Raw genomic sequence first — 57,671 nt, forward strand, 5'->3', positions numbered from 1 at the left:
TGTAGATAATATGGAATCGCAAATCGGTCAATTATATATACAGCTTGGTGAGTTGAAACAGCATCTTGCTGAGGTGTTAGAAGAGAATAATGCATTGAAGTTGGAAAATGAACATTTACGTAGAAGATTAAAGATTACATCTGACCGAGAAAAGAAAAATGAACAGCAGAAGGAAGAAACAGAGAAAGAAAAACTCTTTGATATAGGGGAAGGCTATGACAACCTGGCTAGACTATATCAAGAAGGGTTCCATATTTGTAATCTTCATTTTGGTAGTCCTAGAAAAGATGGGGATTGCTTGTTCTGTTTATCATTTTTAAATAAAAAATAATCGATACCTTCCTTCTAAACAAGGAAGGTTTTTTTAAAGATATAAATTTCGTTTTCTAAGTGTAGAGGAATCTTCGGCTTAAGGGGCTTCAACCGATAAAATAAATAGATACGAAGTGTGCTTTTTAGTAATGGAGGAAGAGAAATGGTTATTTTAAAGGGTGATGAAAGGTTAGATCATTTGTTAGCAGAGGGATTGAGAATTATTCAAAGTCCTTCCGTATTTTCATTTTCGGTTGATGCCGTGTTATTAGCTCGATTCACCTACTTACCTATACAAAAAGGAAATATCATAGATTTATGTAGTGGGAATGGTGTGATACCTTTGTTTTTAAGCGCAAGAACAAAAGGAATGATTACAGGGGTGGAAATACAAGATCGTCTTGTTGATATGGCGAATAGAAGTATTCATTATAATCAACTAGAGAATCAAGTTAAGGTGGTAAAGGGAGATGTTAAAGGCATTGCTCGGCAATTAGGGTATGCTAAGTATGATGTGGTGACATGCAATCCACCTTACTTTCCAGTTGATACCAATAAACATAAAAATGAAAATGAGCATTATGCGATTGCTCGGCATGAGATTCTCTGTACATTAGAAGATACAATTCAGTCAGCTAGTCAACTAGTTAAGCACGGAGGGAAAGTTTCTTTTGTTCATCGCCCAGGTAGGTTGTTAGATATCGTGACATTAATGAGAAAGTATGAGATAGAACCAAAAAGGATTCAACTCGTTTATCCTGAGCAAGGAAAAGAAGCGAATGTGCTTCTAGTGGAAGGCATTAAAAAAGGAAAACCTGACTTAAAAATATTGCCGCCATTGTATATCTATGAGACGTCGGGTGAGTATACAAAGGAAATGAGGTTGATGTTGTATGGAGACTGAAACTCATTACTTTTACGTACTCGAATGCAAAGACGGCACCTTCTATGCTGGATATACAAATAATCTTATGCAAAGGATAGAAAAGCATAATGCTGGGAAAGGCGCTAAATATACAAGGGGAAGAGCCCCGCTAACGCTTATTTTTCATCAAATATTTTCTAGTAAGTCAGATGCACAGAAAATGGAATATCGTTTTAAGCGATTGAGTAGACAGAAAAAAATTGAATGGATGAATACCCAAAGAGAAGAAGGTCGGTGAGTAATATGCAACAACAGAAGAGTTTCCATATGGAGAGTGAAAAAGGTATTCTCTACTTAGTGCCAACACCCATAGGTAATCTAGAGGATATTAGCTATCGCAGCTTAAGAATATTAAAGGAAGCCGATTGGATCGCTGCAGAGGATACTAGGAATACAAAAAAACTATGCAACTACTTTGAGATAGAGACACCCATTATTAGTTACCATGAGCATAATAAAGAGAGTAGCGGCTATAAATTAATTGCGAAGTTGAAAGATGGAGAGAAAATTGCGCTTGTGAGTGATGCAGGTATGCCAACCATTTCTGATCCAGGATATGAACTGGTTACTAGTGCCATTGAAGAGAAGCTCACTGTTGTCCCGTTACCTGGTGCGAATGCTGCACTTACAGCATTGATTGCCTCGGGGCTACCAACACAGCCATTTTTCTTTTATGGCTTTTTAAATCGGCAAAAGAAGCAGAAAAAGGCAGAGTTAGAGACGCTTTCAAAAGTATCTTCTACAATCATTCTATATGAATCTCCTCATAGGTTGAAGGAAAGCTTACAGCTCATGTTAGATATCTTAGGCGATCGTTCAATTGTTTTGAGTAGGGAGCTGACAAAGAAGTATGAAGAGTTTATTAGAGGATCGATAAGAGAAGCAGTAGAATGGGCAGGCCAATCTGAAATTCGCGGGGAATTTTGTTTAATTATTGAGGGTTGCAAAGAGCCAGTAGAAGAAAGTAAGTGGTGGGAAGGGTTATCTATTGAAGAGCAAATTACTTATTATATAGAAGAAAAAGGTATGAAAAGTAAGGATGCCATTAAACAAACAGCGCTAGACCGTGATATGAATAAACGAGAGGTATACAAGATTTATCATATTGATGAAGCGTAAAAAAATAGAGACTCGCAAATAGGAGTCTCTTTGTTTATTTATTTAGTTAGTTCAAAATTGCTTTGGATTTCTTTAATTAATTGCTCAGCGCCATCTTTGCTAAGGATTAATTTTCCACCAGCTAGTGAGATGTTATCATCGGATACTTCACCAGTAACTTGGCAAGTCATGTTTGGCTTATATTTTTTTAAGATGATTTTTTCATCATCCACATAGATTTCTAATGCGTCTTTCTCTGCAATACCAAGAGTACGTCTAAGTTCAATTGGAATAACTACACGACCTAATTCATCAACTTTACGAACAATACCAGTAGATTTCATATTAATTGCTCCTCCCAGTCATCTATCTAATTATTTATCTTTTTCGTCATTATTCGACAAAAATCATTGTTGATATTATAATACCAACCATTGCCATAATCGTCAATTACTTTATTTTATTTTTGTGTGGAAATTATTAACATGAAGAGGAATATTGATTTATCAACGTTTATGATGGAAAAGTCATGGATAAAAACTCACCCAATTTCCAGTAGACGTACATACCTCGTTTCGACAAAACGACATAATTCGACAAATTTCATCTATTTGTCTATTTTTTGTCGAACGATTAATTTGATTATGGCTTTTGAAAAAACACGGAGATTGCAATAAAACCATCGCTTCTCCCTTCGGAAATGTTGCACAAATTCAAGTTTTTAGGTATATTTTGAGGAAGATAGAGGCTAAGATGACTCATATATATTCTTTTTTTCATGCAAAGAAGAAACAATAAATATATGGTCAGATATGAGAGATTAGACTCGTCATAAGGGCGGGTTTTTTAAGATGAGGAGGAAATAAACATGGAGGAAAAATTAAAGACTTTTTATTTAACCACTCCAATTTACTATCCGAGCGGAAATTTACATATTGGACATGCTTATACGACCGTTGCTGGTGATGCGATGGCACGTTATAAGCGTCTACGAGGTTATGATGTAATGTATTTGACGGGTACTGATGAGCATGGCCAAAAAATTCAAGAAAAAGCGGAAGAAAAAGGCGTGTCTCCCCAAAGTTATGTGGATGAAATCGTTGGTGGTATCCAAGACTTATGGAAAAATTTAGATATTTCTTATGATGACTTCATTCGTACAACAGAAACAAGACATAAAGAAGTAGTTGAGAAGATTTTTGCTCAATTATTAGAGCAAGGTGATATTTATCTTGGGGAATATGAAGGTTGGTATTGTACGCCTTGTGAATCGTATTTTACTGAAACACAATTAGTTGAAGGTAACTGTCCAGATTGTGGGAGACCGGTTCATCGTGTGAAAGAGGAGTCATATTTCTTTAAAGTAAGTAAATATGCTGATCGGTTACTACAATATTACGAAGACAACCCTTCTTTTATTCAACCAGAGTCTAGGAAAAATGAAATGATTAATAACTTCATTAAACCTGGGTTAGAGGATTTAGCTGTATCTCGTACAACATTTGATTGGGGTGTTCCGGTTCCTGGTAATCCTAAGCATGTCATTTATGTATGGATTGACGCCTTATCAAACTATATTACTGCATTAGGATATGGCTCAGATAATGATAGTAAGTATTTGAAGTACTGGCCTGCAGATGTTCATTTAGTCGGAAAAGAAATTGTGCGCTTCCATACTATTTACTGGCCAATTATGTTAATGGCACTAGACTTACCATTACCTAAGAAAGTATTCGCTCATGGTTGGTTATTAATGAAGGATGGAAAGATGTCTAAATCTAAAGGTAATGTAGTAGACCCAGTCACATTAATTGATCGTTATGGTTTAGATGCGTTACGTTACTACTTATTGCGCGAAGTGCCGTTTGGCGCTGATGGTGTATTTACACCTGAAGGTTTCATCGAGCGTATTAATTTTGATTTAGCCAATGATTTAGGAAATCTCTTGAATCGTACAGTGGCTATGATTAATAAGTACTTTGATGGCGTAATTCCAACTTATCGTGGTTCAAACGGTGAATTTGATCAAGCGCTTGTACAAATGAATAAAGAGACAGTTGGAAAATATGAAGAAGCAATGGAAAACATGGAGTTTTCAGTTGCGTTGTCTGCTGTATGGCAATTGGTCAGTCGTACGAATAAGTATATTGATGAAACAAAGCCATGGATGCTTGCGAAAGAGGAGAGTACACAAGAGGAATTAGCAACGACGATGTACCACTTAGCAGAATCGTTAAGAAGAATCGCCGTTCTATTACAACCGTTCTTAACTAGAACACCAGAGAAAATCTTTACACAGTTAAATGTAAACAAAGAAGAGCTCATCTCTTGGGAGAGCATTGAGACATTTGGTAAAATTGGCGAAGGTATAAAAGTACAAAAGGGCGACCCTATTTTCCCTCGTCTTGAAATTAGTGAAGAGGTTGAGTATATTAAGCAAAAAATGCAGGGTAGTGCACCTCAAGGTGAAAAAGAAGAGAAGCAAGTACAAGCGAAACCAGATAGTGAGGAAATCACGATTGATGACTTCATGAAAGTGGATTTACGTGTTGCTCAAGTTATAGAGGCTGAACCAGTCAAAAAAGCGGATAAGTTATTAAAATTACAATTGGATTTAGGTTATGAAAAACGTCAAGTTGTTTCAGGTATCGCAAAGTTTTACAAACCAGAAGATTTAGTTGGCCGTAAAGTTATTTGTGTAACCAATCTTAAACCTGTTAAATTGCGTGGAGAATTATCTGAGGGAATGATTCTTGCTGGAAGTGAAGATGGCGCATTATCATTAGCTACAATTGCAGAGTCATTACCAGTAGGCGCGAGAGTCAAATAATATCCGATTAATGGAAGCAGAAGGTTTTTAGAACATAGAAATGTGATCCGTTACAAAGACGATGATGCATTTCTATGTTTTTTATTTTTATATAATATATCTAAATAAAGTTATTAAGGTTATCTATATATATATAGAAGGAAGATGTTCATTTAATATTATAGTTGTTAGTTTTCTAAAATAATAATAAAAAAGGAGAAATGAGGATGCTATTTGATACACATGTTCATTTAAATGCGGAACAATATGACGAGGATTTGGAAGAAGTGATTAAGCGAGCAAGAGAAGCTGGGGTTGAAAAAATGGTCGTTGTTGGTTTTGATAGACCTACAATTGAAAGAGCAATGGAACTGATTGAACAATATGATTTCCTTTATGCGAGCATTGGTTGGCATCCGGTTGATGCGATTGATATGACTGAAGGAGATTTAATTTGGATAGAAGAATTATCGAAGCATCCAAAAGTAGTCGCAATCGGAGAAATGGGATTAGATTACCATTGGGATAAGTCACCAAAAGATGTGCAAAAAGATGTGTTTAGACAACAAATTCAATTGGCAAAAAAGGTAAAATTACCGATTATTATTCATAACCGTGAAGCAACAGCTGATATCGTAGAAATATTAAAAGAAGAAAATGCTGCTGAAGTAGGTGGGATTATGCATTGTTTTAGTGGAAGCCCTGAAACAGCTAAAGAATGCATTGATATGAATTTTTATATTTCATTAGGTGGCCCTGTTACTTTTAAAAATGCAAGAAAACCAAAGGAAGTGGCAGCAGAGATTCCATTAGAAAAATTGTTGATCGAAACAGATTGCCCATATTTAGCTCCGCACCCATTCCGTGGCAAACGTAATGAACCAAGCTATGTGAAGTTGGTCTGTGAACAAATTGCTGAAATTAAAAACATTCCAGTAGAAGAAGTTGCAGCAATTACAACCGAAAACGCAAAAAAATTATTCGCTATAAATTGACAGCAAATATTGTCAAAAATAATAGAAGCTTGTCCAAATGTTTTCTTATACCAAAAAGTTCTACACAGGAATCTGTCCTCATAGGATAACCATGTCGATATCTCTCACTTTGCAAAAAAATGCTTTTTCTGCATAATAGAGCGTACGTGCAGAAAAAATTTTTTCTTGTATGGAAAGAGGGAAAAAAGAGTGTTTCGGAGAATAGAAGGTATATCAGTTTGCCTGACTTCTGAAATGCTCGATTGATTCAGTATTTTTAGGGGGTGTGGATGATAAGGTGAACGTTCTTTTCTTGAACTCTTTATAAGGGGAAGAGGAATACTTGGGGATGTTCCGTTTTATCTTTCCCTCCAAAAAATCAGATAGTGAGTGTTGACAGTCAGCAAGATAGTCTATATAATCACTCCGAGAGAAAAGGAGGCAATTTTCATCGTGATAAATTACATGAAAAACCTGTTATCCAAGTCTTTGAGCAAGAAAAAATGGGCAGTTATCTTTGCTAGTCTAATCGTTACGATTACAGCTAGCGGTTTTTTAATCTTTGAAATGACAAAGAAAACCGTTGCTCTAACATTAGATGGTGAGGAACAAACAATAAATACACACGCAAAAACCATTCAAGAGATATTTGACGAAATGGATATAGGATTACGCTCAGAAGACTATGTGTACCCCTCGGTAGATAAAGCCGTTAAGGACAATATGGAAGTGGTTTGGAACCCTGCAGTGCAGGTGAAGATTACCGACAAAAAAGATTCCGAGGTCATATGGACAACAGCTGATACTGTGCAAGAGCTGATAGATGAAGAGAATATTGAATTAAGTAAACATGATGCCATAAAGCCTAAATTAGGTGATAAAATTACAGGTAAGATGGACATCAAGATTGATCGCGCGTTCAAAATTGAATTAGCAGACGGTGCGAATGATAAAACCGAAGAAGTGTGGTCAACTTCGACTACGGTCGCTGACTTTTTATCGCAACAAGATATTAAGCTAGGAAAATTAGATCGTGTTGAACCAAAGTTGGATGAGACAGTCAAAGAAAATGACGTAATAAAAGTCATCAGAGTTGAAAAGGTCACCGATGTAGTGGAAGAACCAATTGAATATGCGGTCGTAACTAAAAAAGACGATAGCTTGAAAAAGGGTAGTGAAAAGGTTCTTGAAAAAGGTCAAGAGGGTCTTTTGAAAAAAGAATTTGAAATTACTCGTGAAAATGGAAAAGAAATCTCTCGTAAATTACTTAGTGAAGAAAAAGTAAAAGAATCAAAAAATCATATAGTTGCTGTTGGAACAAAAGTATCTCAACCAGTTACAAAAGTGGCATCTCGCGGCGAGACTAATGAATCTAGTGGCAAAGAAATGTATGTTAGCTCTACTGCCTATACTGCAGGTTGTAATGGTTGTTCAGGTGTCACAGCGACGGGATTAGATTTAAAAGCTAATCCGGGAGCAAAGGTGATAGCGGTAGATCCGAGCGTTATTCCTTTAGGGACAAAAGTATATGTGGAAGGTTATGGTTACGCTGTAGCTTCCGATACGGGATCTGCTATTAAAGGGAATAAGATTGACGTATTTTTCTCCAGTAAATCTGATGCTTATCGTTGGGGACGTAAGCAAGTGAAAATACGTGTGCTTAATTAGATGGTGTTTGTAAGCAGGGGAATTCATCCTCTGCTCTTTTTCTGTTATAATTATTTGCATTTTCTTTCGTAGGATGTTTCATATATAATAAAATGCATGCAATCTTGCTGTACTATCATTATATATATTTAGACGATTAACATTACAGAAATGTTTCACTTTTTTTGCAAATAATTCATTCTATTTAAAATAAGTTTGCTGAATAAGTATAAATTGGAAGTTTTTAGTGAACGGATAGGTGTTAAGATGAAAATAAAAGAGATTATCGTGGTAGAGGGTAAGGACGATACTGTCGCGATTAAAAAGGCATTAGATGCCGATACAATTGAAACAAATGGCTCAGCCATAAATTTTGAGACATTAGAAAAAATAAAACTGGCGCAAAAAACGAGAGGTGTTATTGTTTTAACAGATCCTGATTTTCCTGGTGAGAAAATTAGACATACGATTACAAAGCATGTCCCACAATGCAAGCACGCTTTTATTGATAAACAATTTGCGATAGCTAAGCATGGTAAAGGTGTAGGTGTAGAGCATGCTTCTGTTGAGGTAATACGAGAGGCGCTCTCCCATGCCTATGTCATGACAGAGGAGGCTGTGTCTGAAGTGACGCAGGCTGATTTAATGGACGCAGGCTTAATTGGTGGCAGTGACGCAAAGAAGCGCCGTGAAGAGCTAGGCAAGATTTTAAAGATAGGTTATGCCAATGGCAAGCAACTTTATAAACGTTTAACAATGTTTCAAATTACAAAGAAAGACTTTTTGGCAGCGGTAGCTAAAATGGACAAGGAGCTTGGTTATGAATAAGGATATTGCCACACCGATAAGAACGAAAGCAATTTTAGAGAAGCATGGCTTTTCGTTTAAAAAGAGTTTAGGTCAAAACTTCTTAATAGACACGAATATATTAAATCGAATTGTGGATCATGCTGAATTAACATCCAAGTCTGGTGCAATTGAAATTGGTCCTGGTATTGGAGCATTAACTGAGCAATTAGCTAAGAGAAGTGAGAAGGTTTTAGCTTTTGAAATTGATCACCGACTATTACCAATATTGGCAGATACACTTGAGCCATATCCGAATGTAAAAGTTATTAATGAAGATGTGCTAAAGGCTGATATCGTTTCGGCGATACAACAAGAATTCGCAAATATCGATGATTTAATGGTAGTTGCTAATTTACCTTACTATGTCACTACGCCAATTATTATGAAGTTATTAGAGGATCAGCTCCCGATTAGAGGTATTGTATGTATGTTGCAAAAGGAGGTCGCAGAACGTATTTCTGCGAGTCCTGGCTCTAAAAGTTATGGCTCCCTTTCGATTGCAATTCAATATTATACAAAAGCAGAGACTGTTATGATTGTTCCTAAGTCTGTCTTCATTCCTCAACCGAATGTTGATTCTGCTGTTATCCGCTTAACAAAATTAGATCAACCAGCAGTGAAAGTCCAAGATGAAGCCTTCTTCTTTAAAGTAACAAGAGCAAGCTTTGCTCAAAGGAGAAAAACCATCCTCAATAATTTAACGAGTCAGTTAGAGAAGGGGAAAGAAAGAAAAGAGTTCATTTTACAGGCACTAAATCAAGCGGGGGTTGAACCAACGAGAAGAGGAGAAACGTTAGGGTTAGAAGAATTCGCTCGTTTGGCTGACGCATTACTACCTCACTTCAGTTCATAACATCTATTAGGTATTAGCACATATGAACCGGACTAATGACTTTATTAAAAGTGTTTAGTCCGTTTTTTATTTGGCTTTTGGGATTTGCAATTTTTCCTTGTACGGTGAAGAGGCGCTATAGAGAAGCACAGGTCCAAGCATTGGCGCATAATTTAACTAAAGAAACAGACTCAGGGAAATGGCCCAAAATGGAGTGACGACAGTGACTATAAAATTAATGGATATCGTTGGGAGGGTTTCCTATCATTGTGATATTATGTTCCGCGTTATTGACATAAGAGAGCATGATGGGAAAAGGATGGCGGTATTATATGGAGAAGATATAAGGCTCATTGCAGATGCTCCTTATGAGGATCTTATCATCATGAGTCAGTCTGATCAGCGAAGAATTATGCAGGAATTCCGCACACTTGAAGAACAATCTCTTGAATTATTCCGTCAAGATGTTCATCTATTGCAAGAGAAAAGAGAATATACAGTAACAGAGGGATATAGTAAAGCAGCTAATTATTTTCAATTGCCCGGGAAGGTATTACATCTTGATGGTGATCCAGGTTATTTAAAGAAATGTTTAACGGTTTATGAGAAAATCGGTATTCCAGTTACTGGACTACACTTAAGTGAAAAAGATATGCCTCGTGTTATTGGGGAGTTAGTTGATTATTATCGACCGGATATTTTAGTTATTACTGGCCATGACGCATATACAAAGGCAAAGGGTAGTAAGTCAGATATAGAGGCATACCGCCATTCTAAGCATTTTGTGCAAACGGTGAAAGAAGCGAGGAAGAAGGTTCCTCATTTAGATCAACTTGTCATCTTTGCTGGAGCTTGTCAATCTCACTTTGAATCCCTGATTCATGCTGGAGCTAATTTTGCTAGTTCTCCTTCTAGAGTAAATATTCATGCGCTAGATCCCGTATATATTGTAAGTAAGATTAGTTTTACACCTTACAATGAGCATATTCGTGTTTGGGATGTGTTAAGAAATACATTATCTGGTGAAAGAGGCTTAGGTGGGGTGGAAACAAAAGGTGTGCTTAGGACGGGTATGCCGTTCCATTATGAGGAAGAGGAAGAACAATCTATTGATCCGTTTGGGTCATTTTAAAAGAGAGTTTACCTTTTGGGAAAATGATAAAATAAGGGGATGTTAGAGGGGCTTGCCAATGTTGGTAGGGCTTCTTTTTTATGAGGAAAAATAAGATTCTCAATAATTTTACATAATTTCCTAAAAGATGGGGAATGTTAGGAATGTAGAAAATTAGCAAAAAAAGTAGAACGAAATGTGTTGCAACTGTTTTTGTTTATTGATATAATTAATAATTTTACTTGACTTAATTGTGGTAAAGTGGTATACTTTTTATAGTGAGGTGGACCGAATGGGAAAAACATTATTGGATATCAAAAAGGCACTTGATTCAAATCTTGGTAAAAGGCTAATGCTCAAGGCTAATGGCGGACGCAGAAAGACAATTGAACGGTCTGGCGTTTTAGCTGAAACGTATCCATCTGTATTTGTCATCGAGTTAGATCAAGATGAAAATGCATTTGAACGCGTATCTTACAGCTATGCGGATGTTTTAACAGAAACGGTTCAAATTACTTTCTATGAAGACACATCAGGACAAGTTGCTTTAAGCTAACCTTATATAACATCAACAAAAGCGGCAAGCCAATTTGCTGCTTTTTTGTGTTTTAGAAAGGTTAAAACAACTACTAGTAATTACCTTTATGAAAGAAATACTTCTGAGGAAAGCTATGAGTAGCAATGAATAAGGAGTGATTCCAAGATGAGCAGAAGAAGACGAATCATGTCAGAAGGAATGAAAGAAGAACTCGCTAAAGAATTAGGCTTTTATGAAACCGTTCAACAAGAAGGCTGGGGCGGTATTACTTCTAAGGATGCTGGCAATATGGTGAAAAGAGCAGTAGAAAAAGCCTTAGCATCCTATCAGACAAAATAATTCATTGTGTTTTTTAAAGAAACAAATATGAAATCAGGCTAATGCTCCCCTATAGGTAGACAAATATCTGGCTACCTATGGAGGAGTATTTTTTTATGCTTAAACTCTCTGGAAGGAAAGTATTTAATATCAAACGCGTAGGCGAACGAAAGTCCAGAATCAGGAAGGTGAACGAAGGAGATATGGTTAGGTGAAATCGAGTTAGATTAGGGCAAAAGAAGCCCAATCGAAAAAAACAAACTTCAGAAGTTTAGTCCGGGTGCGGATAAAATCGATCCAGAAAGCTATACTTCATGTTGGTTACAAAAACGATCCCCCGGAAATGCGAATCAAGAGTCACACCTGATTTGTAAGACGAGCGCCCTTTTAATCTGTTTTTTACAATCGTTATACACAGCTTGTACATAACAAAGACCGCTTGGGCATAAGTACTTAGTTTACTTTATTTCGTTTTGCGATTACTTATTTTTCATCGTGAAAATGCTGATTGTTCCCAGGCTAATGTCAAAAAATTAATCTTAATATTGAATAATATTATTGCATACGTCTTACTTTTCTAGTTTTGTGGTAAAATAGGACAAAAAATGGAGTCGTCCTGAAATTTGTAAAGTAGGTGGAGAGTTTGAAACTTTTAGTAAAGGCTCCTGCTAAAATCAATTTATCACTAGATGTCCTCGGTAAACGAGAGGATGGTTATCATGAAGTAGAAATGATTATGACAACCATTGATTTGGCAGATCGTCTTGAATTAACGTTATTGGATAAAGATGAGATAAAAATTGTTTCACATAATCGCTTTGTTCCAGATGACCATAGGAACTTAGCTTATCAGGCAGCACATTTGCTAAAGAACAGGTTTAATGTGAAGCAAGGGGTTAGTATTGCGATTGAAAAAGTGATTCCTGTTGCTGCGGGATTAGCTGGGGGAAGCAGTGACGCAGCGGCCGCGTTAAGAGGCTTGAACAAGCTGTGGCAATTAGGGTTAACGATTGATGAGTTAGCGGAAATCGGTGCAGAAATCGGCTCTGATGTATCTTTTTGCGTTTATGGAGGGACAGCCCTTGCTACAGGTAGAGGAGAGCTTATTCAAGCTTTACCAGCTCCACCAACTTGCTGGGTGATTTTAGCCAAACCTTTTATCGGTGTTTCGACTGCTGAGGTGTATCGCCGCTTAAATAAGCAGGGAATTAAACATCCGCAAACCTTAGCAATGATTAAGGCCATTGAAGATCAGTCTTATAGCGATGTTTGCGCACATTTGTCTAATGTCCTTGAAAGTGTGACGTTAAAAATGCATCCAGAGGTTAACCAGATTAAGGAACAGATGCAGAGATTTGGTGCTGATGCAGTCTTAATGAGTGGTAGTGGCCCGACTGTATTTGGTTTAGCACAGCATGATTCTCGTATGCACCGCATTTATAATGGTCTAAGAGGATTTTGTGACCAAGTTTTTGCGGTTAGACTCCTTGGAGAACAGCATAAACTTGATTAAAGACGTATAATAATGTTATATTATCGTTATAATATTCGGTTTTTAATTAAAAGGAGGGCCAATCATGAAATTTCGTCGTAGTGAACGTCTAATTGATATGACACATTATCTTTTAGAGCATCCAAGACAATTGGTATCCTTAACCTTTTTCTCAGAAAGATATGGTTCAGCTAAATCATCAATTAGCGAAGATTTAGCGATAATAAAAGACACTTTTGAGCTTCGCGGAATAGGCACATTAGAAACAGTTCCAGGGGCAGCGGGTGGCGTGAGATATCAGGTGAAGGTACGAGATGAAGAAGCGAAACCGATCATTGCAGAACTATGTGAGTTAATTGCAAGTCCTGATCGCCTCTTGCCGGGCGGTTACCTTTATATGACTGATATTTTAGGTGACCCTATGATTGTACAAAAATGCGGTAAGTTAATTGCATCGGCTTATATTAATAAAAATATTGATATGGTCATGACAGTTGCAACAAAGGGAATTGCGCTTGCCTATGCAGTCGCTAATTATCTTAATGTTCCTGTTGTCATTGCCAGAAGAGATAGTAGAGTGACAGAGGGATCTACAGTCAGCATTAACTATGTATCAGGGTCTGCGAAAAGGATTCAGACAATGGTTCTTTCTAAAAGAAGTTTAGAAGAAGGTTCGAAAGTACTTATTGTTGATGATTTTATGAAGGCCGGCGGCACAATTAATGGCATGATTAGTATGCTAGATGAATTTAAAGCTACACTAGCTGGAATTGCTGTCTTAGTAGAATCAGAAAATGCAGATGAACGTTTAGTTGATGAGTATGTATCTCTCGTCCAGTTAGCAGATGTAGATGTGAGAGAAAAACGTATTAATGTAACTGAAGGAAACTACTTCAAAAGGAATTAAGTAGGGAGAGGGAGGAAGATTGAAATGAAGATCGTTCAAACGAATGAAGCTCCAGCGGCTATTGGACCGTATTCTCAAGGTATTGTTGTAAATAATATGTTTTATAGCTCGGGACAAATACCATTAACTACAGAAGGTGTTATGGTAGATGGTGATGTGAAGGATCAAACACATCAAGTATTTAAAAATTTACAAGCAGTATTACAAGAAGCAGGTGCATCACTTGAAACAGTCATCAAGACAACTGTCTTCATCCAAGATATGAACGACTTTGCAACTGTGAATGAAGTTTATGGAGAGTATTTCAATAACCACCAACCCGCTCGCTCTTGTGTAGAGGTAGCAAAATTGCCAAAAGAAGCAAAAATTGAAATAGAAGTTATCGCGCTTGTGAAGTAAATCTCATGTGGGGGATACACCATTCTGAAAGGATGGTGTATTTTTTATGAGACAAAAGTGAATTTCATGAAATCGAAATAGTAAAAGGAAATGGTATTTGGAAGAATTTTAATGGAAATCATCCATTTGTCCTAAAATTACGAAATATTTTTTCTAATTAAGAAGGAGTTTGCAATTATATGTGGAATTGTAAGTAAAGGATTTTATCTACTGGGAAAAGGTGGTGAACAGAATGGAAGTAACTGACGTAAGATTACGCCGCGTTAATACGGATGGCCGCATGAGGGCGATTGCATCTATTACTTTGGATCAGGAATTTGTCGTTCATGATATTCGTGTCATTGATGGTAATAACGGCTTATTTGTAGCGATGCCAAGTAAACGTACTCCGGATGGAGAGTTTAGAGATATTGCTCATCCGATTAATTCCGGGACTCGCGGTAAAATCCAAGAAGCAGTATTAGCAGAGTACCATCGTTTAGGTGAATTAGAGGAAGTAGAATTTGAAGAAGCGGGTGCTTCGTAGACAAATAGACACGCAGGTAGGAGTCCATACATCTTAGGTATGGGCTCTTTTTTTGTGTGTAAATTAGTTCAAATGTATAGGGGTGTGTAGACGTGTGAAAAAGTCATTCTAATTGACAAAAATATGTACTTTCCTTTCATTCCTTGAAATCATATGCTATTTAGGATATATTTTTTAATGGATAAAAAGGTTAATTGGAGGACTTTAAATGTCTAATCGATATGCGGTCATTTTAGCTGCTGGTCAGGGTACACGGATGAAATCTAAGCTATATAAAGTGCTACACCCTGTTTGTGGAAAACCAATGGTTCAGCACGTCTTTGATCAAGTATCTACACTTGATATAAAAGATATTGTAACTGTCATTGGTCATGGAGCAGATCTAGTTCAATCACAGCTGGGAGAAGCGAGTGAGTACCGGTTGCAGGAAGAACAGCTTGGTACGGCTCATGCCGTTATTCAAGCGAAAGATTTGTTGCAGGATAAAGAAGGTGTCACGCTTGTTATCTGTGGAGATACACCATTAATCAAAGCAGAAACAATGGAAGCGTTATTTAAACATCATGAAGAACAATCTGCGAAAGCAACTATACTAACAGCGCATACTGATCAACCGACAGGTTATGGTCGTGTAGTGAGGAATACTGCTGGTCATGTAGAGAAAATTGTCGAGCATAAGGATGCGTCAGAAGAAGAAAGATTGATAGAAGAAATCAACACTGGAACTTATTGTTTTGATAACAAAGCTTTATTCCAAGCGCTATCACAAGTATCTAATGATAACGCCCAAGGTGAATATTATTTACCTGATGTCATTGAAATCTTAAAAGCCCAAGGTGAAATCGTTACTGCGTATCAAACACCTGACTTCGAGGAAACCTTAGGAGTAAATGATCGGGTGGCGTTATCACAAGCGGAGATGTATTTAAAGAAACGTATCAACGAACATCATATGAGAAATGGTGTAACAATTGTTGACCCATTAAATACTTATATCGGTGTGGATGTCGAGATTGGTTCAGATACAATTATTTACCCTGGCACTATGTTGATGGGGCATACCATTATTGGTGAGGATTGTGAGATTGGTCCTTCTACTCAGATTGAAAACTGTCAAGTTGGCAGTGAAACGGTCATAAGGCAATCAGTGGCACATGATAGTGAAATTGGTGCGGGAGTAAAGATTGGTCCCTTTGCCCATATTAGACCGCAATCGCAAATTGATGATGAAGTTAAAATTGGCAACTTTGTAGAAATAAAGAAAGCGAAGTTTGGCAAGGGTAGTAAAGCTTCACATTTAAGTTATATTGGTGATGCTGAGGTCGGAAAAGACGTTAATTTAGGCTGTGGTTCGATAACAGTTAACTACGATGGAAAGAACAAATATTTAACAAAGATAGAAGACGGTGTATTTGTTGGTTGTAACTCAAACTTGGTTGCACCAGTTACAATTGGTGAAGGTGCTTATATTGCAGCTGGATCTACGATTACTGATGATGTGCCAGGCAATGCCTTATCTATTGCACGTGCTCGTCAAGTAAACAAAGAGAATTATGTAGATCAATTAAATCAAAAGAAATAAAAATTTATGGAGGCGCATCATGTCAAATCAGTATTTAGATCCCAATTTAAAAGTATTCACTTTAAATTCAAATAAAGGACTTGCCAGTGAAATTGCTAAATTTATCGGTGTAGAATTAGGTAAATGTTCGGTTACGCGCTTTAGCGATGGTGAAATCCAAATTAATATCGAAGAAAGTATTCGTGGCTGTGATGTGTATGTAATCCAATCAACTAGTAATCCAGTAAATGAGCATTTAATGGAATTATTAATTATGATTGATGCCCTAAAACGAGCATCTGCTAAAACAATTAATATTGTTATGCCTTATTATGGATATGCTCGCCAAGACCGTAAAGCGCGTGCACGTGAGCCAATTACTGCGAAACTTGCTGCAAATTTATTAGAAACAGCGGGCGCAACACGTGTGATTACGCTCGACTTGCACGCTCCACAAATTCAAGGATTCTTTGATATTCCAATCGATCACTTAATGGGTGTACCAATCCTATCTGAATACTTCAAGAACAAGGTAGAAGGGGATATTGTTGTCGTTTCTCCAGACCATGGTGGTGTAACAAGAGCACGTAAGATGGCAGATCAATTAAAAGCGCCAATTGCCATCATTGATAAGCGCCGTCCAAGACCAAATGTGGCAGAAGTGATGAATATTGTTGGTAATATTGAGGGGAAAATAGCTATTCTTATTGATGATATTATCGATACGGCTGGCACAATCACTTTAGCTGCAAATGCACTTGTAGAAAATGGAGCTGCAGAAGTGTATGCTTGCTGTACGCACCCTGTTTTATCTGGACCGGCAATTGACCGTATTGAAAACTCACAAATTAAGGAGCTAGTTGTGACTAACTCTATTGTTCTTGATGAAGAGAAGAAAACAGGGAAAATCGTCGAGCTATCTGTTGCATCTCTTATTGGAGAAGCAATTATTCGTGTCCACGAAGAGCAATCTGTAAGTGTGTTGTTCGATTAAAACAATTCTGACAAATCATGCCATCTATCGGATCATTACGTTTAGTTAAATAATGGACATTTTGCTTACAAACGTCGAGCGATGTTTATCTTTCAGTTAATTAGGGAATCTTTTAATAATAAGCCTTAAATTTTGAAAGGGGACGTTAGAATGACTGTTTTAGAAGCGAAGGAAAGAAAAGAGTTTCGTCACTCATTTTTAACTAAAATTCGTGCAGATGGTAATGTTCCAGCAATTGTTTATGGCACGAAGATGGAGAGTAAGCCAATATTCTTTAATGAGGCTGATTTTATTAAGACGATTAAAGAAGTTGGTAGAAATGGAGTCTTCTCAGTCGATATTGATGGTAAGAAAGTAGATGTCGTCTTAACAGAATACCAAGCCGATCCATTAAAAAATACAGTGGTACATGCTGATTTATTATCTGTAGATAAATCTACAAAAATTACAGCAGAAGTTACTGTAAATACGGTCGGTGACTCACCAGGTGTTAAAGAAGGTGGCGTCTTGCAACAAGCGCTACATGAGATTACTGTTACCGGTACACCTGGCAATATCCCGCAATCAATTGATGTGGATATTTCTAAATTAGAGATAAACGATGTAGTCACTATTGAAGATTTAAAAGGTGCCTCCTCGTATGAAATTGAACATGACGCCGAAGAGACGATTCTTTCCGTCCTCCCTCCTCGTGTGGAAGAAGAACCACAAGAAGAGGAAGTTGTGGAAGAACCGGAAGTTATAAACGAAAAAGAATAATACCAAACTAAGGTGGGGACTGACCAGAGCACCAATGGGTCAGTCCTTATTTGAGGTAAGGGGGAAAGTGCTTAGTGAAACTATTTGTAGGGTTAGGTAATCCAGGTAAGCCCTATGATCGTACAAGACATAATATTGGATTTGATGTGATCGATGAATTATCTAAAAAGTGGGACATTCCACTTGATCAATCAAAGTTTAAAGGGTTGTATGGTGCTGGATTTGTAAAAGGAGAAAAAGTTTTTTTATTAAAACCACTTACATATATGAATTTATCAGGTGAATCCATTAGACCACTGATGGATTATTTTCAAATTGAGATAGAGAATATTGTAGTTATTTATGATGATTTAGATTTACCGGTTGGAAAGATTCGCTTGCGACAAAAAGGAAGTGCTGGTGGACATAACGGGATTAAATCAACGATTGCTCATATCGGTACGCAAGAATTTAACCGCATCCGAGTGGGGATAGATCGTCCGCCTCAAGGAATGAAAGTCCCCGATTATGTACTTGGTAAGTTTTCTGAAGAAGAAATGAACGAAATGAAAGCCGTTATTAATAAATGCACTGATGCGTGTGAAGAATGGTTAAATATACCTTTCCTTCAAGTCATGAATGTATATAATCAATCATGATATAATGACTTGTGCATATCCTTCCAACAAACCGTCAATAATAATGACAATTGATGGATAAAGGGAAGTGTTATTGTTGGCTATTCATTACTCATGCCGCCATTGCGGGGTATCTTTAGGGACTGTCGATAAACAAACGGTTCAAGCAGAGCAATTAGGCTTTCATAAATTAAATGAAGAAGAAAGACATGAAATGATCCAGTATGACAATTCAGGAAACGTTTACGTGAAGGCGATTTGTGAGGATTGCCATGAATCACTAGAGCGTAATCCAGACTACTATCAGCAAGACTTTCTTATTCATTAAAGCTTTGGAGTACTTTCCAAAGCATTTTTCTGTTTCTTTATACTCTTTTCGATAGATAGGAAAAAAGTTTAGTACGATAATAGAGGGACTTTTCTTATAAAAATCGAATAATATATAAAGTTAACAACCATTGTTTGAAAAAATACGCATGATTTATATGCTTTGTGAGTATAAACATGTAAGTAAGAAAAATTTGGCTTCCTAACCTATACGAGGTTTAGGGAGCTTAAAGTGCTTTAAAAATGTATTTAAAAAGAAGAGCAAATAGGGGAGTAGTAGCTTTCTCAGGTTGAGGGAGAGATGTTGCTTTTTGTAATAGGAGGATTACTGCATGTTAGGGCTTAAAAAAGTATTTTCACAACAGGATGAGGTCTTGTCTGTATTATCAGGCATAGATGAAGGGTTAAATGAACAAATGGTGGCAGGTTTAACGGGTTCAGCTAGAACGCTTTTTCTGGCGGCAGTATATGAACAGTCTAAACGTCCCTTACTTGTGACAACCCACAATTTATTGCAAGCGCAAAAATTATATGATGATTTAACACAACTTCTAGGAGAAGAGCAAGTATTCTTGTATCCTGCAAATGAGTTAATTGCAGCTGAATTAAGTATATCTAGCCCAGAATTAAAAGGGCAAAGAATTGAAACACTCAACCATATGATGTCAGCAAATGATGGTGTCATGATTGTACCTATGGCCGGGTTAAAGAAGATCCTCCCACCTAAAGAGTTGTGGAGCAAACTTCAGTTAACGTTAAAAGTTGGCGATGAGCTAACCGAACAACAATTAAATCAGTTTATCCAAATGGGCTACAGTCGAGTGGAGATGGTGTCCTCTCCAGGTGAATTTAGTGTTCGCGGTGGTATTATTGATATTTATCCGTTAACAGAGTCAGACCCTATTAGGATTGAATTATTCGATACAGAGGTTGATTCTATCCGGTTCTTTTCTTTAGAAGATCAGCGCTCAAAGTCAAAGGTTGAGCGTGTGTTAATTGGGCCAGCTACAGAAACACCAATGGAAGGTGAACATTTTGAGCGGCTTATTCATACTTTAGAGTCAGGATTGGGTAAAAGCTTAAAAAAATTAAAAAATGACCAAGCCAAACAAAGCCTTACACAAAATATCGGTTATGAATTAGAACAATTAAAGACTGGTACTAAACCAGAGCAATTATATAAATATTTATCCCTTGCTTATGAGGGAGGCAGTAGTTTAATAGACTATCTTCCTGCGAACGGATTGATTTTTGTAGACGAAGTCAGTCGTGTACAAGAAATGAATGATTCCCTTGATAAAGAAGAAGCAGAATGGTACACGAACCTACTTGAAGAAGGACAGATTATTCACGACGTTGTGACTTCTCATTCTTTAAAAGAACTAATGTATACTAAGAAAAATCCGATTGTTTATATGTCCTTATTTTTACGACATGTACCGAATACAAATCCGCAAAATATTATTAATATCTCCTGTAAGCCGATGCAAAATTTTCATGGTCAAATGCATGTGCTTAAAACAGAGGTTGATCGCTGGAAAAAAGGAAATTATGCTATTGTTTTTCTTGCTGTAGATGAAGAACGGGTTCACAAATTGCAGAATGTGTTAGAGGATTATGATATTGAATCCGCTATCATCAAACAGGACTCTCTCCTTGCACAAGGAAGAATTCAGATTTTAGAAGGGGCAATTCAAACAGGTTTTGAGCTTAATAATCAACGGATTGCCGTAATTACAGAAGAAGAGCTATTTAATCATAAAACAAGAAAGAAACAGAGAAGACAAAAACTTTCCAATGCAGAAAGAATTAAGAGCTATTCGGAATTAAAGATTGGTGATTACGTTGTTCATGTCAATCATGGTATTGGGAAGTACTTAGGAATTGAAACTTTAGAGATTAATGGTGTCCATAAAGATTATTTGAATATTCGTTATCAAGGTAGTGATCAACTTTATGTTCCTGTTGAACAAATTGACCTTGTACAAAAATATGTAGGGTCTGAATCAAAAGAACCGAAGATTTATAAACTTGGCGGTAACGATTGGAAGAAGGTAAAGAAAAAAGTCCAATCCTCTGTTGAAGATATCGCCGATGACCTTATTAAATTATATGCCGAAAGAGAAGCATCTAAAGGATACGCTTTTAACCCTGATAGTGATATGCAGCGAGAGTTTGAATCTGCTTTCCCATATCAAGAAACAGAAGATCAAATTCGTTCCATTAATGAGATTAAAAAAGATATGGAAAGAGAAAGACCAATGGACCGTTTGCTTTGTGGAGACGTGGGTTATGGAAAAACAGAAGTGGCAATACGAGCGATATTCAAAGCAGTTGCTGATGGTAAACAAGTTGCTTTTCTTGTGCCAACAACGATCCTTGCACAACAGCATTATGAAACGATGCTTGAGCGGTTTCAAGACTACCCTGTAAAAATCGGTATGTTGAGTCGATTCCGTACGAAGAAACAACAAACTGAAACGATTAAAGGATTAAAAGCGGGGACGGTTGATGTTGTCGTTGGTACTCACCGTATCCTTTCTAAAGATTTAACTTATCGAGATCTCGGTTTGTTAATTATAGACGAAGAACAAAGGTTTGGTGTTACTCATAAAGAGAAAATCAAGAAATTAAAAACCAATGTCGATGTTTTAACATTAACAGCGACACCAATTCCGCGTACATTGCATATGTCGATGCTGGGCGTTCGGGATTTATCCGTTATTGAGACACCACCTGAAAATCGTTTTCCTGTACAAACATATGTGATGGAATATAACGGTGTATTGGTGAGGGAAGCAATCGAGCGAGAATTAGCACGTGGTGGTCAGGTCTATTTCCTCTATAATCGCGTGGAGGATATTGAGCGTAAAGCAGAGGAAATCTCTATGATAGTTCCTGATGCAAGGGTCGCTTATGCACATGGTCAAATGTCGGAGAATGAATTAGAGAGCGTCATGCTTGGTTTCTTCGACGGTGAATATGATGTCTTAGTAAGTACAACGATAATTGAGACTGGTGTAGATATACCAAATGTAAATACATTAATTGTTCATGATGCTGATCGCATGGGCTTATCTCAGTTGTATCAATTGCGAGGAAGGGTAGGTAGGTCTAACCGTGTTGCTTATGCGTACTTTACCTATCGTAAAGATAAAGTCCTTACAGAAGTGGCAGAGAAACGTTTGCAGGCGATTAAAGAATTTACGGAGCTTGGCTCTGGATTTAAAATTGCCATGCGAGATTTAACGATTCGAGGTGCAGGTAATTTACTTGGAGCGGAGCAACACGGCTTTATTGATTCTGTTGGGTTTGATCTATATTCACAAATGCTGAAAGAAGCAATTGAAGAGAGGAAAGAATCCATGGGCGGTGAGCCGAGAAAAGAGCCAATGGAAATTGATTTAGAAATTGATGCTTATATTCCAGATGCATTTATTTCTGATGGACATCAAAAAATTGAAATGTATAAACGCTTCCGTGGGATTACGAGCCTTGAGGATATTGATGAATTGAAAGATGAGATGGTTGACCGATTTGGTGATTATCCGGAAGAAGTCGCGTATTTATTTAAAATTGCTGAAATGAAAGTATATGGAGAAGTGGCTGGGGTCGAACTAGTGAAGCAATCAAAAGATGAAGTGCTTATCCTATTATCTGAGCAAGGTAGTGTGGAAGCTGATGGGCAAAAAGTATTCAAGCTTAGCAATCAATTTGGTCGCATGATTGGGCTTGGTATGGATGGGAAAAAACTGAAAGCGGTTCTCCATATAAAAGGAATTGCCACGAAAGAATGGTTAGAAAATGCATTCACTTTTATGAAGGGATTACAAGATACAAAGAAGGTTCCTGAAAAAACAGCCAAGTAAATGTTGAAAAATATTGGTAATTTTATTGTAAGAATTGCAATGTTTGATTGAGAAAGGACAAGGGTATTTCAAGGATAGAGCACATAAATGGAATGTTTATCCCTTTCTGGAATGAATCACACCTAAAAGAAAAAATAGTTGGACGTGTATATAACTTTCCTTATGAAAGATACTAAGTTCAAACATGGCGATGCATTCATGATATCTTCCTTATGAATCATAGCTATTTTGAAAAGCAAAAGCTGTAGTTTGAGTTAGATTTAACCGAAAATCATCTGTAAAGGGAAATATGTATCATTAGTGAAGGAATAAATGGGAAGAATTCTCGTTGTATCGTCCTAATGGCCATGGATCGGTTAGAGTTAAGCGGCTTTTTCTTTTCAGTAATTTAATCATCAGATGAAAGTGAGGCAACGTTGAATGAAAGCAACAGGTATTGTTCGTCGTATTGATGATTTGGGTCGTGTCGTCATTCCTAAAGAAATCCGGAGAACTTTAAGAATCCGTGAAGGAGATCCACTTGAGATTTTTGTAGACCGCGATGGAGAGGTAATTTTAAAGAAATACTCACCTATCTCTGAGCTTAGTGACTTCGCAAAAGAATATGCAGAAGCATTATATGATAGCTTAGGAAATCCGGTCTTAATTTGCGATAGAGATACATATATCGCTGTTGCAGGAGGCTCTAAGAAGGATTACTTAAATAAGAGTATTAGTGATCTAGTAGAGAAGACAATGGAGGATCGTAGCTCTGTTCTTGTGACCCAATCAAGCGAAATTTCAATTGTAGATAATCATACAGAATCCGTCGCATCTTACACAATAGGACCCATAGTAGCCAATGGCGATCCAATTGGTGCAGTCGTAATCATTGCGAAAGATGACACCATTGGTGCAGTTGAACAAAAATCCGTCGAAACCGCAGCTGGATTTTTAGCGAGACAAATGGAATCATAGTATATAGGTAATATGAGCTGGAGCTTTTCTAGCGTCATCTAGTGCGAACAATCATATTTTTAATGATGATTGTTCGCTTTATTTTTGTGTAGACATTGACTTTCGGGAGCTGACTGCTGCTAATGTTAGAGGAAAATGATCTGCCGTAAGATGCCGTTGGAAACGAATCAGCCCCTTAACTGAAGTCGACTGGAAATTCTTAATCGGGTAAAAAAGAGCCGCGTTCTGAAAAGACCGATTAAGATGGTAACGAAGTCAAAAAACCAAAGAGATTTTTGGTAAGAAGCACTAGGGGGAATACGTCTGGAGAAACCCAAGCGTGAAGAAATCATAATTAAGACAGAAAATATCAAATAAATGCTTCAAAAATTGATAAATTCAAGTAGGATTTGATTAAACATAAGGAGAAATCATAGCTAAGCATCTTTTTACCGCAAAACTACACCTCAATATTTAAAATGCCTCCCTCAGGCAAGGAGCGAGAGACAAATATCAATTAAATGAATATGCTATAATACATTTCGAAGTTCATAGTTAAGCGGTATCGTCGTGCTTATAGGGGGAGATATCTTCTGGATACCAATCAAACTTCTACGAGTATAATGAAAGGTGCGGTTATTTTGACTGCGGCAGGAATAATTGTCAAATTGTTGAGCGCGGTTTATCGTATTCCTTTCCAAAACATAGTAGGAGATATCGGGTTTTATATTTATCAACAAGTGTACCCTTTTTATGGGATCTTTCTTGTTTTAGCCACAACAGGTTTTCCAGTTGTGATTTCAAAACTATATATTGAGCAAAGAACGAGGAATGGTGAGGAAGGTGGACGGCGGTTATTAAAAGTTGCCGGATTATTGTTATCAATGATTGCTATTATATGTTGCTTAACGATGTATTTTAGTGCGGATGCCTTAGCTTACTATATGAACGATCCTCAATTGGCTGATTCCTTGCGCATTGTTGCTATTAGTTTTTTAATATTACCACTTGTATCAGTGCTAAGAGGTTTTTTTCAAGGAAAAGGAAATATGATGCCAACAGCTGTTTCTCAAGTGAGTGAACAACTTTTACGAGTGCTGTTTATCTTACTTTATGCTTATATACTAACTAAAATGGGTGCTTCCATTTATTCTGTTAGCGGTGGAGTTTACTATGGTGTCATTTTAGCCTCTTTGGCAGCTTTTGCAATCTTGCTATTTTATTTTATAAAAGAAATGAAAAGTGCACCAAGAATAAGGCAGAAGCACATGGGTGTTAGCTCGTATTTTCAACTGTCTAAAGAGATTATTGTCCAAAGCTTTGCTATTTGTGTGAGTAGTTTATTACTCATTTTTATCCAGTTAGCAGATGCCCTCAATCTTTATGCATTATTGACGACATCGGGTTTTTCTGAGATTGAAGCAAAGACATTAAAGGGTGTATATGACAGAGGTCAGCCACTTATTCAATTAGGTTCTATTGTTGCCACTTCGATGAGTTTATCGCTCGTACCAATTCTTACATACGTAAAAATACAGCAACCTCAACTACTCAATGAAAAAATCCAATTGGTCATTAGAGTGAGCCTTCTATTTGGCGTTGGCGCTTCAGTTGGGCTTTGGGCGATTGTGAGTCAAACAAATGTCATGCTATTCGAAAATGATAAAGGGTCAGCCGTTCTAGGTTTAATGTCTATTGTTATTTTACTAAGCTCTCTTGTGATTACTTTGGCAGCCGTACACCAAGGTTTAGGAAATAGCTTTTTTCCAGCGTGGACGATTTTAATCGGAGTGGGAATTAAGTACTTTCTGAATACCTCATTTGTACCGCATTATGGAATATATGGGGCTGTATACGCCACATATATCGCGTTAGCGTTGATGGTAATTGCTTTGCTGTTTCGGTTAAAATGGAACCAAAGTGTCAAACTTGTTTCAGTACGTGAGTTATTGACAATCCTTAGTTCTGCTATTCTGATGACGATTTTTTTAAATTTGTATCTCTCTGTTACTGCACTCTCATTCATGAGTGGAAGAGTACTTGCTACCTTTCAATCGTTAACCGGCGCTGCTCTCGGTGCGATTCTTTATTTATTTCTTACGATTCGCAGCAACATATTTACAGAAGCAGAGCTACGTCAGTTACCTTTTGGAGAAAAGCTTCTCCATTTTATGAAAAGAAGATAAAAACAACCGACACAAAAAGTAAAATAAAGGAGAATTATTTATAATGAAGGTAACAGTTATTGGCCTTGGAGCAGGAGATCTTAATCAACTGCCACTAGGAGTATATAAGCTATTAACCAGTGTTAATAAAGTTTATTTAAGAACAAAAGAACATCCTGTGGTATCAGCATTAACAGCAGAAGGAGTGCTATTTGAATCCTTCGACAAGATCTATGAATCACATGATCAATTTGCAGAGGTATACGAAGAAATAAGCACCCTTTTGTTAGAAAAAGGAAAAGTAGAAAACATTGTTTATGCTGTGCCAGGTCACCCGCTTGTAGCAGAAAAAACGGTACAATTACTCATTGAACGGGCTGATGAGTATGAAGTTAATTTAGAATTTAAGGGTGGCCAAAGTTTTCTAGATAGCATGTTCCAAGCGTTAAAGGTTGATCCAGTTGAAGGTTTTACACTATTAGATGGTACGGACTTAAAGGGAAGTGAACTTGTTCTTACACAACATATGATTATCGGACAAGTATATGATGCATTCATTGCATCTGAAGTAAAATTGACGTTAATGGACTATTTACCGGATGATTATATAGTAAAGATTGTAACAGCGGCCGGAAGTAGTGAAGAAGTGATTAAAGAAGTTCCACTTTATGAACTAGATCATGATTTAGCTTTAACTAATTTAACATCTGTATATGTCCCTCCCGTTACGAATGAAGCGATTCTTTACCCAACGTTTCCTAAACTGAAAGAAATCATTGCTACCTTAAGAGGTCCAAATGGATGTCCGTGGGATAAGAAACAAACACATCAATCTTTGAAGAAGTATTTAATCGAGGAAGCGTATGAATTAATCGAAGCGATTGAAGAGGATGATATTGATCATATCATTGAAGAGCTAGGGGATGTGTTGTTACAAGTTATGCTTCATGCCCAGATAGGAGACGATGAAGGGTACTTCTCTATTCATGATGTAATAGCAGGTCTTTCTAAAAAAATGGTTTTTAGACATCCGCATGTGTTTGGGGAGAGAGCAGCAGAAGATGTAGATGAAGCGTTACGTAACTGGGATGAAATGAAAAAACAAGAAAAAGGCGAAAAAACATCGTCAATATTGGATGGTGTTCCAAAATCATATCCAGCCATGTTGCGTGCAGAAGAGTTACAAAAACGTGCTGCAAAGGTCGGTTTCGATTGGGAAAACATCCAACCAATGTGGGATAAGGTGTTTGAAGAAATTAAAGAATTTCAATTGGAAGCCGAGAATAATAATGACAATCGCATAATTGAATTTGGTGATATATTATTTGCATTTATCAATATTGCTCGGTATTATCAAATCAATCCAGAAGAAGCATTACATCGAACCAATACGAAATTTACCAATCGTTTTTCATATATAGAGAAAAAACTAGATAAGAATCTAAAAGAGGCGAGCCTGGAGGAAATGGATCGTTTTTGGGAAGAAGCGAAGAAAAAAGGTTACTAAATGAACTTTTTAGGGTAAAGGAGAGTGAAAGTATGCGCTTAGATAAATTTCTAAAAGTATCTCGATTAATAAAAAGACGTACATTGGCAAAGGAAATCTCTGACCAAGGGCGTATTGCTATTAATGGAGTAGAAGCCAAGGCAAGTACCAATGTAAAAGTTGGTGATGAATTATCGATTCGATTTGGGCAGAAAGTGACAAAGGTGCGAATAGATAAAATACAGGAAACAACAAGAAAAGATGATGCAGCAGAAATGTACACGATAGTAAGTGAAGAAAGAATGAATCAAGAATAAATAAATAGCGCTTGTTCTAATCCCTGAGCAATCTTCATACATATGTATTAAAGGATTGTACTATGGATTGTGAGGGATAGAGATGAGCCAATACCATGAGAACTCGAGTAAACAAACTGCTCCTGATCATGATGTGATCATGCGTGGCAGAAGACTGCTAGATATTACGGGAGTGAAGCAGGTAGAAAGCTTTGATAATGAAGAGTTTTTATTAGAAACTGTCATGGGTTTTTTAGCTATCAAAGGGCAAAACCTACAAATGAAGAATTTAGATGTGGACAAAGGAATTGTCTCCATAAAAGGGAAAATTTTCGACCTTGTTTATTTAGATGATCAACATGGAGAAAAAGCTAAAGGGCTCTTTAGCAAGTTATTCCGATGACGTTATCGGTCCAATTTTTGACGATGCTCTCCATGATAGGGATGGGTTCCCTTTTTGGAGCAAGCTTAGATACGTATCAGCGCTTTCTCAAACGGCCAGTAAGAAAGAGTTGGGTTGTCTTTATAAATGACATCCTTTTTTGGCTATTACAAGGACTAGCTATATTTTATATTTTGTTCCTTGTCAATGAAGGAGAGTTAAGATTCTACATCTTTTTAGCTTTACTTTGCGGTTTTGCAGCCTATCAAGCGTTAATGAAAAATATTTACCTAAAGTTATTAGAGATAGTTATTTCTACGATTATTTCTATTTATTATTTTATTGTGAAGGTCATTCGCCTATTAGTTATTCGACCCGTTCAGTTTTTTTTCACTACGTTAATAGGGCTATTGGTATTAGTGGGCAAACTTCTTCTACTACTGATAAAATGGACAAGTAATGTGCTAATGTTCATCTTAAAAGTACTATTATCACCAGTAAGATGGATATTTCGACTTCTTATTCGTATATTACCAGCCCCTTTTAAAAAATCAGTCGATAAGTTCTATGATAAATTAAAAGGATATTTCCAAAAAGGGAAAGAATATGTTAAAAAACTGGCGGAAAAGTGGAAGAAGAAAGATTAACTTAGAAGGGAGAGATAGTTGTATGAGTAACAACAAGAATAAAAATGTAGCCAAGATCCATTCAAGCTATATCGAACAACAGGAAGCCAATAAAATCAGTTCTCAACGGAGAAAGAAGCTTCTCTATCGTAGACTGACTGTCTTTTTTGTATTTGTTGCTGTGGTTTCAGTATTTATGATTACGACTATCGTATCCCAATCTGCTGCCCTAGGTGAAAAGAAAGAAGAAAAGGTAAAACTTGCTCATCAATTGAAAGAACTAGAACAGTCGGAAAAGGCCTTGAATGAAGAGATAGTTAGGTTACATGATGAAGAGTATTTAGAAAAACTTGCTAGAAGGGATTATTATCTTTCTGAACAAGGTGAAATCATCTTCAAAATGCCAGATGAAACCGATGAAAAGGAAAAAAAAGAAAATGAGTCAGCTCAATGAGAAGTTGACACCTATTTTTATCTTTCGGTATAATATAGTATAAGTATGAATACATTTGGGTTTACTTTATATCTTTAAGGAGGAAATATCTTTTTATGTCAATCGAAGTAGGCAGCAAGTTACAAGGAAAGGTTACAGGCATCACTAATTTCGGAGCGTTTGTAGAGCTGCCGGAAGGATCAACAGGCCTTGTGCATATTAGTGAAGTTGCAGACAATTATGTGAAGGACATTAATGATCACCTCAAAGTAGGCGATACTGTTGAAGTGAAAGTTATTAATGTGGAGAAAGACGGTAAAATTGGTTTATCAATTAAGAAAGCTGTTGATCGTCCTGAGAGAACGGAAAGGCCTGAAAGAAGAGAGTCTAGAGGCTATTCTGGGCGCCCACGTCAAGGTAGAACAAACGATAATCACCGTCCTTCAAAGGAGACATTCGAATCTAAAATGGCTCGCTTTTTGAAAGACAGTGAAGACCGTTTATCTTCTCTTAAGAGAAATACAGAATCAAAACGTGGTGGCAGAGGAGCTAAACGAGGTTAACTTGCTGCTGAATTAATATATACGAGCAAGGGAATCACGACGATTCCTGCAAAAGCAATCCTTATTGGGATTGCTTTTTTATTATTCTTCCGCATCTTTTGTGACGAATGGCGATGATTGTAACTTATAACGGTTAGGTGTGGTTTTATAAAAGACTTTGCGTATAAGCCTGGAAAGAATTGTGCATATGTGCGGATAGGGTGGGAAAGATTGATTGAAGGATTAGGCGAGAAACGGGTCAAAAATAAGGCCAGAGAGAAAAATTTGATAGGATTAGGCGAGAAACGGGTCAGAAATCAGGCCAGAGAGAAAAATTTGATTGGATTAGGTGAGAAACGGATCAGAAATCAGGTCAGAGAGAAAAATTTGATTGGATTAGGCGAGAAACGGGTCAAAAATAAGGCCAGAGAGAAAAATTTGATTGGATTAGGCAAGAAGCGAATCAGAAATTAGGCCAGAGAGAAAAATTTGATAGGATTAGGCGAGAAGCGGATCAGAAATTAGGCCAGAGAGAAAAATTTGATAGGATTAGGCAAGAAACGGGTCAAAAATAAGACCAGAGAGAAAAATTTGATAGGATTAGACGAGAAACGAATCAGAAATCAGGTCAGAGTGAAAATCTTGGTTAAATTAGGCGAAAACAAACCAGAAATCAAACAAAAAGGAAATACATGCTGGGTCTGCTGTTATTATAATTAAAAATGAGTAAAAAACAAACCTGAACAGTTGAAGCTGCCCAGGTTTGTTTTATAGCTAATATAAGTGATGACCCGTACGGGATTCGAACCCGTGTTACCGCCGTGAAAGGGCGGTGTCTTAACCGCTTGACCAACGGGCCACTATAAAAAATGGTAGCGGCGGAGGGGATCGAACCCCCGACCTCACGGGTATGAACCGTACGCTCTAGCCAGCTGAGCTACACCGCCATTTGAAGTGGCTTTCTTTTAAAAGCACAAGATATATAATACAAAGATTCTACAAGTCTGTCAATATTATTTCCCCGGAAAATTTTTGTCGGAATAGTTGATGAGGTTTCGTCATTTTTTGGAAGCATGTGATGTCTAGTTTTTTAGACAACAGGAGAACGTATGGTCCAATTCCAATCCTTTAATTGTTGCTGCTTTTGTACTCTTTTTGCACTTTATAAAGAAATCAGTCGAACGAAAAAGAGGTATTTGTCCATTATTTTGACAAACTTTTAAGACATAGCCCTTTATAATAGCGAAAAAGAAACAAATAGGGAGTGGGAATGATGGAAAAACTCGAACGAACAATTGCAGAACCGATAGGGGAAGTGGATCTTCGTCGTCCCAAGATGGAGCTCTCAAAAATAGGTGGGAAAATACAGACGGGCTTAGAAACTTTCTTTATTAAGAAGGGGTACTTGTTTTTAATTATTGGTTTTTTACTTGGACGAGCCCTTATATTGTCCCAGTTAACACCATTCACTCTGCCCTTTTTTGCTGCGATGTATTTAGTAAGAAAGGATAAAGCACCGCTTGCTTTAATTGGATTGATTGGAGGAGCTTCGACTTTATCATTTACTCATGGTGTGACCACGTTTTTAACATCTTTCTTTTTTCTGTTTGTTTTTCGGATAAGTAAAAAGTGGGTTACCAATGAATTAAAAGTAATGCCTATATATGTGGCTGTGACATTATTAATCAGTTCGATTATCCAATCTTATATTATAACGGGACATGTGGCGATGTATGATTTCATGATGGCTGGTGTAGAGGCTAGTTTAGGATTTATCCTATGTTTAATATTCCTACAGAGCCTGCCGTTACTATTTTTTAATCGGAGGAGGCAATCATTAAAAACAGAGGAAATCGTCTGCCTCATTATTATGCTAGCCTCAGTAATGACAGGAACAATCGGATGGACAGTGTATGACCTATCAGTCGAACATGTGATGTCTCGTTATTTGGTGCTTGTGTTTTCATTTGTCGCAGGTGCCACGGTAGGCTCAACGGTTGGTGTCGTGACAGGGCTAATATTTAGTTTGGCTAATATTTCAAGCTTTTTCCATATGAGTTTATTAGCATTCTCTGGTTTGTTAGGTGGGTTATTAAAAGAAGGGAAGAAAATAGGTGTGGCATTTGGTTTGCTTATTGCTACCCTACTCATGGGAATGTATGGTGACAATCAGTCAAACTTATTAATTGGTTTATACGAAACTGGAGTAGCAATATTTCTATTTCTATTAACGCCTCAAAGTTTTACGTCAAAGCTAGCGAAACATATCCCTGGGACTGCGGAATATGCGGCAGAGCAACAGCAGTATATGAGAAAAATGCGGGATGTAACTGCGCACAGAGTTTCTCAGTTTTCTAATGTTTTTCAAGCGTTATCGCAAAGCTTTGCCATGCAACATCAAGCTCCTGTGGTAGAAAATGATGAGACAGATCGAGAATTGGATTATTTCCTAAGTAATGTCACAGAGAAGACATGCCAAACTTGCTTTAAAAAGGATCACTGCTGGGCTAGGAACTTTGATACAACATATGATTATATGAAAAATATTATGCATGATTTAGATGAAAAAGATGGACAAATTTCTTCACGACTAGAAAGGGAGTGGGAAAAACACTGTACAAGATCGAAGAAAACAACAGAAGTGATTCAACAGGAGCTTACTTTTTATAAAGCAAATCAACGGTTGAAAAAACAAGTGCAAGAAAGTAGGAAGCTTGTGGCAGATCAATTATTAGGTGTATCTGCAGTGATGGGGGATTTTGCTAAAGAAATTCAAAGAGAGCGAGAGAATCATCATAAACAGGAAGAACTGATATTAGAGGCCATCCAAGAATTTGGGGTAGAGGTAGAACAGGTAGAAATTTATAGCTTGGAGCAAGGTGATGTTGATATAGAGATGACGATCCCATACTGTAATGGACACGGGGAATGTGAGAAATTAATTGCGCCAATGCTTTCAGATATATTAGGAGAAACAATCTTAGTTAAATCTGAGGAATGTGCGAGTTATGCCAACGATTATTGCCATGTTACTTTTCGCTCAGCAAAGGCATATGTCATTGATACGGCAGTGGCACATGCGGCTAAGGACGGTGGCTTAATATCAGGAGATAGTTATTCAACAATTGAATTAGGTAGCGGTAAGTATGCAATTGCCATTAGTGATGGGATGGGAAATGGAGAACGAGCACATATAGAAAGCAAAGAAACGTTAGAATTACTACAGAAAATATTGCAATCAGGTATAGAAGAGCAAGTGGCCATAAAATCGGTCAATTCTGTTCTGTCATTAAGGACAACAGATGAAATTTTCTCCACATTAGATTTGGCGATGATTGATTTACAAAATGCTGATGCTAAATTTTTGAAAATAGGCTCTACACCGAGTTTTATTAAAAGAGGGAGCCAAGTGATGAAAGTGCAGGCAAGTAATTTACCCATAGGCATGATTGAAGAATTCGATGTCGATGTTGTTAGTAAGCAATTAAAAGCAGAGGATTTACTCATTATGATGAGCGATGGTGTATTTGAAGGGCCGAAACATGTGGAGAACTTTGATCTTTGGATGAAGAGGAAAATAACCGAGTTAAAAACGAACGACCCACAAGAAGTGGCAGATTTAATTATGGAAGAGGTGATTCGATCAAGAGCTGGACGTATTGATGATGATATGACGGTGATGGTGGCAAAAGTAAAGCACAATATCCCGAAATGGTCGAGTATACCGTTCCATAAACAAGCGAATTAATGTTAAATAGAATAGAATCTCCAATAGATGTCATTTTTATGTATATTTCCTTTCTAATCCGTTGAAAATGGTTAGTAATCACTAAGTAACTTCTATCAGATTAGGAGGGAAAAAGATGAAAACAGGTACCCTAAAACAAATTTTACTTATTACAGACGGGTGTTCAAACGTTGGAGAAGACCCTATAGCGATGTCGGCTCTAGCAAAAGAGCAGGGAGTTTCCGTAAATGTGATAGGTGTAATGGAGAATGACGTTATTGATGAGAAGGGAATGCAGGAAATTGAGAGTATTGCCCTTTCCGGGGGTGGGGTAAGTCAAGTCGTATATGCTAGACAGCTATCACATACTGTACAGATGGTAACAAGGCAGGCGATGACACAAACATTACAAGGAGTAGTCAATCGTGAACTCACGCAAATCTTAGGAAATAAACAAACGATTGAGGATTTGCCTCCAGAACAAAGAGGCGAGGTAATGGAGGTTGTGGATGAGCTAGGGGAAACGGTTGAAATGGAAGTGTTGATTCTTGTCGATACGAGTGCAAGTATGAAACATAAGCTACCTACAGTCAAAGAAGCCTTATTTGATCTATCTTTAAGCTTAAATGCACGCACGGGAAAAAATAAATTTTCTCTGTTTGTATTTCCCGGGAAAAAGAATGATGTCGAAAAATTGCTAGATTGGACACCTAAGCTCGAATCGTTAACTTCTGTGTTCGCTAAACTCTCAACAGGTGGTATTACACCCACTGGACCAGCTTTAAGAGAGGCGATTACCTATTTTGAGAAGAAACGATCATTACGCAATTTAATTTCTAGAAATGACGATGAGTACTATGAAGAGTCAATTTAATCTACAAAAAGGTGCGATTATTAACGGGAAATGGCATCACAAGCAATACCGTATCGAAAAAGAACTAGGTGCAGGGGCTAATGGTGTAGTTTATCTCGCCACATACCTTGGGCAACTCGTTGCTTTAAAAATAAGTGAAAATGGGTATACAGTAACTTCTGAAGTGAATGTGCTAAAATCCTTTACGAAGGTCCAAGGGTCTACCCTAGGACCTTCTTTGCTTGATGTTGATGATTGGCAATTTTCCTCATCCACTATGTATTCTTTTTATGTGATGGAATATATCCATGGTCCTGATCTCCACTCTTTTATTAAACAGAAAGGAGAGGCGTGGATACCTGTGCTCATGCTGCAATTACTTTCTGATCTAGAGGAGCTGCACAAAGCGGGATGGGTATTTGGAGATTTAAAACCAGAGAATCTGATTGTCACAGGAAGAGCTCCGCGCATTCGGTGTATAGATGTAGGAGGAACAACATTAAAAGGTAGAGCCATTAAGGAGTTTACAGAGTTTTACGACCGAGGATATTGGGGGCTTGGTAGTAGAAAAGCTGAACCTACTTATGATTTATTCTCAACAGCTATGGTTTTTATTCACTGTGCCTATCCAAGCCGTTTCTCTAAAGACGGAAGGGGTTTAGAACAATTAATGGATAGGGTAAAGAAACATAAAACCTTAAAAACTTATGAAGGAGTTGTCATACCAGCACTTCAAGGCAGGTTTAAAACTGCTGAAGATATGAGACAAGCCTTGCTTGCCTGTTCATATAAGCAAACTCGTTCAAAAGGAACTCGTGTGTCCCCACCAGCTAGGCAAACATCCCGAAAGACTAAAGGAAAGCCCAATGGAAAAACTGGAGCGTTCGTTTTAATCTTGTTTATTGGTTGTATTTACTTTTTCTATTTATATAGTCAAATGGTGTGAGAGGGTTTAGGCATAAATAATCGTTTCTTTGGAAATAAACATTAAAAAAGTGATATCCTTTTAGTAGAAGTAATAGTTTAACATAAGGGAAGAATGTTATGTTTTATGCAAAGGTAAAAGCATTTTTATCACAAAAGGGCATTGAATTGGAGAATAAGCGTGTGGGAATTGCTGTCTCAGGAGGGCCTGACTCCTTAAGCTTACTTCACTTTATGCAGCAAATAAGTAAACAAGAGTGTTTTCAATTAGTAGTAATCCATGTGGATCATATGTTTAGGGGCGAAGAATCTTTTGAAGACGCTAAGTTTGTAGAACGCTATTGTCAGAAGTCAGGCATTCCTTTTCATATGCAACGAATTGATGTTTCTGCACATATGAAGGAAACGGGGAAAAGCTCGCAAATTGCTGCAAGGGACTGTCGCTATCGTTTCTTTGAGCAAGTAATGCAAAGAGAAGCGCTTGATTACATTGCATTAGGTCATCATGGTGATGATCAAATTGAAACAATGTTAATGAGAATGACAAGAGGGAGTAGTGGTCTTGCTAGAGCGGGTATGCCAGTTATACGACCTTTTAGTAGAGGGGCAATTATACGGCCGTTCCTTTGCTTAAGTCGAAATGAAATTGATTCCTATGTAGAGACTCATCATTTAGAACCTAGAATAGATCCTAGTAATGTAAAGGAAATCTATAGCAGAAATCGTTTTAGGAAAAATATCTTGCCTTTTTTAAAAAGGGAAAATCCTCAAGTGCATAACCATTTCCAACGCCTTAGTGAGGATTTGAGCGAAGATGAGGTATTTATGCAGGAATTAGCAGAAGCACAATTGAATAGTGTAACAGAGAGGAAAAGTGCTAGTGGAATTCTTCTTTATATTGACAGATTTACAGATGTCGCAAAACCTTTACAAAGAAGAGTGATTCAACTAATATTAAATTATCTATATCAGGAAAGGCCATCTTCTTTATCCGCTACACATATTGAAAATGTTTTTTCCTTAATTTCTCATCCTCATCCGTCTGGAACCTTACATTTCCCAAATGGTTTAACAGTTGTACGTTCATATGATTGTTGTTTCTTCTCCACTAGTAAAAAAACAACCGTACAGCCGTATTTATTTCAAATACAAGAGCCAGGAAACTATGTTATTCCTGAAGTAGGCGAGATCAGCATGCATTATGTCGGTCACCCATTACAGGAATATCAACAAATGGATTATCTTTTGGTTAAAGCGGATATCGCCTTACCATTAACGATCCGTACAAGGAAAAATGGAGATAGGATGAAGTTAAAAGGAATAAATGGTAGCAAAAAGTTAAAGGATATCTTTATCGATCAGAAAATTCCGCGGCAAAAACGGGATTTATGGCCTGTTGTTACGGATGCAAATGGTAACATTATATGGCTACCAGGATTAAAAAAGTCTGATCAAGCAGCTGAATATTCACCTGATACAAGCTATATTTTTCTGAAATACATAAAGCAATGATCTTCTAGGGGGCACAGGAATAAGATGCGAAACGAAATTGAAAAAATCTTAATTACTGAAGAAGAGCTTCAGCAAAAAGTGAGAGAGTTGGGCGGCTTATTAACAGAGGAGTATGATGGACGTTTTCCTCTTGTTATAGGTGTCTTAAAAGGCGCAATGCCATTTATGAGCGATCTAATTAAACGAATTGATACTCATCTTGAAATGGATTTCATGGATGTATCCAGTTATGGGAATTCCATGGTCTCTTCAGGAGAGGTAAAGATTTTGAAAGATCTTGATACTTCTGTTGAGGGACGTGATGTCCTCATCATAGAAGATATCATAGATAGTGGATTAACTTTGAGCTATTTAGTAGAGTTATTCCGTTATCGTAAAGCGAAATCGATAAAAATTGTTACTCTGCTTGATAAACCAACTGGTAGAAAAGCAGCAATTAAAGCGGATATCGTAGGATTTAATGTACCAGATGAGTTTGTTGTAGGATATGGATTAGATTATGCTGAGAAATACCGAAACTTACCATATATTGGTATCTTAAAACCTGAGGTGTATAGCAATAATAATTAAGTGAAATGCGATGTGTGAAATACTTTACAAAACCCAGTCTGACCAAGTGTAATTCCTTGTATATGCACAATTTTGTATGATACGATACTATGTAGTTTGTTTACCGTGGGAGGAGGTAAGGGATGAATCGGATTTTCCGTAACACCATCTTTTATTTATTAATATTTTTAGTCATTATAGGGGTTGTCAGTTTCTTTAATGGCAATAACGAACCGACAGAGGCAATGACTTATGACCAATTTGTTGAGAATTTAGAGTCTGGTCAAGTTGAAAGCCTTAGTTTACAGCCTGTAAGGGGCGTTTATGAAGTACGTGGTCAATTAGAAGGCTATGAAGAAGGTAAATATTTTATCACATATATTGCTAATAGTGACTCTGTAATAGACCGAGTGGAAGAGTTAGCAAGTGATTCCAAATTAGAGATCCTACCAGCAGAAGAAGCAAATGGCTGGGTAACGTTCTTTACAACGATGATTCCATTCATCATCATTTTCATTTTATTCTTCTTCTTATTGAACCAAGCTCAAGGCGGCGGTGGCCGTGTAATGAACTTCGGTAAAAGTAAGGCGAAGTTGTATGATGAAAGCAAGAAGAAGGTCCGTTTTAAAGATGTAGCAGGTGCGGACGAAGAGAAGCAAGAATTAGTGGAAGTTGTTGAATTCTTGAAGGACCCACGAAAATTCTCAGAACTTGGTGCGAGAATCCCTAAAGGTGTTCTATTAGTGGGACCTCCAGGTACTGGTAAAACGTTATTAGCGAGAGCAGCTGCGGGAGAAGCAGGCGTACCTTTCTTCTCTATTAGTGGTTCTGACTTTGTTGAGATGTTTGTCGGTGTTGGTGCTTCTCGTGTACGTGACTTATTCGAGAATGCGAAGAAAAACGCACCATGTATCATCTTTATTGATGAAATTGATGCAGTTGGTCGTCAGCGTGGCGCCGGTGTCGGTGGTGGGCATGATGAACGTGAACAAACACTTAACCAATTGCTTGTAGAAATGGATGGCTTCGGTGCAAATGAAGGAATTATTATCATTGCTGCAACAAACCGTCCAGATATCCTTGACCCTGCGTTATTACGTCCAGGTCGTTTTGACCGTCAAATTACAGTTGATCGTCCGGATGTAACAGGTCGTGAAGCGGTATTAAAAGTTCATGCAAAAAATAAACCGTTAGATGAGTCGGTAAACTTAAAAACGATTGCTCAACGTACACCAGGGTTCTCTGGTGCAGACCTTGAAAACTTATTGAATGAAGCAGCACTTGTTGCCGCTCGTCAGAATAAGAAGAAGGTGGATATGACCGATGTGGATGAAGCGACTGACCGTGTAATTGCAGGGCCTTCTAAGAAGAGTCGTGTTATATCTGAAAAAGAAAGAAATATTGTGGCCTTCCATGAGGCAGGTCATACTGTAATCGGCTTAATCTTAGATGAAGCTGATATGGTTCATAAAGTAACAATTGTACCTCGTGGGCAAGCAGGCGGATATGCTGTTATGCTGCCGAGAGAAGATCGTTACTTCCAAACGAAGCCAGAATTACTTGATAAAATTGTTGGTTTACTTGGAGGACGTGTAGCAGAGGAAATCGTGTTTGGTGAGGTTTCTACTGGTGCCCATAATGACTTCCAACGTGCAACAGGTATTGCACGCCGAATGGTAACTGAATTTGGAATGAGTGACAAACTCGGACCTCTACAATTTGGTCAATCACAAGGTGGTCAAGTATTCTTAGGTAGAGATTTTAATAACGAGCGTAATTACTCAGATGCGATTGCATATGAGATTGATCTAGAAATTCAAAGCATGATTAAAGAATGTTACCAACGCTGTAAGCAAATCCTTACAGAGAACCGTGACAAACTAGATATCATTGCAAAAACACTTTTAGAAGTGGAAACGCTAGATGCAGAGCAAATTAAACATCTATCTGATCATGGTACACTACCTGAACGCCCAGCTTCTAAAACAAGTGAAACAATAGAAGATTCAAATATTAAGGTTAATATTCGAAAAGATGACGATCGTAAAGATAATGAAGGTGAAATCACTGAAACAAGGGAAAAACAATCCCCTGCTGAAGAAGAAGAGCCTCCAGCAATTGATGAAGATCGTAAATCTTAATCAAAAAAGAAAAAGCGCCTCACTATTGAGGGGCTTTTTTTTCTGTCTATAAGTGGGGGTTGAAACGTATAACAGGAAATTTCTTCGTGCAATAAGAGGAAACTTATAGAATATATTGGAATAAAATGGTTTTGCGCGTGTAACAAGAGGAAATTCATCAAAGGTAGCAGAACAAATGTTGGTATACCAAGTCAGGTTTATACAATTATACAACCACCTATGGTTAATTATTAACGGAGCAAGAACTACATAACTTGACCGATTTTATTTCTTTTTAATGAAGTAAGGGGAAAGCTACTATTGATTAGAGATATGCACTAAAGGAAATTATTTAGTAAGTTGTCCTATTAAATAGAAATGATGAATCTTCATTCATTCAGCGTTGAGGCAATAGGGTTGGAGTTTTATAATTTGGATAATCTGAACAGAGGTGTGATATGATGTTCTCAGTATTAAAGTGTAATTATTTTATGGTAAGTGTGGTGAGGGTGCTTGATCTTTGTTTTTGATGTAGGGAATTCGAATATGATGATGGGTGTTTATCAACGAGATGAGTTAAAGTATCATTGGCGAATAGAGACTGATCGTCATAAGACAGAGGACGAATATGCAATGATTGTGAAATCGTTGTTTGAGCATGAGCAATTATCTTTTGCTGATATAGATGGTATTATTATTTCCTCCGTTGTTCCTCCGATTATGTTTGCTTTGGAGCGAATGTGTGAAAAATACTTTCATATCAAACCATTAATTGTGGGTCCAGGGGTCAAAACAGGTTTGAATATTAAGTATGATAATCCAAAAGAAGTGGGAGCCGACAGAATTGTTAATGCGGTGGCAGGTATTCATGAATATGGCGGTCCGCTCGTAATTGTTGATTTTGGCACAGCAACTACGTATTGTTATATTAATGAGCATAAACAGTATATGGGTGGTGCGATTGCACCTGGTATTGGTATCTCTACTGAAGCGCTTTACTCTAGGGCAGCGAAATTACCGCGAATAGAGATTGTCAGGCCTGATGGGATTATTGGAAAGAATACCGTCTCAGCTATGCAATCAGGCATTCTCTTTGGCTATGTTGGCCAAGTAGAGGGGATTGTAAGTAGGATGAAGTTACAAGCAAAAGAGGAACCGCTTGTTATAGGTACAGGTGGGTTGGCCTCATTGATCGCAAAAGAATCAAAGGTTATAGATATTATTGATCCATTTTTAACTTTAAAAGGTTTACAGCTTATTTATAAACGGAATATGGACACGATAAAAAAGTAGAATAACGTCTGTATTCGTTATGGAAGGAGTATTAAAATGAGTGATTATTTAGTAAAAGCTTTAGCTTATGAAGGACAAGTGAGGGCATTTGCCGTTCGTTCAACAGAAACAGTAGGAGAAGCGCAAAGAAGGCATCATACATGGCCAGTTGCTTCAGCAGCACTCGGGAGAGCAATGTCCGCTGGTGTAATGATGGGGGCGATGGTAAAGGGAGAAGACAAAATCACTATTAAAATCGAAGGTAATGGCCCACTTGGCCCACTCCTGGTTGATAGTAATGCAAAAGGGGAAGTGCGTGGTTATGTGACTCATCCTCAAGTGCATTTTGAATCCAATGCACAAGGCAAACTTGATGTCCGTCGTGGGGTTGGAACAGAAGGTACTTTGACAGTGGTAAAAGACATTGGAATGAGAGAAAACTTTTCTGGACAAGTACCGATTGTATCAGGAGAGCTAGGGGAAGATTTTACTTACTACTTTGTCACATCTGAACAAACACCTTCATCCGTTGGTGTGGGTGTATTAGTCAATGATGACAATAGTATATTAGCTGCAGGTGGTTTTATTATCCAGTTAATGCCTGGAACCGATGAAGAAACAATTGCAGCAATTGAAGAGAGGCTATCACATATTGAACCTGTTTCAACAATGATTGAAAAGGGGCTAACACCAGAAGAAATCTTACAAAGTGTTCTTGGTAAAGATCAAGTGAATTTCTTAGAAAAGATGGATGTTAGTTTTACTTGTACATGTTCAAAAGAACGGTTTGGGAATGCGATTATTAGTTTAGGAAAAGAGGAAATTTCAGATATGATAGAGAAAGAAGGTAGTGCAGAGGCACAATGTCATTTCTGTAATGAAGCTTATCACTATAATAAAGAAGAACTTGAAGCATTTAAACAAGAAGCAAAATAAATGTGAGGGCTTGGGCGTATCTTGATTCTTAAGAACAATAGGGAATAGAAGGTGCGCCTAAGCCTTTTTTTATACAGAAATATATGAAAAGTAGTAGGGGGAGGAGCTTTGAAAAGACAACATTTATGGTTAATCATATTAATACTCATTGTGATTAACTTTATGAGCGTTGCTTATTTTCTTGGGAAGGGCGAACCGAGTCAATCTGAAGTTGTGGCACAGATTGGAAAAGATGAAATTACAAGGCAAGATTGGTTAAATGAAATGGAGGGTCGCTACGGGAAAGAAGTGTTAGACGAAATGATTGATGGGAAGGTCATCGAGGCTGCTGGAGATAAATACGATGTTGAAATAGATAAAGAAGAAATTGACCGTGAAATCAAAATGTTAAAATCAGCGTATGGCACGTCTGCCGCTGCTTTATCAATCAATGAAGAACAATGGAGAAAGCAAATTAAAGATAGTTTAATGCTTGAGGAGCTTTTAACAAAAGAAGTCAGTATTTCTGAGGAAAAGCTGCAACAATACTTCGAAGATAACCAAGCTCAATATGAAATTAAGGATACATATCATCTATCACAAATTGTACTGGCAACTAAAGAAGAAGCAGAACAAACAGTGAAAGAATTAGACAATGGCTCAAGCTTTACAGCTATGGCATTGGAAAAATCAACAGAAACTTTAACAGCTGCCCAGGGTGGCGACCTTGGTTATGTGACAGTTGATGACGAAAATTATGAAACCATCATTAAAGCGGCGCAAGATTTAAAAGCTGGAGAATGGTCTGACCCAGTAAAGACCGATGAGGGGTATGCTATAGTTCTGTTACAAGAGTTTGTTGAGGGAGAAACCTATTCCTTTAAGGATGTTAAATCCCAAATACGGAGACAAATGGCTTTAGAACAAATGGATCTTCCTGTTTCTACTGAACCTTTTAAGGATGAAGTGGACATTGAAACTTTTTATGATGGTGCATTGTAGTTTTTTGTTATTTATAGGTATCATATAGCATAAGCTAACATGAATTGTTCGGGTATAAAGTTTTAAATTTTCTAATAATTAAAGGGCTTTATGCCTGCATATTCGTTGACAATTGGTTGTGTGATTGATAAATTTAAATAAAACCAATAATAATACTCGGAATAAGGAGTGGAGAAGATGGTACGTATTGCAAATTCAATTACTGAACTCATCGGACAAACACCAATAGTGAAGCTTAATCGTATTGTAGAAGATGGAAGTGCGGATATTTATCTGAAGTTGGAGTATATGAATCCTGGAAGCAGTGTTAAAGATCGTATTGCCAATGCAATGATAGAAGCCGCAGAAATTAGTGGTGATTTAAAAGAAGGCGACACAATTATTGAACCAACTAGTGGGAATACCGGTATTGGTCTGGCTATGGTTGCTGCAGCAAAAGGATATCAAACGATTTTAGTGATGCCTGAGACCATGAGTATGGAGAGAAGAAATCTTCTTCGTGCATATGGAGCAGAATTAGTGTTAACGCCAGGACCGGATGGTATGGGTGGAGCAATAAGAAAAGCGCAAGAATTGGCGAAAGAGCATGGATACTTCATGCCGCAACAATTCGAAAACTTATCAAATCCTGAAGTACATCGTGAGACAACAGGAAAAGAGATTGTTGAGCAAATGGGCGATCAATTAGATGCATTTATTGCTGGTATTGGTACAGGTGGCACGATTACAGGTGCTGGTCAAGTACTGAAGGAAAAATACAAGGATATTAAGATTTATGCAGTTGAGCCTGCTGATTCTCCTGTTCTTTCAGGTGGAAAGCCTGGACCGCATAAAATTCAAGGTATTGGCGCAGGATTTGTACCTGAGATATTAGATACAAAGGTATATGATGAAATTATCGCTGTTGCCAATGAAGATGCGTTTGCTCAAGCCCGTCGAGCGGCTAAAGAGGAAGGGATTCTAGGTGGTATCTCTTCAGGTGCAGCTATTCACGCGGCTTTAAAGGTAGCCAAAGAGCTTGGAGAAGGCAAAAAAGTATTGGCGATTATTCCAAGTAATGGAGAACGTTACTTAAGTACACCACTTTATCAATTTGATTAAAACGATAAAGAAAACGGCAGTGATGAGCACTGCTGTTTTTTTATTCAAAAATGAAGGCTGGCGCCATCGTACTTGGTGACTAGCCTTCTTTTTTGATTAACAATTATTACAATGAGAAAATGACTAGTAATTTGTAAGCATTTCGGTATGATGAGTATGAGGTGAGATTCAATGAAAAAGATGATACATACAAAAAAGTTAAGCTATTCGAAGGAATGGTTTTTTCCATTATACAAAAAGATAGCTAAGGACTATGATATACATATTTTATTAGAGAGCGGTAGAAGTGGCCGTTATAGTATGGCTGGCTTTTGTCCAGTCGTAGAGTTTACGGGGAAAGATAATAAGTTATACATAAAAACAAGTGAAGGGGTGCAAGTGGCACATGGCAACCCATTACATGAAATGAAAAAGTGGTTAAAGCAATATGAAATCGAAGAGCCTTTAGGGAGTTTACCAGATTTTCATGGAGGTGTATTGGGATTTGTAAGTTATGATTACGGACGTTATATTGAAAACCTACCAGACATGACTGAAGATGATTTGGAAATGCCTGATACGCACTTCTTCTTATTTGAAGAATGGTTCGTTTTTGATCATGATACAGAAGAATTATGGTTGATATTTGCCCATGATAAAGAAGAGGATGTCACCTCGAGGGAAACAGCATGGGTGAATCGTTGGACAGAGGAAGTGGAACAAGGAGAGGTACAATTAGCTGGAGAAAAGGAACCTACTTTAAAAGACGTTTCCATCAGTGAAGAAACGTTTGTTCAAGCAGTGGAAAAAGTACAATCATATATTGCGAGTGGTGATGTGTTCCAAGTCAACCTTTCTGTAAGAGGAAGCCAAAAGTTGAACGTTCCTCCCATCGAAGTGTACAGTCACTTACGTGAACTGAATCCATCTCCTTATATGGGTTATTTAAATACCCCTGATTACCAGCTTGTCAGTGGTTCGCCAGAATTATTAGTAAAGAAAAAAGGCGATGAAGTGAGTACAAGGCCAATTGCGGGTACTCGTTCACGTGGTAAGGATGAAAGAGAGGATCTTAAATTAGCCAATGAATTGATTGAAAATGAAAAGGAACGGGCTGAGCATGTCATGCTTGTTGATTTAGAACGGAATGACTTAGGACGTGTGTGCCAATATGGAACGGTTGAAGTTAATGAGTTTATGGTGATTGAAAAATACTCCCACGTCATGCATATTGTGTCGAATGTAAGGGGGCAAATAGCTAACGGTAGAGATGGGTACGATTTAATCGATGCCTCATTTCCAGGCGGCACAATCACAGGTGCACCGAAAATTAGAACGATGGAAATAATTGATGAGTTAGAACCAGTAAGAAGAGGTATTTATACAGGGTCACTTGGTTGGATCGGCTTTAATGGTGATTTAGAGTTGAATATTATGATTCGAACAATGCTAGTCAAAGAGGAAGTGGCATATGTACAAGCAGGAGCGGGAATCGTTATTGATTCTGAAGCGCATTTAGAATATAAGGAATCGTTAAAGAAGGCCAAGGCGTTATGGCGTGCAAAAGAGTTAGCTGAAGAGAAGGGGGATTGGAAAAAGTGATATTAATGATTGATAACTTTGATTCTTTTACGTTTAATTTGGTGCAATATTTAGGGGAATTAGGTGCAGATGTGTTAATTAAGCGTAATGATGAAATCACAATCGCTGATATAGAAGCACTTTCCCCCTCGTGCTTAATGATTTCACCAGGACCCTGTAGTCCGGATGAAGCGGGTATTAGCTTAGCGGCGATAGAAGCTTTTGCTGGGAAACTCCCTATCTTCGGTGTATGTTTAGGGCATCAATCAATTGCACAAGTATTTGGAGGCAAGGTTGTGCGAGCAGATAGATTGATGCATGGGAAAACTTCACCCGTTTTTCATAACCAACAAACGATCTATAGGGGAATTGAAGTGCCGTTTTTAGCTACACGCTATCATTCTTTAATTGTGGAGAGAGAGACCCTTCCAGATTGCTTCGAAGTCTCTTCGTGGACGGAGGAAGGTGAAATTATGGGTATTAAACATCGCCTTTTACCAATAGAAGGAGTGCAGTTTCACCCTGAATCCATTATGACTTCAGCAGGAAAAGGTTTGCTCTTAAACTTCCTTAATCAGCATGACCTCATTCAACAAGGGGGCAAACACTTTGTATATTAGTGTCAATGGCAAGCTGGTGCGAAAAGAAGAAGCGAGTATTTCTCCATTTGATCATGGGTATTTATATGGTTTAGGCTTATTTGAAACCTTTCGTATATACAATGGACATCCGTTTTTATTGGATGACCATTTAGCGCGGTTGAAACAAGGGTTAGATGCTGTATGTATTCGTAGTCCATTTAATGGGCGAGAAGAGTTACAATTTCGTTTAGCTGAATTATTAGAAATGAATCAGTTAAGAAATGCTAGAATAAGAGTAAATGTTTCTGCGGGAATAGGTGAAGTAGGTTTAAGGGCTGACCATTATATAGAACCTACCGTTATTATTTTTGCCAATGAATTACCTGAAGCCCCCCTACCGGTGGAAAAAAACGGAAAAATCCTTTCAATTAGAAGAAATACACCAGAAGGGACTGAACGTTTAAAATCACACCACTTTTTAAACAATATTTTAGCCAAACAGGAATTAGGTGCAGATAATACGTTAGAGGGAATTTTTTTAACAAAGGAAGGTTTTTTGGCTGAAGGCATTTCTTCTAATGTTTTTTGGACTAAAGGAAATGTGTTATACACACCAGCGATTGATACAGGTATTTTAAACGGTATTACGAGGCAATTTATTATAAAGATAGCTAAAAAGTTAAGGTTGGAGATTGAAGAAGGTGTGTTCCACCGTGCTGAAATCGTTGATGCAGATGAGATATTTATTACCAACTCTATTCAGGAAATTGTTCCGCTTAAAACAATGGAAGGTCGAAAGCTCCCTGGTCTAAATGGACCGATAGTAACCTTGTTGCAGGGGGTATACAAACAACAAAGAGAGAATTTATGGAGTAGAGATTCATTTTAGGAGGAATAGCATGACAAACAGTGTATTACATTGTGGTTCTTATACCTTAGATTATAGTAGGAAGACATTAATTATGGGCATACTTAATATCACGCCTGATTCTTTCTCTGATGGTGGTAAATACAACCAATTAGAGAATGTGGTAAAGAGAGCGAAGGAATTAGTGGAGGCTGGAGCAGATATTATCGATATTGGTGGCGAATCTACGAGGCCAGGATATGAAGAGATTTCTGTTGAGGAAGAAATTGCACGAGTTGTTCCCGCGATAGAAGCGATTGTAAAGGAAGTTCGAATTCCTCTTTCTATTGATACTTATAAAGCAGAAGTGGCGAAGCACGCCCTAGAAGCAGGTGCGCACATTATTAATGATATATGGGGTGCGAAGAGAGATAAAGAAATGGCATCATTAGCCGCTGAAAAAGATGTCCCCATTATCTTAATGCATAATAGAGATAATGAAAAATATGATTCATTCTTTAGAGATTGTATGAATGACTTATATGAAAGTATCGCAATTGTTAAGGCAGCGGGGGTTAGGGATGACAATATCATCTTAGATCCAGGTATAGGATTTGCGAAAAGCCATGAAGATAACATAGAAATGATGCGTCATCTTGATCAGCTTGTGGCGTTTGGTTATCCAGTATTGCTAGGTACATCAAAGAAACGAATGATAGCCAATGTGCTTAACCTACCTGTTGATGACAGAATGGAAGGGACAGGGGCGACAGTCTGTTATGGTATTCAAAAGGGCTGTCAGATTATGCGTGTACATGATGTAAAGGAAATGAGCCGTATGGCTAAAATGATGGATGCGCTTATTGGGAAGGATGTTAATCTTGGATAAAATCTATTTAAATCGCATGGCGTTTTATGGATATCACGGGGTATTTACTGAAGAGAATCGCCTAGGACAACGTTTTTATGTAGATTTAACAATTGAGTTAGATTTAAGTGAAGCGGGGAAAAGTGATGATTTAAATCACACGATAAATTATGCAGATCTATATGAGTTGTGTAAGACAATAGTAGAGGGCAAACCATTCAAGTTAGTAGAGGCATTGACAGAAAAAATTGCCTCAGAAGCATTAGCCACCTTTAAACAAATATCTCAAATAACTGTAAAAGTAGTGAAGCCGGATCCCCCTATTCCGGGTCATTATGATTCTGTAGCGATAGAAATGACAAGGAGTAGGAAATAGTGACAAATATAGCTTTTATCGGCTTGGGCTCAAATATGCCAGATCGAGAAGTAAACTTATATGAAGCAATAAGTGAGCTAGCAAAGAGTAAAGATATAGAAATAGTAAATTATTCCTCCATATATGAGACGGACCCTGTTGGATTTGAAGACCAAGCTCAATTTTTGAACATGGTTATACAAGTTAGTACGACATTATCTTCTTCGCAACTATTAAAAGCTTTATTAAGAGTTGAGCAAGATCTTGGTAGAAAAAGGGTTATTCGTTGGGGGCCAAGAAATATAGACCTTGACATTTTACTGTATAATCAAGAAAATATTGAGACAGAGACGTTAATCGTTCCACACCCACGTATGCATGAGAGAGCTTTCGTGCTCATTCCACTTCTAGAGATTCAACCAACCATTTGCTTACCGGATGAGGAACAGCCTTTACATGAGAAATTAGAGGCGATCCCAGACAAAAAAGGAGTTCGGATATGGAAGCGGAAAAATGGGGGAGACGTATTCGCGCTTTTCGAAAGCTCAAAGGATACACCCAAGAAGGTTTTGCGAAAAAGTTAGGTATATCAGTTTCTATTATTGGTGAGATTGAAAGAGGTAATCGTATGCCTACGGAACAATTACTAGAAAAAATTACAACATTACTACATGTGACAATGGAGGATTTAGCTCCACCTGAAGAGCAGGAAATCCATAAATAGAAGGAGGTCTCTCGGATATGTTTCAAATTGGTGATGTTAACATCAAGAACCGAGTGGTCCTTGCACCGATGGCTGGTGTGTGTAACTCTGCATTCCGATTAACAGTAAAAGAATTCGGAGCAGGACTTGTATGTGCCGAAATGGTGAGCGATAAGGGCATTATTTTAAAAAATGAAAGAACAATGAATATGCTGTATATAGATGAGCGTGAAAAGCCGTTAAGTCTACAAATTTTCGGTGGGGAAAAAGAAACCTTGGTTGAGGCAGCGAAATTTGTTGACCAAAATACCAATGCAGATATTATCGATATTAATATGGGATGCCCTGTGCCGAAAATCACCAAATGTGATGCGGGTGCCAAATGGCTTTTAGACCCAAATAAAATCTACGAAATGGTTTCAGCGGTTGTGTCGGAGGTAGAAAAGCCCGTAACAGTCAAAATGCGTATGGGTTGGGATGAAGACCATATATACGCCGTGGAAAACGCCCAAGCAGTAGAACGTGCTGGAGGTAAAGCGGTCTCGTTGCACGGTCGTACGAGAGTGCAAATGTATGAAGGTACAGCTAACTGGGACATCATTCGAGAAGTAAAACAAAACATTCAAATCCCGTTAATCGGTAATGGAGATGTACAGACTCCCCAAGATGCCCAAAGAATGTTAGATGAAACAGGTGTCGATGGGGTGATGATTGGACGCGCAGCTTTAGGGAACCCGTGGATGATCTATCGGACTGTCAAATATCTAGAAACTGGAGAGCTCATGGGAGAACCGTCCGTTCGTGAGAAAATGGATGTCTGTACATTGCATATGGATCGATTGATTGAACTGAAAAATGAACATATTGCTGTGCGGGAAATGCGTAAACATGCGGCTTGGTATTTAAAAGGAATCAAAGGAAATGCAAAAGCTCGTGCAGCTATTAATGAATGTAATACTAGAGAAGATGTTGTAAACGTCCTTTCTGAGTTAGTAGTGGAAATGGAAGAAAAAGAAAGACAAGCTTCAAAAGCAGTCTAATTAACTACAACTAGTGGCAACTAGCGTTTAATAGCGGGTTTGACATCATTTTTATATTTAACTATAATATTTCTGTGAAACAATGAACGACTGCCAGTCACTTGCTGGCAGTTTTTATTCTATTTCTTTACTTAATAGATGTCTGTCGTTGTTGTATTGTGTACAATAATAGAGATATAAAATACTAAATCTTCGTAAACCGCCCTTAGGCGTCTACATAAAAGATTTAAGATGGAGATGGTATCTGTGAGTCAAAATCATGAAGAATTAAATGACCAATTAGTGGTTAGACGTGAAAAGATGAACAGTCTTCGTGAACAAGGCGTAGATCCTTTCGGAAAAAGATTTGATCGCACACATCAATCACAGCAATTGGTTGAGGAATACTCTCAATTTGAAAAAGAAGAATTAGAGGAAAAAGAAATTCCTGTAACCATTGCAGGTAGAATTATGACAAAACGCGGTAAAGGTAAAGCGGGTTTTGCTCATATTCAAGATTTATCTGGACAAATCCAATTATACGTTCGTAAGGATGCTGTTGGTGAAGAAGCATATGAAGTTTTTACATCTGCTGATTTAGGTGATATTGTCGGTGTTTCGGGTGTTCTTTTCAAAACAAAAGTAGGGGAACTTTCTGTTAAAGCAAAACAATTTGAATTATTAACAAAAGCCCTACGTCCTTTACCTGATAAATTCCATGGTTTAAAAGATGTGGAGCAAAGATATCGCCAGCGTTACCTAGATTTGATTATGAGCGAAGAAAGTAAACATACCTTCATTACTCGTAGTCGTATTATACAATCTATGAGACGTTATCTAGATGATCAAGGTTATCTTGAAGTAGAAACACCAATGATGCATGCTATTGCTGGTGGGGCTTCAGCAAAACCTTTTATTACACATCATAATGCGTTGGATATGGAATTATATATGCGTATTGCCATTGAACTACACTTAAAACGCCTGATTGTTGGTGGGATGGAGAAAGTGTATGAAATCGGCCGTGTATTCCGTAATGAGGGAGTGTCTACAAGACATAATCCTGAGTTTACGATGATTGAACTATATGAGGCTTATGCTGATTATCGTGATATTATGAGTTTGACAGAGAACCTTATTGCGCATATTGCAGAAGAAGTTCTAGGTTCAACGACTGTTCAGTATGGTGAATACGAAATTAATCTGAAACCAGAGTGGAAAAGACTTCATATGGTAGATGCGGTTAAAGAATATACTGGTGTAGACTTCTGGAAAGAAACATCAGTTGATGAAGCGCGTGCGCTTGCAAAAGAGCATGGTGTGGAAATTACCGAGCATATGCAATATGGTCACATCGTCAATGAATTCTTTGAACAAAAAGTAGAAGAGAAGCTGATTCAACCTACCTTTATTTTCGGACACCCGGTAGAAATCTCTCCACTTGCGAAAAAGAATGAAAACGATCCACGTTTTACTGACCGTTTTGAGTTATTTATAGTCGCTAGAGAACACGCTAATGCATTCACGGAACTTAATGATCCAATTGATCAAAAAGAACGCTTTGAAGCGCAGTTAAAAGAGCGTGAGCAAGGAAACGATGAAGCACATATGATGGATAACGACTTTATTGAGGCGTTAGAATACGGAATGCCGCCAACTGGTGGACTAGGTATTGGTGTGGACCGTTTAGTTATGTTACTAACAAACGCAGCTTCTATTAGAGATGTGTTATTGTTCCCGCATATGCGTCAAAAATAAATATTAATGGATGAAAAAAGCCAGTAGAAGTTTACAAAAGTAAACTTCTATTGGCTTTAATTGTATTTAAACAAATGAAGCGGTGTACTATGATTAGTAAAAATTGATAATTTATTAGAAGCTATACTATTTTAAATTAGTTAGTTTTTTAGTTATGTTACTTTAAACTTTGCTGCTTCACTTTGACTATTTGCTAATTGCCATGGGTTTATTAATTGTGTTCCTTGCTTTCAATTGAATTGTTAGAGAAGGAGAGTGACTCATATAGGAAAAGGTAAAGGTGGGTGCATCAGTATTAAATCCATTATCAAACAATTGATATTCAAGTCTTTTTTCACTATACGTAGAGCTGGCAACCGTTTGTTCTAATGAAAACGAAGCTAATAAGGTAGAAAAGCAATTTATTAATCACTTTGGTCAGGCTGTCGTTCGTTCTAGAAATAGGTGGTTTTTGACGCAGCAGTGTTAAGAGGAAAAACAGAAAGGTTTAAGTGCTATTTGTTGTTTGCGTTTCTGCTTGGATGTAGATTATGTGACGAGTAAAGGTACAAAGGTATATTTTCCTGTAAGTATTCAATTTAGAAGATAAAAGAAAAGCTGTTTAATGATAAATATTCTACTTGTTTAATTAAAGTAATAGTACAATAGAAAAAACTTATTAAAAGATTAGTTGGGAAGTTGAAATTACAGATTTGAAGTTTGTTTTCAAAAAAAAGAAGTTTCTTAATAAAAACTTTAAAAATTATATTGCAAACACTTTTTAATCGTGATATAGTAGTTTTTGTTCCCAAGAGAGAGCAAGTTTACTCAACTAATCATCAAAAATTATTTTAAAAAAATAGTTGACATGATGTTGGTGGGATGATAAGATTATAAAGTCGCTTCTGAAGCGAACGAGATTGTTCTTTGAAAACTGAACGAACGTAAAACGTCAAGCGTAATTCTAAAAAAGCTGATTTATCAGCAACAAAGCACCATAGGTGCAAATGAGCTAATCAAACACTTTATTGGAGAGTTTGATCCTGGCTCAGGACGAACGCTGGCGGCGTGCCTAATACATGCAAGTCGAGCGAATCTGAGGGAGCTTGCTCCCAAAGATTAGCGGCGGACGGGTGAGTAACACGTGGGCAACCTGCCTGTAAGACTGGGATAACTCCGGGAAACCGGGGCTAATACCGGATAATATCTATTTATACATATAATTAGATTGAAAGATGGTTCTGCTATCACTTACAGATGGGCCCGCGGCGCATTAGCTAGTTGGTGAGGTAACGGCTCACCAAGGCGACGATGCGTAGCCGACCTGAGAGGGTGATCGGCCACACTGGGACTGAGACACGGCCCAGACTCCTACGGGAGGCAGCAGTAGGGAATCTTCCGCAATGGACGAAAGTCTGACGGAGCAACGCCGCGTGAGTGATGAAGGTTTTCGGATCGTAAAACTCTGTTGTTAGGGAAGAACAAGTATCGGAGTAACTGCCGGTACCTTGACGGTACCTAACCAGAAAGCCACGGCTAACTACGTGCCAGCAGCCGCGGTAATACGTAGGTGGCAAGCGTTGTCCGGAATTATTGGGCGTAAAGCGCGCGCAGGCGGTTCCTTAAGTCTGATGTGAAAGCCCACGGCTCAACCGTGGAGGGTCATTGGAAACTGGGGAACTTGAGTGCAGAAGAGGAAAGTGGAATTCCAAGTGTAGCGGTGAAATGCGTAGAGATTTGGAGGAACACCAGTGGCGAAGGCGACTTTCTGGTCTGTAACTGACGCTGAGGCGCGAAAGCGTGGGGAGCAAACAGGATTAGATACCCTGGTAGTCCACGCCGTAAACGATGAGTGCTAAGTGTTAGAGGGTTTCCGCCCTTTAGTGCTGCAGCAAACGCATTAAGCACTCCGCCTGGGGAGTACGACCGCAAGGTTGAAACTCAAAGGAATTGACGGGGGCCCGCACAAGCGGTGGAGCATGTGGTTTAATTCGAAGCAACGCGAAGAACCTTACCAGGTCTTGACATCCTCTGACAATCCTAGAGATAGGACTTTCCCCTTCGGGGGACAGAGTGACAGGTGGTGCATGGTTGTCGTCAGCTCGTGTCGTGAGATGTTGGGTTAAGTCCCGCAACGAGCGCAACCCTTGATCTTAGTTGCCAGCATTTAGTTGGGCACTCTAAGGTGACTGCCGGTGACAAACCGGAGGAAGGTGGGGATGACGTCAAATCATCATGCCCCTTATGACCTGGGCTACACACGTGCTACAATGGATGGTACAAAGGGCTGCAAGACCGCGAGGTTTAGCCAATCCCATAAAACCATTCTCAGTTCGGATTGTAGGCTGCAACTCGCCTACATGAAGCCGGAATCGCTAGTAATCGCGGATCAGCATGCCGCGGTGAATACGTTCCCGGGCCTTGTACACACCGCCCGTCACACCACGAGAGTTTGTAACACCCGAAGTCGGTGGGGTAACCTTTTGGAGCCAGCCGCCTAAGGTGGGACAGATGATTGGGGTGAAGTCGTAACAAGGTAGCCGTATCGGAAGGTGCGGCTGGATCACCTCCTTTCTAAGGAATATACGGAATTAACTTGATGTTAGACTGTTCGTTCAGTTTTGAGAGTATAATCTCTCAATTCAATCGTTCTTTGAAAACTAGATAATGTAATGAAGAAGATTACCGAGTAATCGCCACCTTAGTTATTTTTTCTCTCTATATATTATAGATTGATTTAAGATACTAAACTTTTTTAATAAACACAACCGAGAGGGTTGTGAGAAGCAAGCAGTTCAAGGAAGCGAGCGAGGAAACACCGGAGTGTGCGTCTTGTGCACATGAGGATGTTGACGAGTGAGCTGACGCCGAAATGCGTAGCTTATCGCAAGCCGAACAATGGTTAAGTTAATAAGGGCGCACGGTGAATGCCTTGGCACTAGGAGCCGATGAAGGACGGGACTAACACCGATATGCTTCGGGGAGCTGTAAGTAAGCTTTGATCCGGAGATTTCCGAATGGGGAAACCCCCTATCCGTTATGGGATAGGATCCATACCTGAATACATAGGGTATGGAAGGCAGACCCGGGGAACTGAAACATCTAAGTACCCGGAGGAAGAGAAAGCAAACGCGATTCCCTGAGTAGCGGCGAGCGAAACGGGATTAGCCCAAACCAAGAGGCTTGCCTCTTGGGGTTGTAGGACATTCTATACGGAGTTACAAAGGAACGAGATAGACGAAGAGGTCTGGAAAGGCCCGCCATAGGAGGTAAAAGCCCTGTAGTTGAAACTTCGTTCCCTCCAGAGTGGATCCTGAGTACGGCGGGACACGAGAAATCCCGTCGGAAGCAGGGAGGACCATCTCCCAAGGCTAAATACTCCCTAGTGACCGATAGTGAACCAGTACCGTGAGGGAAAGGTGAAAAGCACCCCGGAAGGGGAGTGAAAGAGATCCTGAAACCGTGTGCCTACAAGTAGTTAGAGCCCGTTAATGGGTGATAGCGTGCCTTTTGTAGAATGAACCGGCGAGTTACGATTACATGCGAGGTTAAGTTGGACAGACGGAGCCGTAGCGAAAGCGAGTCTGAATAGGGCGAATGAGTATGTGGTCGTAGACCCGAAACCAGGTGATCTACCCATGTCCAGGGTGAAGTCCAGGTAACACTGGATGGAGGCCCGAACCCACGTACGTTGAAAAGTGCGGGGATGAGGTGTGGGTAGCGGAGAAATTCCAATCGAACTTGGAGATAGCTGGTTCTCTCCGAAATAGCTTTAGGGCTAGCCTCATGCGTAAGAATCTTGGAGGTAGAGCACTGTTTGGACTAGGGGCCCTCATCGGGTTACCGAATTCAGACAAACTCCGAATGCCAAAGATTTATCCATGGGAGTCAGACTGCGAGTGATAAGATCCGTAGTCAAGAGGGAAACAGCCCAGACCACCAGCTAAGGTCCCAAAGTATACGTTAAGTGGAAAAGGATGTGGAGTTGCTTAGACAACCAGGATGTTGGCTTAGAAGCAGCCACCATTTAAAGAGTGCGTAATAGCTCACTGGTCGAGTGACTCCGCGCCGAAAATGTACCGGGGCTAAACGTATCACCGAAGCTGTGGATTGAACATCGTTGATGTTCAGTGGTAGGAGAGCGTTCTAAGGGCGTTGAAGCTAGACCGTAAGGACTGGTGGAGCGCTTAGAAGTGAGAATGCCGGTATGAGTAGCGAAAGATGGGTGAGAATCCCATCCACCGAATGCCTAAGGTTTCCTGAGGAAGGCTCGTCCGCTCAGGGTTAGTCGGGACCTAAGCCGAGGCTGAAAAGCGTAGGCGATGGACAACAGGTTGATATTCCTGTACCACCGTATTCTGTTTGAGTGATGGGGGGACGCAGGAGGATAGGGTAAGCGCACTATTGGATGTGCGTCTAAGCAGTTAGAGGGACCATGAGGCAAATCCCATGGTCATATACCTTGAGCTGTGATAGCGAGGGAAATTTAGTACCGAAGTTCTTGATTCCACACTGCCAAGAAAAGCCTCTAGCGAGGAATAAGGTGCCCGTACCGCAAACCGACACAGGTAGGCGAGGAGAGAATCCTAAGGTGAGCGAGAGAACTCTCGTTAAGGAACTCGGCAAAATGACCCCGTAACTTCGGGAGAAGGGGTGCTCATTAGGGTGTTAAAGCCTTGATGAGCCGCAGTGAATAGGCCCAGGCGACTGTTTAGCAAAAACACAGGTCTCTGCGAAGCCGCAAGGCGAAGTATAGGGGCTGACGCCTGCCCGGTGCTGGAAGGTTAAGAGGAGAGGTTAGCTCACGCGAAGCTTTGAATCGAAGCCCCAGTAAACGGCGGCCGTAACTATAACGGTCCTAAGGTAGCGAAATTCCTTGTCGGGTAAGTTCCGACCCGCACGAAAGGCGTAACGATCTGGGCACTGTCTCAACGAGAGACTCGGTGAAATTATAGTACCTGTGAAGATGCAGGTTACCCGCGACAGGACGGAAAGACCCCGTGGAGCTTTACTGTAGCCTGATATTGAATTTTGGTACAGCTTGTACAGGATAGGTAGGAGCCTTAGAAGCCGGAGCGCTAGCTTCGGTGGAGGCGTCGGTGGGATACTACCCTGGCTGTATTGAAATTCTAACCCACATCCCTTATCGGGATGGGAGACAGTGTCAGGTGGGCAGTTTGACTGGGGCGGTCGCCTCCTAAAGAGTAACGGAGGCGCCCAAAGGTTCCCTCAGAATGGTTGGAAATCATTCGTAGAGTGTAAAGGCACAAGGGAGCTTGACTGCGAGACCTACAAGTCGAGCAGGGACGAAAGTCGGGCTTAGTGATCCGGTGGTTCCGCATGGAAGGGCCATCGCTCAACGGATAAAAGCTACCCCGGGGATAACAGGCTTATCTCCCCCAAGAGTCCACATCGACGGGGAGGTTTGGCACCTCGATGTCGGCTCATCGCATCCTGGGGCTGTAGTCGGTCCCAAGGGTTGGGCTGTTCGCCCATTAAAGCGGTACGCGAGCTGGGTTCAGAACGTCGTGAGACAGTTCGGTCCCTATCCGTCGTGGGCGCAGGAAATTTGAGAGGAGCTGTCCTTAGTACGAGAGGACCGGGATGGACGCACCGCTGGTGTACCAGTTGTCTTGCCAAAGGCATCGCTGGGTAGCTATGTGCGGAAGGGATAAGTGCTGAAAGCATCTAAGCATGAAGCCCCCCTCGAGATGAGATTTCCCATAGCGCAAGCTAGTAAGATCCCTGAAAGATGATCAGGTTGATAGGTTAGAGGTGGAAGTGTGGCGACACATGTAGCTGACTAATACTAATCGATCGAGGACTTAACCAATTCGAAATGCGGAGGCGCCTTGCCCAGGTGCGACAAGCATAAGACGAATTTGACAGGAGGTTGTTCTTTAACCTCATGACAAATTTGGCTTATGACCTCGAGCACCTAGGCGCCGCAGCTAGACAGCACTACGTAAGTAGTCGCGTCAGCAACGCATAGGCGATTACTCAATAAATATCTTCTTCAACATTACCTAGTTTTGAGGGAACGATTCCCTTACAATTTCATAGTCCGGTGGCGATAGCGAGAAGGTCACACCCGTTCCCATACCGAACACGGAAGTTAAGCTTCTCAGCGCCGATGGTAGTTAGGGGCTGTCCCCTTGTGAGAGTAGGACGTTGCCGGGCATACATATTGGAGGATTAGCTCAGCTGGGAGAGCATCTGCCTTACAAGCAGAGGGTCGGCGGTTCGATCCCGTCATCCTCCACCATTTTTTTGTGTTTATTTGCCGGCCTAGCTCA

The 57,671-nt window shown here is 38.8% G+C and carries 51 protein-coding genes, 4 tRNA genes and 3 rRNA genes (2 of these 58 running past the window's edge); 55 read left to right on the top strand and 3 right to left on the bottom strand.

Annotated elements, in window-relative coordinates:
• From yabA to rsmI, 4 genes are all read left to right on the top strand, one after another.
• Positions 1-331, top strand: partial view of a DNA replication initiation control protein YabA gene (gene yabA, locus MHI57_RS15180; RefSeq protein WP_095371302.1) — the 3' portion only. Its footprint begins 26 nt before the window's first position; 331 of the gene's 357 nt are visible here — the last part of the coding sequence; its start codon lies beyond the left edge, outside the window; it ends in the stop codon at positions 329-331.
• Positions 332-475: 144 nt separating this feature from the next.
• Positions 476-1,216 carry a tRNA1(Val) (adenine(37)-N6)-methyltransferase gene (locus MHI57_RS15185; RefSeq protein ID WP_095371301.1) on the top strand — a complete coding sequence of 247 codons (741 nt, stop codon included), beginning with the start codon at positions 476-478 and terminating at the stop codon, positions 1,214-1,216.
• On the top strand, positions 1,206-1,475 hold the full coding sequence (locus MHI57_RS15190) for a GIY-YIG nuclease family protein (RefSeq protein ID WP_095371300.1): 270 nt from the start codon (positions 1,206-1,208) through the stop codon (positions 1,473-1,475). Before MHI57_RS15185 ends, MHI57_RS15190 begins: the two co-directional genes overlap by 11 nt.
• A gap of 5 nt (positions 1,476-1,480) precedes the next feature.
• A complete protein-coding gene (gene rsmI / locus MHI57_RS15195) occupies positions 1,481-2,356 on the top strand; it encodes a 16S rRNA (cytidine(1402)-2'-O)-methyltransferase (RefSeq protein ID WP_322910618.1) in 876 nt (291 codons plus the stop codon).
• Positions 2,357-2,394: 38 nt separating this feature from the next.
• On the opposite strand, the gene MHI57_RS15200 is transcribed toward rsmI, so the two are convergent.
• Positions 2,395-2,685, bottom strand: a complete 291-nt coding sequence (locus MHI57_RS15200) for an AbrB/MazE/SpoVT family DNA-binding domain-containing protein (RefSeq protein WP_180317054.1) — start codon at positions 2,683-2,685, stop codon at positions 2,395-2,397.
• 518 nt (positions 2,686-3,203) lie between these two features.
• On the opposite strand from MHI57_RS15200, the gene metG reads away from it, so the two are divergent.
• The 27 genes from metG (at position 3,204) to MHI57_RS15335 (ending at position 30,204) form a co-directional block, all read left to right on the top strand.
• Entirely contained in the window at positions 3,204-5,165 is a 1,962-nt protein-coding gene (gene metG / locus MHI57_RS15205) for a methionine--tRNA ligase (protein WP_340977104.1), read from the top strand.
• A 206-nt stretch (positions 5,166-5,371) separates the two neighbouring features.
• A complete protein-coding gene (locus MHI57_RS15210; RefSeq protein ID WP_328200216.1) occupies positions 5,372-6,139 on the top strand; it encodes a TatD family hydrolase in 768 nt (255 codons plus the stop codon).
• 444 nt (positions 6,140-6,583) lie between these two features.
• On the top strand, positions 6,584-7,786 hold the full coding sequence (locus MHI57_RS15215; protein ID WP_307319253.1) for a G5 and 3D domain-containing protein: 1,203 nt from the start codon (positions 6,584-6,586) through the stop codon (positions 7,784-7,786).
• Between the two features lie 246 nt (positions 7,787-8,032).
• Positions 8,033-8,593: a ribonuclease M5 gene (gene rnmV, locus MHI57_RS15220; protein WP_095371293.1), complete on the top strand. Its 561-nt coding sequence runs from the start codon at positions 8,033-8,035 to the stop codon at positions 8,591-8,593.
• Positions 8,586-9,467 (top strand): 16S rRNA (adenine(1518)-N(6)/adenine(1519)-N(6))-dimethyltransferase RsmA, encoded by an 882-nt coding sequence (rsmA, locus tag MHI57_RS15225; RefSeq protein WP_095371292.1) that lies wholly within the window; start codon positions 8,586-8,588, stop codon positions 9,465-9,467. The genes rnmV and rsmA overlap by 8 nt, the downstream gene beginning before the upstream one ends.
• Before the next feature lie 202 nt (positions 9,468-9,669).
• Entirely contained in the window at positions 9,670-10,578 is a 909-nt protein-coding gene (gene yabG, locus MHI57_RS15230) for a sporulation peptidase YabG (RefSeq protein WP_095371291.1), read from the top strand.
• 271 nt (positions 10,579-10,849) lie between these two features.
• Complete coding sequence (veg, locus tag MHI57_RS15235; RefSeq protein ID WP_095371290.1) at positions 10,850-11,113, top strand: biofilm formation stimulator Veg; 264 nt, start codon at positions 10,850-10,852, stop codon at positions 11,111-11,113.
• Between the two features lie 147 nt (positions 11,114-11,260).
• Complete coding sequence (locus tag MHI57_RS15240) at positions 11,261-11,434, top strand: small, acid-soluble spore protein, alpha/beta type (protein WP_307319231.1); 174 nt, start codon at positions 11,261-11,263, stop codon at positions 11,432-11,434.
• 613 nt (positions 11,435-12,047) lie between these two features.
• On the top strand, positions 12,048-12,926 hold the full coding sequence (gene ispE, locus MHI57_RS15245) for a 4-(cytidine 5'-diphospho)-2-C-methyl-D-erythritol kinase (RefSeq protein ID WP_442342021.1): 879 nt from the start codon (positions 12,048-12,050) through the stop codon (positions 12,924-12,926).
• Positions 12,927-12,990: 64 nt separating this feature from the next.
• Positions 12,991-13,812: a pur operon repressor gene (gene purR, locus MHI57_RS15250; protein ID WP_095371287.1), complete on the top strand. Its 822-nt coding sequence runs from the start codon at positions 12,991-12,993 to the stop codon at positions 13,810-13,812.
• Positions 13,813-13,836: 24 nt separating this feature from the next.
• A complete protein-coding gene (locus MHI57_RS15255; RefSeq protein WP_307319225.1) occupies positions 13,837-14,211 on the top strand; it encodes a RidA family protein in 375 nt (124 codons plus the stop codon).
• Positions 14,212-14,443: 232 nt separating this feature from the next.
• A complete protein-coding gene (gene spoVG / locus MHI57_RS15260) occupies positions 14,444-14,737 on the top strand; it encodes a septation regulator SpoVG (protein WP_095371285.1) in 294 nt (97 codons plus the stop codon).
• Positions 14,738-14,945: 208 nt separating this feature from the next.
• On the top strand, positions 14,946-16,319 hold the full coding sequence (gene glmU, locus MHI57_RS15265; RefSeq protein ID WP_340977113.1) for a bifunctional UDP-N-acetylglucosamine diphosphorylase/glucosamine-1-phosphate N-acetyltransferase GlmU: 1,374 nt from the start codon (positions 14,946-14,948) through the stop codon (positions 16,317-16,319).
• Between the two features lie 19 nt (positions 16,320-16,338).
• Positions 16,339-17,292 (top strand): ribose-phosphate diphosphokinase, encoded by a 954-nt coding sequence (locus MHI57_RS15270; protein WP_095371283.1) that lies wholly within the window; start codon positions 16,339-16,341, stop codon positions 17,290-17,292.
• A gap of 150 nt (positions 17,293-17,442) precedes the next feature.
• Positions 17,443-18,051 (top strand): 50S ribosomal protein L25/general stress protein Ctc, encoded by a 609-nt coding sequence (locus tag MHI57_RS15275; protein WP_095371282.1) that lies wholly within the window; start codon positions 17,443-17,445, stop codon positions 18,049-18,051.
• Between the two features lie 74 nt (positions 18,052-18,125).
• Positions 18,126-18,689, top strand: a complete 564-nt coding sequence (pth, locus tag MHI57_RS15280) for an aminoacyl-tRNA hydrolase (RefSeq protein WP_340977115.1) — start codon at positions 18,126-18,128, stop codon at positions 18,687-18,689.
• A gap of 76 nt (positions 18,690-18,765) precedes the next feature.
• Positions 18,766-18,996 carry an anti-sigma-F factor Fin family protein gene (locus MHI57_RS15285; RefSeq protein WP_095371280.1) on the top strand — a complete coding sequence of 77 codons (231 nt, stop codon included), beginning with the start codon at positions 18,766-18,768 and terminating at the stop codon, positions 18,994-18,996.
• Positions 18,997-19,327: 331 nt separating this feature from the next.
• Positions 19,328-22,864: a transcription-repair coupling factor gene (gene mfd / locus MHI57_RS15290; protein WP_307319217.1), complete on the top strand. Its 3,537-nt coding sequence runs from the start codon at positions 19,328-19,330 to the stop codon at positions 22,862-22,864.
• Between the two features lie 420 nt (positions 22,865-23,284).
• Positions 23,285-23,821, top strand: a complete 537-nt coding sequence (gene spoVT / locus MHI57_RS15295) for a stage V sporulation protein T (RefSeq protein WP_095371279.1) — start codon at positions 23,285-23,287, stop codon at positions 23,819-23,821.
• 602 nt (positions 23,822-24,423) lie between these two features.
• Positions 24,424-25,986 carry a putative polysaccharide biosynthesis protein gene (locus tag MHI57_RS15300; RefSeq protein ID WP_322910616.1) on the top strand — a complete coding sequence of 521 codons (1,563 nt, stop codon included), beginning with the start codon at positions 24,424-24,426 and terminating at the stop codon, positions 25,984-25,986.
• 43 nt (positions 25,987-26,029) lie between these two features.
• A complete protein-coding gene (mazG, locus tag MHI57_RS15305) occupies positions 26,030-27,472 on the top strand; it encodes a nucleoside triphosphate pyrophosphohydrolase (RefSeq protein WP_340977119.1) in 1,443 nt (480 codons plus the stop codon).
• A 32-nt stretch (positions 27,473-27,504) separates the two neighbouring features.
• Entirely contained in the window at positions 27,505-27,768 is a 264-nt protein-coding gene (locus MHI57_RS15310) for an RNA-binding S4 domain-containing protein (RefSeq protein WP_340977120.1), read from the top strand.
• Between the two features lie 82 nt (positions 27,769-27,850).
• Positions 27,851-28,150, top strand: coding sequence for a sporulation protein YabP (gene yabP / locus MHI57_RS15315; protein ID WP_095371276.1), 300 nt, complete (start codon positions 27,851-27,853; stop codon positions 28,148-28,150).
• Positions 28,147-28,776 carry a spore cortex biosynthesis protein YabQ gene (gene yabQ, locus MHI57_RS15320; protein WP_307319207.1) on the top strand — a complete coding sequence of 210 codons (630 nt, stop codon included), beginning with the start codon at positions 28,147-28,149 and terminating at the stop codon, positions 28,774-28,776. Before yabP ends, yabQ begins: the two co-directional genes overlap by 4 nt.
• Before the next feature lie 22 nt (positions 28,777-28,798).
• Positions 28,799-29,209 carry an FtsB family cell division protein gene (locus tag MHI57_RS15325; protein ID WP_307319204.1) on the top strand — a complete coding sequence of 137 codons (411 nt, stop codon included), beginning with the start codon at positions 28,799-28,801 and terminating at the stop codon, positions 29,207-29,209.
• A gap of 95 nt (positions 29,210-29,304) precedes the next feature.
• Positions 29,305-29,751: a S1 domain-containing RNA-binding protein gene (locus MHI57_RS15330; protein ID WP_095371273.1), complete on the top strand. Its 447-nt coding sequence runs from the start codon at positions 29,305-29,307 to the stop codon at positions 29,749-29,751.
• A gap of 210 nt (positions 29,752-29,961) precedes the next feature.
• Positions 29,962-30,204 (top strand): hypothetical protein, encoded by a 243-nt coding sequence (locus tag MHI57_RS15335; protein ID WP_340977127.1) that lies wholly within the window; start codon positions 29,962-29,964, stop codon positions 30,202-30,204.
• Positions 30,205-30,517: 313 nt separating this feature from the next.
• Here MHI57_RS15335 and MHI57_RS15340 read toward each other — a convergent pair.
• Together MHI57_RS15340 and MHI57_RS15345 are read right to left on the bottom strand one after the other, a co-directional pair.
• A tRNA-Glu gene (locus tag MHI57_RS15340) sits at positions 30,518-30,589 on the bottom strand.
• An 11-nt stretch (positions 30,590-30,600) separates the two neighbouring features.
• Positions 30,601-30,677 (bottom strand) — tRNA-Met (locus tag MHI57_RS15345).
• Positions 30,678-31,003: 326 nt separating this feature from the next.
• On the opposite strand from MHI57_RS15345, the gene spoIIE reads away from it, so the two are divergent.
• The 24 genes from spoIIE to MHI57_RS15465 all read left to right on the top strand — a co-directional run.
• Positions 31,004-33,478 (top strand): stage II sporulation protein E, encoded by a 2,475-nt coding sequence (gene spoIIE, locus MHI57_RS15350; RefSeq protein ID WP_095371272.1) that lies wholly within the window; start codon positions 31,004-31,006, stop codon positions 33,476-33,478.
• A 115-nt stretch (positions 33,479-33,593) separates the two neighbouring features.
• The gene (locus tag MHI57_RS15355) at positions 33,594-34,331 is read left to right on the top strand and encodes a VWA domain-containing protein (protein WP_095371271.1); all 738 of its coding nucleotides are present in this window, start codon (positions 33,594-33,596) and stop codon (positions 34,329-34,331) included.
• Complete coding sequence (locus MHI57_RS15360) at positions 34,315-35,256, top strand: serine/threonine protein kinase (protein WP_445293204.1); 942 nt, start codon at positions 34,315-34,317, stop codon at positions 35,254-35,256. Before MHI57_RS15355 ends, MHI57_RS15360 begins: the two co-directional genes overlap by 17 nt.
• Positions 35,257-35,354: 98 nt before the next feature.
• Positions 35,355-36,746 (top strand): tRNA lysidine(34) synthetase TilS, encoded by a 1,392-nt coding sequence (gene tilS, locus MHI57_RS15365; protein WP_340977131.1) that lies wholly within the window; start codon positions 35,355-35,357, stop codon positions 36,744-36,746.
• A 24-nt stretch (positions 36,747-36,770) separates the two neighbouring features.
• Entirely contained in the window at positions 36,771-37,316 is a 546-nt protein-coding gene (gene hpt, locus MHI57_RS15370) for a hypoxanthine phosphoribosyltransferase (protein ID WP_095371268.1), read from the top strand.
• Between the two features lie 122 nt (positions 37,317-37,438).
• The gene (gene ftsH, locus MHI57_RS15375; RefSeq protein WP_095371267.1) at positions 37,439-39,436 is read left to right on the top strand and encodes an ATP-dependent zinc metalloprotease FtsH; all 1,998 of its coding nucleotides are present in this window, start codon (positions 37,439-37,441) and stop codon (positions 39,434-39,436) included.
• A gap of 492 nt (positions 39,437-39,928) precedes the next feature.
• Positions 39,929-40,708: a type III pantothenate kinase gene (locus tag MHI57_RS15380; RefSeq protein WP_322910613.1), complete on the top strand. Its 780-nt coding sequence runs from the start codon at positions 39,929-39,931 to the stop codon at positions 40,706-40,708.
• A 36-nt stretch (positions 40,709-40,744) separates the two neighbouring features.
• The gene (hslO, locus tag MHI57_RS15385) at positions 40,745-41,623 is read left to right on the top strand and encodes an Hsp33 family molecular chaperone HslO (RefSeq protein WP_307319453.1); all 879 of its coding nucleotides are present in this window, start codon (positions 40,745-40,747) and stop codon (positions 41,621-41,623) included.
• Positions 41,624-41,731: 108 nt separating this feature from the next.
• Entirely contained in the window at positions 41,732-42,604 is an 873-nt protein-coding gene (locus tag MHI57_RS15390) for a peptidyl-prolyl cis-trans isomerase (protein ID WP_340977135.1), read from the top strand.
• A 177-nt stretch (positions 42,605-42,781) separates the two neighbouring features.
• Positions 42,782-43,705, top strand: coding sequence for a cysteine synthase A (gene cysK, locus MHI57_RS15395; protein ID WP_340977137.1), 924 nt, complete (start codon positions 42,782-42,784; stop codon positions 43,703-43,705).
• A 171-nt stretch (positions 43,706-43,876) separates the two neighbouring features.
• On the top strand, positions 43,877-45,286 hold the full coding sequence (locus MHI57_RS15400; protein WP_307319445.1) for an anthranilate synthase component I family protein: 1,410 nt from the start codon (positions 43,877-43,879) through the stop codon (positions 45,284-45,286).
• Complete coding sequence (pabA, locus tag MHI57_RS15405) at positions 45,283-45,885, top strand: aminodeoxychorismate/anthranilate synthase component II (protein ID WP_307319474.1); 603 nt, start codon at positions 45,283-45,285, stop codon at positions 45,883-45,885. Before MHI57_RS15400 ends, pabA begins: the two co-directional genes overlap by 4 nt.
• Complete coding sequence (pabC, locus tag MHI57_RS15410; RefSeq protein ID WP_340977139.1) at positions 45,875-46,735, top strand: aminodeoxychorismate lyase; 861 nt, start codon at positions 45,875-45,877, stop codon at positions 46,733-46,735. The genes pabA and pabC overlap by 11 nt, the downstream gene beginning before the upstream one ends.
• Positions 46,736-46,745: 10 nt before the next feature.
• On the top strand, positions 46,746-47,582 hold the full coding sequence (gene folP / locus MHI57_RS15415) for a dihydropteroate synthase (RefSeq protein WP_095371259.1): 837 nt from the start codon (positions 46,746-46,748) through the stop codon (positions 47,580-47,582).
• A complete protein-coding gene (folB, locus tag MHI57_RS15420) occupies positions 47,575-47,937 on the top strand; it encodes a dihydroneopterin aldolase (RefSeq protein ID WP_095371258.1) in 363 nt (120 codons plus the stop codon). The genes folP and folB overlap by 8 nt, the downstream gene beginning before the upstream one ends.
• Entirely contained in the window at positions 47,937-48,500 is a 564-nt protein-coding gene (gene folK, locus MHI57_RS15425; RefSeq protein WP_095371257.1) for a 2-amino-4-hydroxy-6-hydroxymethyldihydropteridine diphosphokinase, read from the top strand. Before folB ends, folK begins: the two co-directional genes overlap by 1 nt.
• Complete coding sequence (locus tag MHI57_RS15430) at positions 48,416-48,640, top strand: helix-turn-helix domain-containing protein (protein ID WP_095371256.1); 225 nt, start codon at positions 48,416-48,418, stop codon at positions 48,638-48,640. Before folK ends, MHI57_RS15430 begins: the two co-directional genes overlap by 85 nt.
• A gap of 17 nt (positions 48,641-48,657) precedes the next feature.
• On the top strand, positions 48,658-49,659 hold the full coding sequence (gene dusB, locus MHI57_RS15435; protein ID WP_340977143.1) for a tRNA dihydrouridine synthase DusB: 1,002 nt from the start codon (positions 48,658-48,660) through the stop codon (positions 49,657-49,659).
• Positions 49,660-49,896: 237 nt separating this feature from the next.
• A complete protein-coding gene (gene lysS, locus MHI57_RS15440) occupies positions 49,897-51,396 on the top strand; it encodes a lysine--tRNA ligase (RefSeq protein WP_328200258.1) in 1,500 nt (499 codons plus the stop codon).
• 1,004 nt (positions 51,397-52,400) lie between these two features.
• A 16S ribosomal RNA gene (locus MHI57_RS15445) occupies positions 52,401-53,949 on the top strand.
• Between the two features lie 326 nt (positions 53,950-54,275).
• Positions 54,276-57,208: ribosomal RNA gene (locus MHI57_RS15450) — 23S ribosomal RNA — on the top strand.
• Between the two features lie 230 nt (positions 57,209-57,438).
• A 5S ribosomal RNA gene (gene rrf, locus MHI57_RS15455) occupies positions 57,439-57,555 on the top strand.
• The 16S, 23S and 5S rRNA genes sit together here with 2 tRNA genes alongside, the layout of an rRNA operon.
• Before the next feature lie 9 nt (positions 57,556-57,564).
• A tRNA-Val gene (locus tag MHI57_RS15460) sits at positions 57,565-57,640 on the top strand.
• Positions 57,641-57,657: 17 nt separating this feature from the next.
• Positions 57,658-57,671, top strand: a tRNA-Thr gene (locus MHI57_RS15465); it runs 62 nt beyond the window's last position.

The sequence above is a fragment of the Cytobacillus sp. FSL K6-0129 genome (assembly GCF_038007625.1).
Classification (GTDB): Bacteria; Bacillota; Bacilli; order Bacillales; family Cytobacillaceae; genus Cytobacillus; species Cytobacillus kochii.

What these genes read in the sequence shown, in the direction of transcription:
- MHI57_RS15185 (WP_095371301.1), top strand. Translation starts at nt 476, where the DNA reads ATGGTTATTTTAAAGGGTGATGAAAGGTTAGATCATTTGTTAGCAGAG.
- MHI57_RS15190 (WP_095371300.1), top strand. Translation starts at nt 1,206, where the DNA reads ATGGAGACTGAAACTCATTACTTTTACGTACTCGAATGCAAAGACGGC.
- rsmI (WP_322910618.1), top strand. Translation starts at nt 1,481, where the DNA reads ATGCAACAACAGAAGAGTTTCCATATGGAGAGTGAAAAAGGTATTCTC.
- metG (WP_340977104.1), top strand. Translation starts at nt 3,204, where the DNA reads ATGGAGGAAAAATTAAAGACTTTTTATTTAACCACTCCAATTTACTAT.
- MHI57_RS15210 (WP_328200216.1), top strand. Translation starts at nt 5,372, where the DNA reads ATGCTATTTGATACACATGTTCATTTAAATGCGGAACAATATGACGAG.
- MHI57_RS15215 (WP_307319253.1), top strand. Translation starts at nt 6,584, where the DNA reads ATGAAAAACCTGTTATCCAAGTCTTTGAGCAAGAAAAAATGGGCAGTT.
- rnmV (WP_095371293.1), top strand. Translation starts at nt 8,033, where the DNA reads ATGAAAATAAAAGAGATTATCGTGGTAGAGGGTAAGGACGATACTGTC.
- rsmA (WP_095371292.1), top strand. Translation starts at nt 8,586, where the DNA reads ATGAATAAGGATATTGCCACACCGATAAGAACGAAAGCAATTTTAGAG.
- veg (WP_095371290.1), top strand. Translation starts at nt 10,850, where the DNA reads ATGGGAAAAACATTATTGGATATCAAAAAGGCACTTGATTCAAATCTT.
- MHI57_RS15240 (WP_307319231.1), top strand. Translation starts at nt 11,261, where the DNA reads ATGAGCAGAAGAAGACGAATCATGTCAGAAGGAATGAAAGAAGAACTC.
- purR (WP_095371287.1), top strand. Translation starts at nt 12,991, where the DNA reads ATGAAATTTCGTCGTAGTGAACGTCTAATTGATATGACACATTATCTT.
- MHI57_RS15255 (WP_307319225.1), top strand. Translation starts at nt 13,837, where the DNA reads ATGAAGATCGTTCAAACGAATGAAGCTCCAGCGGCTATTGGACCGTAT.
- spoVG (WP_095371285.1), top strand. Translation starts at nt 14,444, where the DNA reads ATGGAAGTAACTGACGTAAGATTACGCCGCGTTAATACGGATGGCCGC.
- glmU (WP_340977113.1), top strand. Translation starts at nt 14,946, where the DNA reads ATGTCTAATCGATATGCGGTCATTTTAGCTGCTGGTCAGGGTACACGG.
- MHI57_RS15270 (WP_095371283.1), top strand. Translation starts at nt 16,339, where the DNA reads ATGTCAAATCAGTATTTAGATCCCAATTTAAAAGTATTCACTTTAAAT.
- MHI57_RS15275 (WP_095371282.1), top strand. Translation starts at nt 17,443, where the DNA reads ATGACTGTTTTAGAAGCGAAGGAAAGAAAAGAGTTTCGTCACTCATTT.
- mfd (WP_307319217.1), top strand. Translation starts at nt 19,328, where the DNA reads ATGTTAGGGCTTAAAAAAGTATTTTCACAACAGGATGAGGTCTTGTCT.
- spoVT (WP_095371279.1), top strand. Translation starts at nt 23,285, where the DNA reads ATGAAAGCAACAGGTATTGTTCGTCGTATTGATGATTTGGGTCGTGTC.
- MHI57_RS15300 (WP_322910616.1), top strand. Translation starts at nt 24,424, where the DNA reads ATGAAAGGTGCGGTTATTTTGACTGCGGCAGGAATAATTGTCAAATTG.
- mazG (WP_340977119.1), top strand. Translation starts at nt 26,030, where the DNA reads ATGAAGGTAACAGTTATTGGCCTTGGAGCAGGAGATCTTAATCAACTG.
- MHI57_RS15310 (WP_340977120.1), top strand. Translation starts at nt 27,505, where the DNA reads ATGCGCTTAGATAAATTTCTAAAAGTATCTCGATTAATAAAAAGACGT.
- yabP (WP_095371276.1), top strand. Translation starts at nt 27,851, where the DNA reads ATGAGCCAATACCATGAGAACTCGAGTAAACAAACTGCTCCTGATCAT.
- yabQ (WP_307319207.1), top strand. Translation starts at nt 28,147, where the DNA reads ATGACGTTATCGGTCCAATTTTTGACGATGCTCTCCATGATAGGGATG.
- MHI57_RS15325 (WP_307319204.1), top strand. Translation starts at nt 28,799, where the DNA reads ATGAGTAACAACAAGAATAAAAATGTAGCCAAGATCCATTCAAGCTAT.
- MHI57_RS15330 (WP_095371273.1), top strand. Translation starts at nt 29,305, where the DNA reads ATGTCAATCGAAGTAGGCAGCAAGTTACAAGGAAAGGTTACAGGCATC.
- spoIIE (WP_095371272.1), top strand. Translation starts at nt 31,004, where the DNA reads ATGGAAAAACTCGAACGAACAATTGCAGAACCGATAGGGGAAGTGGAT.
- MHI57_RS15355 (WP_095371271.1), top strand. Translation starts at nt 33,594, where the DNA reads ATGAAAACAGGTACCCTAAAACAAATTTTACTTATTACAGACGGGTGT.
- MHI57_RS15360 (WP_445293204.1), top strand. Translation starts at nt 34,315, where the DNA reads ATGAAGAGTCAATTTAATCTACAAAAAGGTGCGATTATTAACGGGAAA.
- tilS (WP_340977131.1), top strand. Translation starts at nt 35,355, where the DNA reads ATGTTTTATGCAAAGGTAAAAGCATTTTTATCACAAAAGGGCATTGAA.
- hpt (WP_095371268.1), top strand. Translation starts at nt 36,771, where the DNA reads ATGCGAAACGAAATTGAAAAAATCTTAATTACTGAAGAAGAGCTTCAG.
- ftsH (WP_095371267.1), top strand. Translation starts at nt 37,439, where the DNA reads ATGAATCGGATTTTCCGTAACACCATCTTTTATTTATTAATATTTTTA.
- hslO (WP_307319453.1), top strand. Translation starts at nt 40,745, where the DNA reads ATGAGTGATTATTTAGTAAAAGCTTTAGCTTATGAAGGACAAGTGAGG.
- cysK (WP_340977137.1), top strand. Translation starts at nt 42,782, where the DNA reads ATGGTACGTATTGCAAATTCAATTACTGAACTCATCGGACAAACACCA.
- MHI57_RS15400 (WP_307319445.1), top strand. Translation starts at nt 43,877, where the DNA reads ATGAAAAAGATGATACATACAAAAAAGTTAAGCTATTCGAAGGAATGG.
- folP (WP_095371259.1), top strand. Translation starts at nt 46,746, where the DNA reads ATGACAAACAGTGTATTACATTGTGGTTCTTATACCTTAGATTATAGT.
- MHI57_RS15430 (WP_095371256.1), top strand. Translation starts at nt 48,416, where the DNA reads ATGGAAGCGGAAAAATGGGGGAGACGTATTCGCGCTTTTCGAAAGCTC.
- dusB (WP_340977143.1), top strand. Translation starts at nt 48,658, where the DNA reads ATGTTTCAAATTGGTGATGTTAACATCAAGAACCGAGTGGTCCTTGCA.
- lysS (WP_328200258.1), top strand. Translation starts at nt 49,897, where the DNA reads ATGGTATCTGTGAGTCAAAATCATGAAGAATTAAATGACCAATTAGTG.